We start from the raw sequence: 53,571 nt of genomic DNA on the forward strand, positions 1-53,571 counted from the left end.
TCCTCCCAAGAAAAACACATGAACACCGAAGGACTCATCCTCCAAGCACTGCCACCGATCGAAATTGCGATGTTCGACGATGCGCAGTTCCACCACGAACCCCGCATGCGCTTGCTGCAGCGCTGTTTCCACGACCTGCGCCGGCAGAAGGACTCCTGGGCCGCCATGGGCATGATGGGCGCCAAAGCCCGCGCCGAGGCCCACACCGGCCCCCACCTGGGCGAAGTACTGGCCCGCGCCACGCTGCCCCGCGCCACCCTGCACCCACGACACGATGTGCAGATCCGCACCGCACATACCCTGGCCAACGACCTCGGCACCGTTGTCGCAAGCCTGGGCGACATGTGCGGCCCCAGCGAAGTGCCTGACGGCGGCATCCTCTGGTGTGGCCTGGGCACCGATGAACTGCCATCCCGGCTACAGATCGTCAACGACCAGGTCTGGCTCACGGCGGTCTATGACCCGATCAAGGACGCGCACAACCCGCTCAACCGCCTGGGCTCCGTGCGGCCCCTGCACGGTGGCATGGAGGTCGCGTGCGTGTTCTGGACCATGCCCATACCGACACAGAAAGCTTTCTATAGAATCCAGGAAATTGCCGAACTCGCCCATTGGGCGCTGCGTCAACCCAAATACGCGCCCCAAGCCAGCTGATGCTGGTTCGTGCAAACCAAAAACAGAGCAACTGCAATGAAATCGACACCCAAAGAAGCAGGCACCAAGACCGCGCCGGACCTGCAGACCCTGTTCCTTGAGCAATTGATGAAGACCCGCACACCGGTGTCGTGCTTTCTGGTCAATGGCGTGCGCCTGGGCGGGACGATCGAGAGCATGGATCGTTACACCATCCTGATCACCAACACCCGCGGTGGCAGTGCCCCCCAGTTGGTCTACAAGGCAGCCATCTCCACCATCTGCCCCGAGAGCCGCGCCCCTGCTCGCAGCTGAGTAGACGGCACTGACCGGGCGCACTGCGCCTGGTCTACCGAGCGCGAACCCTATGGGAAAACCTGTCCCTTCGAGCGACGCATTGGGCCTGTGGTGGCCCAAGCCGAGCGAACCGCATTTTCTACACGTCGTTGGCCACCCGCAGGGTGCCATGACGATGTGCGACTTCCCACAACTGGTCACCAAAGGGCATGTTTTTCAGGCCGCACCGGTGATCCTGCTCTACGGCAAGCACTGGAAAAAGAACAAGGGCTTCGGTGTGAGCCACATCCTCGAAGAGCACCACAATGAAATTCCGCTGGTCAAGAAGCTCGGCCGCGTGGTGTCGACCTGCCCCAGGCATCCCACCCCGGCCGCGGTGAGCGCTGTGGCCCAGTTCGTGGCCGACATCTGTGCCAGATATGCCGATATCGCCTGTGAATACGCGGGCATGCGTGGCGACCACCGCCCGCTCATCATCAAAAGCCGCAAGGGAACCGTGGTGCTGGAGTACCGCCAGTGCAATGAGACCGCCAGCCCCTACTACTCGGTGGTGACGGCAATGTCATCCACAAAAGCAAAGGGCACCGTGATAGGTGCCCTTTAGCAAGCTGAGTTCGACAGTCGGAACATCCCTTAGTTCGAAGAGTTCGGGAACAGGTCTTGCGACCACCACTGCCAAGACGCCCCGGTCGACGTCGTGCCAAACTGAGTGGGCCAATGAGTCCGGTACAGCCCCCCAAATGTTCTTGCAAGAACCAGCGGTGCGAAGTATACCAATCGGTAAACCGTTCGTCAAAGGCTCTTGCTGCCCGACAGATATGAGCGCGAGGAGATGGACAACACTCATCCCCGCCATGTTCCGTTAATTTTGAGCCAACGGACAGGCCACTAGACCTTCAGCGCGCCTCTGCAGCACATGCTCGTCGTTCCGTTTACCAGCCAACGGACAGGCATCTAGCCTAAGTTGAGAGAAACCGCACCTTGGGCACTGTTCCGTTTACCAGCCAACGGACAGGCATCTAGCCTCTAGTTTACCTAAGTCGTTGTCATTGCAACGGTTTGCACCGTTCGCAGCACGAAATTGCGCGCATTTGTCGCGGCGTTTTCGTCCTGGTCATGCACCTGTCCACAGCCCTCGCAGGTGAACATCAAGTCCTCGATCTTTCCATGCACATGCCCGCAAGCGCAACAGGTACGGGTGTTGTCCGTGGCAGGAACGGACACGAGATCCACCTTCTCGCGCGTGGCCGTCTGCTCAATGGCCAGCCTCAGTTCACTGGGGGCTGCCCACGTACGGTGCCGGCGCGCGGTCAAGGCCAGTTCATTGTCTTCGCCCTGCGCATTGCTCGTCGCTGCAATCATGCGAAAGTCGGTATCCACCAAGCCAATCAGCCCTGCCTCGCGAACCAAATTGGCGGCGGCATTGCGGTACAGGTGCTTGCGATGATCGACGGCCTTGCGCCGGATGTGATGCGCCTGCAAGGCCAGCTTGTGGGCATGGCGTGCGTATTCCTGCATCCGCTGAGCGAATTCAACACCCAGCACCGCATCGGCTTTGGCATGGGCCTCGCACAGATCCATGAGCAAAGAGGCGTAAGCACCCTTCGCGCGCCGCACCCTTCCAACCAGACGGGTGAACCAGGCGTCTGCATCGAGGGCAGACACCGCCTCGTCGGTCATGGCAGACCGGAACCAGGCCTGAAAATCGTTCGAGAGCGCATCGAGCTCGCCACGGATGCGATCGGCGCGCTCCATACGACGGATCCAGTGTTCATCCAGCGTGACGAACCGCACCTTCTCGCCAAGTTGCATGGTGGCCACCCGCAAGGCCTTGTTGCCTTGGCCATCACGCACCAGGCGGAACCCAAAATCCACACCGGCAGCCTTCTCGGGCAAGGCCGGCAAGGGCTCGTTGTCACCTTCCTCCCGGCTGAATGTGAAGACGATCTTCCACTCAAACTGCGACACATGCTTGGTCCGGGCGAGGGTCACGGTCTTCAGTGGCGCATCGCCCGGAAAATCCCGCCCCTGGTGCATCGTCACCAAGAAGCGCAAGGTCGGGATGCTCTTGTCCTCGGCTTTGTCCCCAGCGCGCACCGTGATGATCCTGCGTACACCGCCGTCGGACTTCTCTGCCTTCATGTGCGAACCCAAGTCCGCTGCGGTCGGTGCCTCGATCTTCAACAAGGAAGTCGAGCCGCCATAGATCTTGGCAAGACTGCCGCCGTCCACCGAAAACCGCACCCCCATTGAGCCCTCGCCGTCGAATCGGTGAAAACGAAGCGTGCGCCCCTCTTTCATGGCCTTGACGCGCGCAACGTCGAACCTGGCCAACACCGTTTCCGAGTGGCACCACCACAGGTTGCAATCCGCCACTGCGGCCTTGACCTTGGCGCGTCGCGCAAGCTCTGCAGCTTCAATCAGGGGTTTGGCTGCAGCCTTGGCCCGGTCTTTGATTTCCTTCATGGACCCGCGCACAGCCTTCAGTCGTGCACTGGCATCCTTGATTGCCTGCGCGTAGTTCGGTGCGGCGTCGCTCTTCTTGGTGCGTTTGGCTGCCCGGTCCTTGTTGCGCGCCTCGATGAGCTGGTCGATCAGGGCCTGCTCGGAGTCGCCCTGGGCCTGCAGCGTCGCCAACTCGGCATCACTGTCGAGCAGTGCCTTGCGGTAGGACTCGCGCGCCTCGTTCTCGATCTCCACGAGTTGGTTCCACAGCCGGTTCTGTGCCAGGAATACCTGCGTTGCATGCTCCTGCGCCGCTTGGCCGCCCATGAGACGTGCCCCGAAAGTCCGCACCGTAACCACTTTTGCCACTACACCCTCCAGTGAATTCCACGCCGGTAATGTACCGGGCTCGTGCGGGCAAAAAAAAACCACCGCAGAGCGGTGGTTTCAGGATGGGAAGAAGCAAGGGGCTGGCGTGGAGCCGCCTGGTCGGTCACATCAATCCGGACTCGCACATCGAGCGCGCGCCGCAGCTGCCGACAATCACATGGTCCATCAAATCGACGTCGATGTGGGACAGCGACATACGAATCTTCTGCGTCAGGGCCTCATCGGCCCTGGACGGCGTCAGATCCCCGCTGGGGTGGTTGTGGTAGAGGACGACCGCGCAGGCATTGTGGGCCAGTGCAGCACGCAGGATCTGGCGTGGGTAGACGCTGGTTGCATTCACGGAGCCACGGAACATTTCGACGTCGGCCAGCAGACGCATCTGCGCATCGAGAAACAGCACACCGAACACCTCGTAGGGGAGGTGGCCGATGCGCAGGCGCAAATAGCCCTTGATGGCATCGGGCGAAGCCAGGACATCACGGGCGCGCAGTTGGCTGGCGAATGCCCGCTGCAGCAGCTCCTTGGCCACACTCAGCTGAGGGTAGGCAAGGTACTCGCCGCGGCATTCGGACACGCCCGCAACACCAGGCACAGCCGTGTGGTCGGCGTCCAGGCCGAAAACCTCATGGAGAGACTTGTTGGCCAGCAAGGCCACCGCTTGGGGGCCACACAGGGCCGACAGCAGTTCGCTATCGGTCATGCCGGCTGCGGGAACGATGGCGGCGCCCGTAGCGCCAGAGGAGAGCATGGAAGGGTTGGTAGACATTCTTGGATTCCAGGTTGAAGACCCAAGACGGACTACTGGCCCCAGGGGCAAGTGTCGCCCTGGGCAGTTGAAGCATGGTCACCGGAAGGTGGCGACCGTTGAGATATGAGTTCCCCTATGGGGAGTGGGCATTGCGCCCGAAAGAGCCTCGATTGTATCGAGCTTGGCTGACCGACCGCAATGGGCCGCACTGCCCACCGGTGAACTTGCCGTAACTATGCATGCGCCGTAGAATCTACGCGCACATAGAACTCTACACGCACGCAGAATGGCGACAGTCCAAGACCTGATGGCTTCCATCAAGGGGCATAACGCCCCCACGCTGATCCGCATCGGTGAGGGGCAAGAGCTCGTATTCGAAGCCCAAGCCCTCAAGAACACCCGCGATCTGCGCTTTCTGATGGTGGAAGCAGCGTACGCGTTGAACAAGGCACCCGACCTTCAGCGCGCAAGCATCGCGGTCAAGACCGGCTCCACGCTATCGCAGCATGCCATCCAGACGGAAATTCAGCAGTTCCTTGCCCTGTGCCAGCCACCGATCGCCAATCGCCTGCAAATCGTCGATCTGCGCACCAAAGGTAGCGACACGCACTATTGGTCCAACGAGGTCTTGAGTCGATACCTGGACGAAAGCCAGCCCCCAAAACCCACCAAGGCCAGCCAGGAAGCCGTAATCGCCACCCTGCTGCAACGGTACTTGCGCGGGAATCTGCCCGGGCTGAGTCTGGAGGATCTGGCAAAGCAGACTGGTGCCGGCATCGCCACGGTGTACCTCGCCATCCAGCGCTACCAGACTTGCATCGAACGAACGCCCCACGGTGGCAAGATGCTGCTGCGCCTGCACCACTTCACCCGCAATGACTGGCGCCAATGGATTGAGCGCAGCAACCGGCTCTCCAGCGTGCATTTCATCGACCGCTCGGGCATGCCGCGCAGTGCCACGCGGCTGGCCAAGGCCCTGGCCCGGCTGCAGCGCGATGATCTGGCCATCGGCGGCATGATGGGGGCCATGCACCACCTCCCGGCACTCGATGCCACCGCCGCGCCACAGCTGGACATCCTGCTTCATGGATCGCCGCGCGCCGACCTATCGTTCATCGAACAGATCGACCCCGGGTTGAAGCTGACCAAAGACCCGCACGATCCCGCGCACGTCGTGGTGCACTTCATTGACAGGCCGCAATCGCTGTTTGAGCGTGAGGGAGAACACAACTGGGGAGCTTTACCGGACTGCATCGCCAACATGCAGCGGGCACGCCAGACCCACCAGGTCGAGGATGCGATCAATCTGATCCGACAGGCACATCAGGCCGAAACGAACGGCACTACAAGCCAGCAAGGGAGCGGCAAGTGACCCAGATCCTCAACGCCAATGCCGTTCTGCACCGACTCAGCCGGGAGCTGCCCGCGGCCTGCCGCGACCAGGTCATCATCGTTGGCAGCTTGGCCGCCGCAGCCCAACTCATTGCAGGCGACGAAACCGAACTGCGTACCAAGGACATTGACGGGATGATTGCACCCAGTGCCTGCGTGGTGGCCACCGGGTCAAGCTTGGCCACCACCTTGCTGGAGCGGGGCTGGCAGGCACAGGTCGACACCGACCGGTTTGCCCACCCGGCCGATGCCATGACCCCTGACGACAAATTGCCCGTGGTACGCCTGCGCCCACCCGGCAAGGACAAGGACGAATGGTTCCTGGAGCTGCTCGGTGCGCCGCCCGTGCTGGCCGCCGACGCACAAGGCCGCACACGCCGCTCGGAGCGCGTGCAAACACCCTCCAGCGACTTCGAGATCCCCAGCTTTGCCTACCTCGGGGTGACCCAATTCCGCCCGGTGCGCCACGAGAGCCAACTGCTGCTTGCGCGAGTCGAGATGATGGCGCTGTCCAATCTGCTGCACCACCCCAGCATTACCGATGGACGCATGCACGAGCCGATGGATGGGCTACGAATCAAGCGCGCCAACAAGGACCTCGGACGTGTCATTGCATTGGCGGTGCTGAGCGATCTGCAGGTCGAGGATGTGGTGCGGGGCTGGCCAGCCCTTTGGCGCCAAGCCATGCAGGAGCTCGATGCGCCGGCGCAAACCGTGGAGATGCTGCGCAGTGTCAACGCGGGCGTTCACCAGTTGCTGCAAAGCCCCGACGATCGCATGGAAGCCTTGCACGCACTCAACAACGGGCTGCTGTCGAGCCGCCCCTGGACTGACCAACAGCTGGAGATAGCCATTCGACGCTACCTGCTGTGGGTTGAATGAGCAAAAAAAAGCCCCGCCACCAATCCGAAGATCAGGGCGGGGCTTAGTCGATGGGGTGTCAGCGGCCGGTACCGGTTCAGCTGCAGGTGGATTCCAGAATGGAGGTTCCCGGCGGAGAAACACCCGGGTCCAGCACCATGCACAGACAGGCATCTACCTTCGGCTCATCCGCGGTGCCCAGCATGTCGATGGCATGGGCCGCAGGCAACTGGTTTTGGCTACCGGTAGCGATCTGCATGGCATGCTGGTGCAGCGCCAACGGATCGGAGACCGTCACGAGGATGGACACATTGCGCGCCTTGCTGCGAGCAAAGCAGGAAGCGCCCTTGGCATCGACATCCAGACGCAGCGCGGGCTGCAAGGCCGGGGATGCTGGGGCAGACGTGCGCGGCTTGACGCGTTCTTCCAGGTAGAGCTGGTAGGAGGCATCCAGCGCTTCGAAGACATTGACGCCGTGCTGGTCGCACCAATGGCGAATGTCAGCCAGCAAACTGGCCGCCAAGGATTGGCGACCATCGTCCGGATCGACATCTGCCAGCGGCGCGTAGAGCTCCGTCATCAGATCGATGCGCGCAGCGCGCGCCTGCAGCGTCGCATCGCCGTCGGGCAACACATCGACCGGTGCCAGGTGCCGCGCATTTGCAAACAGCTCCAGCTCGAACGAGGTGCCATGCACATCGACCACCTGAAAGCAGTTCGTGTCCTCAAACGTCAGGGGCTGGTCATCGAACACAGCGGATTCATCTTTGCCGCACCAATACAGCGTCCATTGCTGGCCGTCAGAGTGCAAGGCATTGACTTCAAACCCGTCAATCCGGGCGGTAGCGCACGCTTCCAAGAGCGCAAACAGGGTAGTGGTTTTCATGAAAGGCCTTTCGAGAAGAAAAGCCCAAGACACGCACAGGCCCATCGGGCGAGAGCACGCCCTGGGCAGTGGTGGGGATTGACCGGCAATCGGTCAGGGGAGGGGGCGACGACACCGGGAGGTGCCATTGCCAAAGAAAAGGGGGTATGAGTGACGCCGTACAGGCGCTGGCAGCAAGCCAAAAAGCAGAGCCATTGTAGCCCCGTGGCCATGCCACGACAACGCCCGCGAGGACAGTCAGTTCAGTCGTGCAGGTCGATTTGCCGGGGCCATGCCAGTGCAGGCGTGTTGGAAGGCCAGACGAAGCGCTGGAACACGCCGAAGGGCACCACATCGGCCAGCAGCGCAGCCAACGCATCGGCATCGAGCTCCCCGTGCAGCGCCAAGCGTCGGTGCAGCGTCACAAAAACCGCCTCATTGGCACGCAGAAAGCCGATCGCCTCCTGCAGCAGCCACTGGCGGAACAGGGTCAGGACCCGCGCGTTGTGCTGTACCTCGGCCTCCCCGGCGGGCTTGTCGAACAGGTAAAACCCATGCTCGACCATCGGGTAGTGGACCAGGTACGCACGGGCCAACGGCTCGAATGCGTCCAGATCACCGCTGGAGATCGGGGCATGCAGACCTCGGCCCACCTGCTCGCCGGCCATGCCGCCTACCAACATCCCCAGTTGAATGACCGTGGAGGTCTGCGTCTGGTGGAAGAGGGTGAACTGTTCGGACAAAGACTCGAATGCGCTGACTGCGCCGCCGATGAGATCCTCTCCGCCGAAGGAGGCCTCTTCCATGTTCCAGGAAACCTCCTCCCTGATCCATGCGAACGTGTCCTCGGGCAACACATTGCCCAGTCCGAAGAACATGGCATGGCCGGCCTCATGCATGGCCAAAAACTGCTTTTGTTCGGCGCCCACGGTGCGCTTGTAGCGAGCCAATGCCTTGCGGGTCATGCCGAACCCGGTAAAGCGGTTCCAGGCCGCCTCCTGTATCGCCAAGAGCTGCTGCACAGACGGCCACACGATCCACGTGATCAGGCTCAGACTGCCAAGCATCCAGTACGCCAGCGCCCCAGGCATCTGCAGACTGACGCCGATGATGGCCGCGGCCACCGGAATGCGGATCAGCATCGACAGGTAGCCGGCGCGAAACCCCGCCGCCATCAGGGCGGCATTGAACGTGGCCAGCAGATTGGTCAGGGCCAGTATCGTGAATGCCAGCGCGGCACCAGCGATGACCGTGAAAACCGCCAACGCGCGGGCGTCCAGGGTCTGTGCATCGAAATCCGGCAATGGAGCCATGAACAGGCCCAGTACGCCAACTCCCACCAACACCGCACGCCAGGCACGCACCAGCGCGACGAACCGCGCGGGATGGGACACGACTTGGCTGCGAATGTCACGCAAGAACAGCGCAATGGCCTTGGGCCATCCAACATGACTCGCCAATTGCCGCAGGGAAGCCAGCTTCACGGCCAGATCTGGTTGTTCGAATCAATGTCCAGCTCGGTCGCGGGGCGGCATATCACGACCTCATCAGCGTCACCGCCGACATTGACCACACCATCGAGCGCATGCTGCAGGCACCAGGCTCGCAATGCGGCCTTCATTTTTCCGTGATTCACATCGCAATAACGCAGCGTGAAGTCATTCATGCTTGCACCATCAAAATCCGCCATCTTCAAAGGACGCCGAACACGCAAGCACAGACGGTGCGCACTGCAATTGTTGGTTTGGGCCCATTCTTTGGCAATGATCGCATAGCGGGTTGCCTTGGCCTGGTTGCGCGTGCACCACAGTGCTTTTTCGTCGATGATGTCCGTGGCACTGGCGATGATGCCCTCATGCCAGATCAGCGTACCCGGTCCCAGGGTAACGATGACAGCGCCACTGACGGACCAGATGGCCAATAGCGCACTGGCCTGCTCCTGGGAGAGCGGGCTGGGAGTGACTGGCGCAGCCGGGGCCGTCATCGCAGGCGCACAGGACTGGACAGCGCTTGTCTTGGGCGCAAAAAGGCGCGACACGAAATCGGCCAAGGCACGAAAAACGGACATGCGCGGTTTCCTAACGTAGTCGGGTTTGGAAGGCAGCCCAGCACTTGGCACAGCGCCACTTGCCAGCAGAGGTTTCAACACCCCCATTGACGGGTCTCGGTGCCTTGCAGGACCCGATGCAAAAGCGTTGGGCGACTGGGGCTGGCAGCGTCTCATCGGCTTGTCTGCCTTGGGGAACTTTGCGGGCGTTCATGCAACAGACGGACGGTTCAGCGGACGCTGGCGCGCACCTTCCCATTGGTGTTGTCGCCGATCAGGTCGACCCGTTGGCCGATCTGGAACTGCTCCTGCGTATCCTGTTCAACGACCGCAATCAAGCCGCTGTCCAGGCGCAACGTGATGCGCAGTCGCTGCTCGGGTCGGGTGAGGTGTTTTGCGGCCTGACTGCCCAGCGCAGCGCCAGCGGTACCAGCCAACGCCCGTGTGCTCCAGTCGCTGTCCTTGGTCAGCCATGCACCGGCAATGCCGCCAGCGAGACCACCGAGCAATTGCGCGGTGCCGCCCGATGGGTTTTCGGGAGAGAACACCTGCAGGTCCGTAATGACCCCGGGGCGCACCAAGGCGGACGATCCCACTTCCGCAGCAGCAGGAGAGGGATGGGCGCTGGTTGGGGCTGGCACGGTTGGCGATGGCACAGCCCCCTGGGGCTGCCCAGCACCCAATGCCATGGCGCAAGAGCATGCCACGGCCAGGCACGTCGGTATCGTCAGGCGTAGAAGTGAGCGCGCGATCATGGCTGCCCCGTCAGAAGCGCAGGCGCATCTTGGCCTCGGCGCCCAACTTGTAGTCCCAGGTTGCAGTGCGTTTGCCAAAAAGCAACATGGACCGGCTGGGCTCCACGGTAGCGGACACTACCTTGGCGTTGTCGGGCAGGTGGATGCGTATGACGCCCTCGGGCTTGATGCCAAGGCTCTTGTAAACAGGCTCTGCGTTGGTGCCGGTCTGCATCACCGCATCGGTGTTGCCCGAGAGGTCACGGAATACACCAAAGATCGGCATGTCAGCCAGCAACTGGTCCTTGCGCGCGGAACGCACCGCCTTGATCTGGAAGCGGCCATCCCCCAGGTACTTGGCTGACTGGAACTCGGGTCGCTTGCCAAGTGCCTCAGCGATCTGGCGCATGTTCGACTCCTGCTGCGCAGACAACCCCTGCTTGGTCGCCTGCATCTGCTGCAGCGCCTCGCTGATAAACACCTTGCCTTCAAACGTGAGATCCACGCTGCCGTCTTCGTGGAAATCGACATCGAGGGTGAACTTCTCGGGATAGAAGCAGCCACCCAAGGCGGTAACGAGGGCCAGCATCGACAGCCAGCGCAAAGAATGGGTAAAGAATCGAAGGGACATCTTGCGAGCGACAGAAAAGGGTCTTTATAATGCAGTCCGGGGCGGGCCTGCTGTGGCCCGTTGTTCCGGTGAAGAGCAATCAACATTGGTTCAAGGCTGCCGGACCTTTACGGGTTCCTTTCGACCGCAGTCAACAGCACTTAGAAGCGCCGAAAGGCGCTTTTTTGTTTTTGCCTGCACCAAAAACGGGCGAGACGATGATAGGTTGACGAAACCCCCTGAATTGGTATTTTTGACAGGTGCAAAAGTGGCATCGGTGGCATAAAATGCTGCTTCTACAAACGCCGGCGGGCGACTGACGCTACTCAAACCCTTGCAACGAGGGAATCTACACAGCCCCACAAGGGAGGCTGTCTAGTTGATATTGAGTAGCGCTTTGACCACAAACTCCAATTTTCAACTGCCGTTGACGCCCGCGCCTGGTGGGCATTGGCTCCTCGGTAACGCATGGTGTTCCCGATGATGACGGCGTTCACCGATACATCCCGGCCCATGGAAGGCCAGCAACCAACGTCCAGGTTGGAATGGCTGGCGCACGCGGCGTTGCACACCATGCAGCTGCTTCGCATCGGCCCGTTTGGCAACCAGCAACGCATGTGGCAGCAGGCCATGGAGTCATCGGGCCACCTGCTAAGCAGCCAGATCCCCCTGTATGAGGCGTTCGCCAAGTACGAGCGGGAAGGCAAGCACGAAGCCGGCTACGCATTGCGCAGCTGGCAGAACCAAGTCATCGAGCCTGCGCTGTCGATGGTGGCCGACATTCTCAGCGATCTGCATGTCTTCAGTGACCACCCGTTGATCGTCCAGCGCGGGTTGTTCCAAAGCGGGTTGTTGCCAGGACAGGCGGCCAGCCGCATTCTGGATTCGCGCGTGAGCGTAGCCGCGGCCGTGGCCAAGCTGCTCGAAGGCGAGTCCATCCAGACCTTGCGCTGCCCGCCGAAGTGGAGAGACGCAGGCTGGATCAAGCAATCTCCCGCCTACGTATCCTGGCAGATCGACGCCCTGCGAGGCCATCCGCAGCAGCCGGTGGTGTATCCGGTGAGCAACGCCCAGTGGAGCATCGACATCCGTCGCTGGAACGCGCCATTGCGTGTCACGCTCAACGCCCAGGTGTTCGATGCTGATGTACAGCAAAGGCTGTGGACCCTCAACCACGTCAAGGTGATCGGCACCATGCTGTGGCACCCGAAGATTCCGTCGATCAGCAATGCTTTGCTGCGCAACATCGCCAACACCGATCCGGCAGAGAAGGGCATCGCTGAACTCTCGCGCTACCTAAAGGAGCACGAAATCGAGGCGATCGCAGGGCCCATCGTTCTGATCGACGCCATCGAGAAATCGAACGACGTTGCCCACCCGGAGGTGGTGCACGCCATGCAATCGCTGGTCGATGCGCTCTTGAAGGTGCACCTGCCCGGCCAGAAGGTCGGAACGATTGTCTGGAATGCCCTGCCGGCACCCTGGTTGTATCCCCCTGCGCGCGACGAGTTGGTTCCCGACGACTGGAATGCCTACGAGGCCGCCTGTGCCACGGTGTCACAAGCTCTCAGTCGCATCTCGGCAGGCCTGCGTGAGCAGCAGGGGCATGCCATGACCAGCATCAATCTTCAATGGGAGCGTCGGCGCTGATGGTCTCAGTAGCAAAAGCAGTTCGCAAGATCGTCCACCGGTTGGTCAACGCAAGGGAGCCGGTAGACAGTGAGATCCCGAGTGAGCTCATCGTGCCAAGTCGCGCCGAGCGCGAGCAGGACTTGGAGCAAACCCTGCAGGCGATAGCCCGCAACCAGTTCGGCCTGCCGGTCAAGGTTGCTGTCTTCAAGCGCGTCAAGAGCAATCGGGGGCAGGTGCTCGCCCTGGTTCGCATGCAAGCTCCCGACCTGCCAGCCCCACAGGACCCACAACAGTTCGTGCAACAACTCGTCTTGGCGTTCAACACGCGGGCCAAGTACAGCTTCCAAAAGCACATTGACTATGCCATCTGGAGTGACCTGGAGAGCAACCCCACACAGGTACACAGCCAGTGGGACGTTGTGCACCGCACGTAGCGCATCAAAAAATCAGAATTGGATGCGAAAGTTCAATTCAAAGTGCGAAAGTTCAATTCAGAAATGCGAAAAGTCGCACATGAATTGAACGATTCCGGAACTGGCGAGTCAACCCAATCCGCAGCCCGCTCCGTTATGCTTTGGCAAACAATCAAACGCATGGCAGGGTGGACGTGAAACAAACCGAGGGTGCAGCAGCAGGACCAGACAAGGCCGCTGATTGGGTCGATCGTAGCCATCGGCTCATGGCCTGGGCGGTGACAGCCGCTGAGCGGCGCGCAACCTACATCGGCAGTTTGCGCACCGACCAGACCGGACTGGCCTGTCAGTGTGTCTGCCCGGCGTGTGGTGGCCAGCTGCAGGCCGTCAACGCCGGCAAGAGCCTGCAGGATCTGCCAGCGGGCAAGTCGCTTCGACCGCACTTTCGGCACCACACCGGCCAGCAACAGGACTCATGCCTGGTTAGAACTTCCCAGCTCGTGGCGCTGCAGTTGCTCGTGCAGGAAAAGGTCATCCATCTCCCAGCGCAGACCAGTCGCTGGACAGTGGGGGGCGCCAGCGGGCAGATGTACACCGGCACGGCCACCAGTGCGGGGTTTGCGGCGCGTATCGTAGAGCGCCAATGGGTAGACGAGCATGAGGCCAAAATCACGCTGGACAATGGCCGGGTGGTCTGGTTGCGGCTGTTCGGCACTACGGGAGTGGGCGTGCCAGACAGCGGCGACGGTGTCGTGACCGTCCAGGTTGACGATCCGGAAGTGGCCACGTGGCCGATTGAGAAGATCCTGCAGTACGCCCAGCTCACCGGCGCGTGGATGTGTTGGGAAAAGCATTGGCAGGATTCGGAGCTTGAAGAGCAGGCCCGGATGGCGGCCGAAAAGGAGGCGCAACACTGGTGTGACCAGATCCCTCCAGACTTGGATCTACCGGAAGGGCTGACGCACGCTCAACGCTCGGAAAGTGTCTTGCATTGGCTCATCAAGGGTATCTTGGAGAAGGCCCAATACTTGGCTACGCCAGACTTCCATGACACCGTGACACGCTACATGCCTGACCAGGACAGGGAGACGCGCGGGGTCTACCTTGAAGAAAAGGTGTATCGCATCAGCAATGCGCGACTGGAACACCGCCTGCAGGGAGTGATACCCGATGTGATCTGTACTGCGTCGCATGGACAGGAGTCCATGGAACTGATGATCGAGGTGGCGGTTACCCACAAGGTCGATCACGCCAAGTCCGCGCGCATCCGCAGTCTGGGGCTGGCCTGCATGGAGATCGACACTCAGCGCTTGGGCAAAAGCGGACGAACCACTGTGGATGAACTCCGTGCCATGGTGCTCAACCACACCAAGAACAAGACTTGGATTTTTCATCCGGAGATTGAGAATCGCCGCCGTTCGGCGGAACAGTATCTCGCGGAGATGTACGCCGAGCAGGCAAGGGATCTGGCCGAGGAACAGGCGCGCACGGAATGGCTTCGGACCCTCAATGATGAGGACTTGCTGCAGGAATACCTGCAGCTTTTGCGCCAAATATGGGCTGGTCATACCCCACGCGACAGTCAAGGCAGGATGTGCCTGCCTACCGATCTCGTGAACCAACTGGAGGAGCGCAAGTTTCGGGGAATGGACGCCACCGCCATCACCGTAAAGCGGGGTCTGCTCTGGATGCTGGATGCCATCGTCAACCAGACTGCGCAGGACAGTCCCGTGGCGCTTTTGGAAGAGGCAATGACCGCATCGGGACCGATTCGTCTGGAGTCCTACGTGACCATCATCGGGGCAGCGATCAACATGTACGCGCCTCCAGTGACCACAGATGAAAGAGAGCGGATGCAGAAACTGCGCGGCATCATCAAGCAATCCGTGGCCCTTGGGGAGGCGACCTACACACGAACCACCCAGTATGACAGGGCGATGTACACGCTTTTCCCGCTCCTGCAGGAGCCGCTGCAGACCAACAAAGGTACGCAGGAAGTTGCTTCGCGCGTGCGTTTGCAACGACACATGCAGCAGCGCGAGCAGGAACAAAAGCAAAGGGAACTGCAAGAGCGAGAACAAGCCACTAGGGAGCGGGAAGAAGAGTTGCGAACCCGCTTCGATGAAATCTCCCTCTACTACGGGTGGATGCCCCGAGAAGGCTGGCCGCACGATCTGGCAACCACGGAAAAGCACGTGGGGCAAAGTACCAGCCGAAATGACATTGTGCGTACGCTTCCTTGGACAAAGGTGTTGGAGTCCGCATGGCAGGCCAGAGAGGCCGGGCACACCCTCACGCAATGGCTGCAAGCACAGAGTCCAAAGAGCGTCTATGACATAGATATTCGACTGCGCTTGCTGCAATCAGCCTGGATGCTGCACAAGAAAAAACCGCAGAGGGTTGTCAGCCGGTAGGTGCTGGATTCGGAGTCAGTGTGCGGTTTGTCCCAAACTGGCTCGGACAGCAGCGATATGGGGTGCAAGAGCCTTCTCCAGCCGTGGCATGTGATCAACAAGCCATGCAATCATCTCGGGCCAGTTCTCCTGGTTTCGTCCATCAAAGGCCTTGGAGTAGGTAATGGCGCTGGCCTTTAAGTCATCCATCCGCAGCCACTCCAACGGTGCACCAAACACAGACTCAACCTGTTCCTTCTTGGCGTGCAACGCATCGAATATCCGTTTGTTGACTTCAACGGATTCACGCTTGTCAATGTAGAGGCGAACGCGGATTTCCTCAAACCGGAAGATCATCTCGTACCAGAGACCGGCGATACCGGAACCGGTACCTGAAGTGCCGCGACCGCTGGGCGTCACATTGTCGAAAATCCGGCACGACGACTCCTTCATGGCCTTCAGAGTGGCGGACCAGAACGCCAGCCGGATCGTTTGTGCTTCGCCAACGGCGCGCTCACTTGCCTGCTCGGCCGCTTCTTTCTCTGCCAGGCCAATCATGTAATCGGCCGCTTCTGGCATCGGAATTACTTGGTCGATGCGGAACAGGATCTCGTTGCCCAGTTTGTAGCTACCAACCTTGAAGCACTTGAGCTGCAGCCCGTGGCCCAGTAGCCACATGACGGTCGACGTGACCTCCTTGCGAAACTTGGTGGCCACCATGAACACACGCTGGGTATTGCCGGCGTTCAGGCGCAACTCGTCGATCTCAGTGCCGTCGTAGAACTCGATAAGCTTTTCCCGAGCGTTGCCGCCACCATGGCGATCAAGATAGCGTTGGTAGATCTCGACGATCTGATCCCGTTTGAGGCTGGAGCAATAGGAGGCGTACTTCAAGGCCTGCCAAACAACATCCCGGCCAGAGTCCAGCTTGTTCTCGATCACCACCAGTTGCTGGTTTTTGTCCAAGGCGAGCAGGTCCAGTCGTTCGCTGGTTTCGTCAAAGCCGTCGAACTCTTTCTGGATGATGAGCAGCTCTTCGCCCAACGCGGAAGGGGTGGCAGCAAGCCACTCCTGCAGGTGCTTGCGTTCCTGGAAGCCAAAATCATTCAGGCTGCGTTCCTCCAGGGCAATGATTCGATTGTTTTCTTGGTCAATTTTGTACACGGAAGCCTCCTTGCGGCGCCGGTGCTTTGGGCACGGCCTGATGTGCACAGCATACAGCCTGAGCCGCGCCGCTGGCTTGTGCATCAGGGCCGGTTGAGGTGATAATGCAGGCTCTTTCCGGTCGGTGCATTCGCATCGCCAAACTCATATTTCTCAACCCTGCAGGGCTCCCCGAGTCGCTGTAGCGGCCACCAGGGGCCCCATCACGGAGTTCCCAGCGGTGAAAACACCTCACCAAAGCTTCAGCCAGCGCCTCTAGCGTTGGCTTCGCCCTGCACTGCAGGGCACCCTCCATGCCCATGCGGGACACATCGTCCCGTGGGGCTGGTGTGTCTGCATGGGTTGTTCAACATCGGCGTGAGAGCGCCAAGGACACCTATGTACACCATCAAAAACACGCAAGTCAGCATCAGCGTCAATTCGCTGGTTCAAGCCATCTTCCTGCTCAATGATCGTTCGACTGAGAACGACCTGATTCGCTTCCGGCTCAATGATCCGCTGCACCTCGAAGCCTACGACGGCCGCCAATGGCCGGTGGCCTACCAGACCGGCGGCTACATGGGCTACCCCAAACTGCACGACGGCCAGTCCGCTCTGGATTGGCTCGACCGCATGCTGGTGGAGGTTCGCCTGCAGACCATTGCAGCGGACGGCACCGTATTGCCGCCGCAGCGCATGGCGCGCAGTGTGTGGAACGGACTGCAATCGCTGCATGAGTTGGTCAAGGGATACGGGGAGATGTTCACCCAGCAGCAACGCCAGAAAGACCTCCCCACCACAGACCTTGGGCAAGAACCACTGATCACCGCCTATACAGGCAAGTTCACGACCTATTTCGGCTATGGCCCTCGGGGGCCTGGTCGCAACGTGATGCAAAGCGGCAACCACGAGTGGCATGTCGCCCATGCTTTGCTGCGCGGTGAAGACCTGCCGCAGGACATCTTGGACGACTACGCCACGATTGACTGGGTGCGCTCAAGCAATGTACGTGAAGTGGATTGGGTTGAGCACCTGTTGCAAAAGCCTTTTCTGCGTGGGCGCTTCAAGCACGGCCACCATCTGCGCTTCGTCATGGACATTGCGGGCAAGCCCGACTGCAGCTACAAGGAAGTCACCGCCGAGAATGCGGGCTACCTGGCCAGCATGCTCAACGGTTTGCCGAATCAAGATCCGTGGCGCGAGATGGACGATCTGTTCTACGAAAAGGGAATCCTGACGCTACGGCCTCCCTACGATCTCGAACTGCCAACGCTGGATGACGGCGTCGCCGTCGATGATCTGGCGCGAGCCATTCACACCGAAATCGTCAACAAGGCGCGCAAGGACCAGCTCGCCTACGTGGAAGAGCGCATCGCCCAAGGGGCAACCCAACGGGATGTGGACTACCAGCGCCGTCGTGTGGACACCATCGAGCGTGAGCACAGTTTTGCCTACCCCAACAAGGTTGCCAGAGCAGTGAAGGCGCGCGACATGCACTTCCTGGTGGAGGTTTTGGATTCATCGAACAACGTGTCCACGCGGCGTGCCATCAAGCGCGTGTACGGCATCGAGCTCGAACGTCTGGCCTCTGCCAAGCGCATCCGCGAAATCTTCCGCCTCGCCGGCTACAACGATGATGCTGAGTATGCGCAAGCGCGCGCCCTGTACGACACCCAAGTGGCGACAGCCAAGGCGGAGCAGCAGGCGCAGCAAGCCATCAAGGATCGCGAGCGTCAGCGTCAGAACCTGACGAACGCGATGAACGCCAAGCGGGTCACATTCGAAGGCGAAAGCATGACCATGGCGGCATTTCTCCAGCGCGTCATTGCCGCAGGCCACAACCGCGTGACCAAGGGGCAGCGTGGTGCCGTGCCACGGTACTACCTGACCAATGACGCTGGCCAGGGCTACGTGCTCGATGCCAAGAACGGCGAACTGGACTACGCCCGCATGCTCCTGGAGCAGGTGGACATCGACCGGACTGCCGCGACCAAGTAACTCACTTCAACCCTCAGGGGCCCACCAGCCCCTGGGGCTGGCTGTGGCCCTGCAACACCCTCGCAGGAGAACCCATGACCACCAACGCTGTGTATAGCAGCCCGGCAGCCATTCGCTTGGCCAAGCAAGCCACCCAAGCGGCCAAGGCCGAACTCGATGCCACTCCACGCCATCTGCTGGACCGTGGCAATCCCAACCATCCCGACAACTTCAACGGCCTCACCACGAAGCAGTTCGAAGTCGGCGGCGTGAAATTCAGCGCAGTGCGGTTTGATCGTCCGATCCCGCACTGGCGCGTCCGCACCGATGAAAACGGTGTGGTCTTCGAAGCCGGTGCCGGTGGAATTTCCAACGTCAGCGTGCCCAAGATGCAAGCCAGTTTGCAGGAACTGCTGGACCGCGTGTCCGGTGGAGACGTTGCCGACTTTCGCCGCCGCTTGAGCCTCGCCTGACCCATCCCACCCCCCAACAGCCAGCCCCAGTGCTGGCTTCATTTTTTAGGAGCATCCCATGATGAAAGAGAAATTGGATCGTACAAAACAATTCCAGCCAAGCCCTACGCAAATTGCCGCAGCGCAGCTGGTCTTCATGGCCATGGCCTTGTTGCAGACCATTGAACCCATCGTGGCTGCGTACAAGAACGCGATACTGGCCGAAGGGCAATGGCGCATCGGTCGGCATCAGGACCGCCTCGGCGACGAGGTTGTCACCGACCACAAGCAGGCATATCTGCTCAATGACGAGGATTTCGCCACCTACGACGCGCTGTGCAAGCTGGCCCGTGATCGGCTGGGCCTTGTCGTGGAAGATCCCGAGCAATGCCCTCTATTGGTGGCACAGGACGTTTTGGTGCAGACCCAGATGCTTCTCGTCTCCGAAATGGAGCCGGTGAAAAACATCACCTGGGACATGTTGCTCAATCGTGGTTTGGCAACACTGCACGAGTACATCGAGCTGACCCTCAAGCTGCTGGCACCGTACTGCAAGAGCACTCTCGCTCCGCCGCAGCACCACTGGTTGCTGGCCTGGCGCGACCATGTTCGTGCAGGGCGTGCGAAGACTTGTGGGCATGAAACGGGCGTGAACACGTGCAGTCGCCCTGGGCAGTCTGGCATGACGGTGATGGACTGCGTACGCTGCAAAAGCGGCACGCAACAGAATCGCTTTGCCTGGTTGTCGCATCGGCTGACTGTTCTGACGCGAGCCAACGCAAAGGAGGCAGCGTGAACACCACAGACATCGATCTGGCCCAGTTCCAGATCATCCATGCGCGTGTGCCCCAACGGCCATACTTCGATCCAGACCCCCTGCGTGCACTGTTGCAGATGCTGGAGTCCCAACCGCTTGATCCACGTTGCGATATGCGCGATCTGAGCGAGTGGGGCTCTGGTGAAGAGCAGATGCCATTCCGGGGCGCTTGCTGGGGACACTGCAAGTACGTGCCGATTGAGGGAATCCACCACCAGCGCCGCCTCGTTGCCACCAAGCCGATTCACCCAGACCATCCTGAGGCTGTGCGGTTCTGGGGGAATTTCTTCGAGTACAGCTTTTCATTCGAGCTGGATACCGACGACAAGGCGTTGATTGCCTTTCTGGATGCGCGCATAGCCGAGAACATGGCCACGCCGGCATACCAAGCCGCCAAAGACAAGATTGCGCAGCGCCTGAAGCGTTGCCATTGAAAGCCTAACTGAAGACCCTGTATGTGCGCCGTGATGGCCGGATACAGGGTCTTTTTTGTTGCCCATTCATTCGCCATTCGCTAAACTCAGAACCTCTTTCGTGGCGCAATGCCCACTCCCTTCTCGGGAACTCATATCAACCGGACGTGCTGTACAGCACGACCAATCATCAACTGCCCAGGGCGACTCTTGCCCCTGGGGCCAGTAGTCCGTCAGGGCCTTTCAAAAGGAAGTACGGACCATGCCGAAAAAACCCAAGCAACCGCCAGTGCACGAAGTTCGATTTCTCGAAAAAGTACGCGACCTGGTTGCAAGCTCAGACAGAGCTCGCGAAGAAGCGGAGAGCTACGCTGAAATGATCTCTGACCCCGGGCTCAAGGCGCAAGCCGAGAAGCTTTTGGACCGCTAGTCAGCAACAGCAGGCCTTTGGCCTCACCCGACCGCTAGCCGGTCACTTTACCAACTGCCCGGGGCGAACATTTGCCCTATGGGCGGGCGTTCTTACTTGGGCTTCCAACAAGCAAAGGAGAACGCAATGCAAATCGGTACACCCGAGGGCAGCGCAATTGCGCCTGGTTCACAGGCTTTCATCAACCTCAAGGATTCCATCCACGAACGCATTGAAACAGCCATTCAAACGATCCAGAACTTGATCGGGCAGGGCTACGCGATTGTCATGACGCTGAGTTCCGGGAAAGATAGTTCAACCACCACGATGCTCGCTCTTGAAGCAATCCGACGCATGAAAGGGATCAAGCAGGCACCGCACTTTATTTCGTCGTCTTCGACCTCGGTCGAGAATCCAGAAATCGAGAATGCATTACTGCAGATGCACGAGGACATCGCCGCATGGGTGTCGAAGCACGAATTGCCAGTTCAGGTTCGAATGGTCGAGCCGCACGCAGCATCTCGCTTTGTGGTCAATGTGGTTGGTCGTGGCACTTTGCCGCGATTCGTCGAAAACGGCTCAAAGCGCACATGCTCTCAGGACTGGAAGGTCAAGCCACAGCAGCGCCTGGCCCAGGAAATCATCGACAGCGTGCTTGCCGATGGGTTCAAGGAGACGGTGACTGTTTTGGGCACGCGATTTGACGAGTCCTCACATCGCCAGGCAGCCATGCGCCGCCGCGGTGATGATGACATGCGCCCAGTGCGCAACCCGGACGGGTTTCTCACTCTTTCCCTGATCGCCCAATGGTCTGAAAGTGACGTGTGGGATTTCCTGTCGATGTTCCTGGTCGATGAAACCACGCCCTTTGATTCCTACGTCGAGGCCGGCGCGGTTCGCCGCATGCTGGACCTCTATCGTGACGGAAACGAAGGCACTTGCGGCATGTTCATGTCCGATGGACGCCGGGCACCGTGCGGCAGTCGATTCGGATGCTGGACCTGCACGATCACTGGTGATCGTGACAAGTCGATGGAGTCGATGCTCAACGCAGACCCACGATACGAATACATGCGCGGTCTGTCCGACTTCCGAAACTTCCTGATCGCTACACAGTGGGACATGGGGCGTCGGGAGTTGGTAGGCAGGACGCTGAGCGATGTCGGACACATCGCAGTTCGTCCCGATGTCTACAACCTGCGCATGCGACAAGACATGCTGGGGTACTTGATCACCCTGGACGTTCTCGAAGAGGAACGGGCACAGCGCATGGAAGACGATGTTGCAATGGGGCTCGTGCCGGCGACCAGTGAAAACCTGCGGATGTGTGAACCTCAGTTTCGTATTGTTCGCGAGTCTGACTTGGTGCTGGTCGACTTCTTTTGGTCGATGCATCACTACGCCAGTTCGGCCTTTCCGGCGCTGCAGATCTGGTACGAGATCCGCACACTGGGGCGTCGCTACACGATTCCGCGGCTGGCAAAAATCGAACGCGACGGGCGCGAGATTGAGCGGCGATGGGTTGCGGTGGGGGCGTGGAATCAGGACGCCCCCGTCGACGGCTTGCGTGACTACAAAGCTGAACTCTGGAATCCATACCTGCATCCCGATCGCCCCGTCAAGAACATGCAGCTCGGCAACGAGCGCTTGGTCTACCACGAGACGGGAGACACGCTGCAGGTTGAAGCGTGTGACGCGGTCTTGTTTTTGGACACGTACTGTAGTGGCGACATGCCGTTTCAGACGCAGCATCACGCAGCTATTGAATCCGCAAGGTTCTGGTTGAATGAGTCGATCATCAAGCTGCCACAGGGAATGGCGGGTCGGTATCAAGAAATGGCCAAGCGGGGCCAGTACTTTGCCAACTTGGCAGAGAGGCTGAACCTGACACCGCAGGAAATGGATCGCTATCTGAAGGAACACTCGATTTCGGAAGGCGAGCACAATGCGCTCTTGCAATCACTAGGGTCCGTGCCAGATCCACAGTTCGATCTGTTTTGAGCGCGGCGCATGGGCCTCTCTGAACTGGGCCCGATGACAGCCTGAATAGACACAACACCCCCGCACCTGGTTACGACCAGGTCGCGGGGTTTTTTTTTGCTCACGCGAATGGATCGTAAATGGAAAGAACAAGTTTGCTTGCAAAGCCCGTCGCTGCAAAGGCTGCCTAACCGTGGATTGCTTCCGCACCTGCCCCTGATCTGGAGCCGCTGGTGTGGCGGGCACTCGCAAAACACCAAGCGGCGCACCCTGGTAACGGGTGAACTGCGCGAGTACAAGGCCAACGATAGTACAGGTCCACGTCACCAAACTCTACCGCAATGCCGGTTTGCGCGGCGGTAGCAGCCACTCTGGGCGGCGTACCTTTGCCTCGCGTGTACTGGAACAGACCGGCGAAATAGAGGTGGTGCGCAACCTACTGGGGCACGACGACATTTCGTGCACGGAGCGCTACTTGGACGTGCGACCAGCTACGCTGGAAGCGATGTTTGCGGATGCAGTGTAATGTAGTCACATTGTTAGAACATCGGGATTTGACTAATGCAGTCCAATGTTGTAACATTGTTTTAACTGGAGTCATTCATGGAAATTGCAATTCGGAACATCGGGAACAGCAAAGGGGTTGTGCTGCCAAAGCCGTTTCTGGCCCAGGTCGGGCTGGATGGACAGGCGACAGCAAGCATCGATGTCGAAAACGGGGCCATCGTTTTGCGTAAGCCTGCAAAAGCAGTTCGTGCTGGCTGGGCAGAGGCGGCAGCGGCCGTGTCGGCAAAGGGTGGCGATGCTCTACTGATGGGTGAGTTCGGCAACGCAGAAGATACGGAGATGGCTTGGTGAAGCGCGGCGAAATCTGGCTCGTGAACCTGGACCCGACCGTGGGCAGCGAAATCAAGAAGTCACGCCCCTGCGTGGTGGTGTCCCCGGCAGAATTGAATGACAACCTGCGAACTGTGATCGTGGCGCCCATGACTTCGAAGGGCTTTGCCGCTCCGTTTCGAGTGCCAGTGACACACGCCGGAACCAAGGGCTTGATCGTGCTCGATCAGCTTCGGACGGTGGACAAAGTGCGTTTGGCCAAGAAGCTGGGCGCTGTGTCCGCAAAGACGTTAACTGCGGCGTTGGTGACTCTGCAGGAAGTATTCACAGAGTAAGAAGGAAACCATGATTGGGATAGTTGGACTACTGATCGGAGTGTTAGGGGTGACCGTGGCATTTTGGCCGAAGATTAGCTGGGTTCTGTATCAACGAAGAGTGTTCGCGGCTTATACGCAAAAGGCAGCAGAACGCTGGCATCAACTCAGATTCGCCGGTGTGACTGAGATTGCCATAGTGTCCACGTTACTGAACGAGTCTACGTTGAAGTTCAGGCAAGCGTGGCTAAAAACCGGGCAGCCCTCTGCCATGACGCAGGCATACCAAAATTTATGCGAACAATATTGCAGCAAGCTAGAGTCTTTGGCCAATGACGCAGGCACCATTCCGAAGCCAACGGCACACTATGCAATTCTTCGGTACAGACGCGCGGTGGTCGCTGCCTTGCGGCTGCGGACGTCTATGTTCAGGGATGTTTGTCCATTATTTATCCTGATTACAGGTATGGCGTTGATGGGCTACCACCTCCAGTCAGAGGTGGATTCAGTTGAGCTTCAACAGGCAACAGAACAAAACACTTGCGTTGCTGAACAAGTACGCTATTGGCGCGACCTGCAAAAAAGGACACCCAGCGAGATCATCTTTGCCGCAATTAAAGCGTCATGTTCTGAATAGTAGGAAAGCATGAACATCGCATATTGGAAGCACGTGGCCACGCGCCTTGAGTCACTTGACCAGGATGAGTGCCGGGAAGCCTTGAGCCTGGTCAAACGGGTGTTGGAAGACCCGGAAAAGTTTGATGGCGTCAAGCAGACTTTCGTCGTCTGTCACCACCTGTGGGGCTGCGTGACGCGAGCGCTTGATCATGGTGACTTCAACGAACAAGATGAAGCTCAGGTGTATGCCCTTGAAGCGGAGATGGCCGGGCATGTATGGATCGCCAGATTGGCGCTGGGTTGGGTAATGCGGTCTTCGTCTGCTCCAGTAAGCGAACCCACGTTGGCCGAGATCGGCCTGTAACCGAGGAAACCAGTGAACCGCGAAACCCTATGGCCCATTGTTCGTGAGCGAGCCACGATGGATCGCCTCGACTATCTGGACGCATGGGGCAATACGGGTAATGAGGCAGTGCTTTGCGAAACGCAGGCAGAAATAGACCGCTTCAATGCTCTAAAAGGTGTGGGCTTTAAGGATGCGTTGCGAATGGATCGTGAGGGGGTTCGACTTGCATTCCTCTCAGCCGAATGCTGGTACTCAGGTCTTTATGACGCTCAAGTGGGTCAGGAAAAGAGAAAAGCACTTGCCGCGTACAAGCGAGTGCGCGAGGTCAGGTTGAAACTCTTTGGGGAAACACAAAACGAGGCAATGATGGAGCGCTGCGTAAGCGTGCCCATTCACAAGGTGGGGGAGCTAGTGAAAAGCGGGCTTGCGCCGACCGAGTTTCTTGCTACTTTGAAACATCATTAGAAATCGAGGAAACCAGCCGGTGAAAGCAAACCCAAAATTCGACGCGTTGACAGCTAGGTGGTGGAGCCTCACGACCAAACAAGTCCGTGACTATGCTTTGTCGGCTAGAGCATATTCTGGTGAGCGGGGGCGCTGGGGTGATTACTCCCGCACCAAGCGGCGTGAACTGCGTGAGCTTTGTTCGATCCGCCGCGACGTTCATCGTGCTGGTACCGCCATCTGAACATCGAGGAAGCCAAACATGTCATTTGTGAGTGAAGTTTGGGCGGCATTCGCTGGATGGGTGTTTGCATTCGGTATTGCGGGCTGCGCCCTTACTTTCATTCGAATTTTGGTTCGAGCATTCAGAGGAGGCGTGGAAGTGCCGGCACTATTTGAGTGGGCATTCCTTCTAGTGGCACTTTTCGCAGTACCTGGCGCATTGACCGAAGCTCTTTGGCGATTTAACGGTGTCTTGGCTGCCAACAGTCTCCTTGCAGCGTTGCTTGTCACGATCTTGGGGCTGCCACTCTTCGCGCTGGGACTCGCGCAATGGTTTTACCCGTCGATCTGGCACAGACTGTTGAGAAAGCAAGAGAGGCCTCGCATTTCGCTCATGTCACCAAAGTAGAGGAAACCAATGTAATGAAGTTCACAGATGACAAATCTTGCTTATCTGAACTCACGTGGCTGTTAGACCAGTTTGTCGGAACGGTATATACATTGGTTGACGAGTCTGGAGTGGAGCGTTTGAATGAGCCGTTCCTCCAATTCTCTGTTGGGACCCCAAGTTCGGAGATACGGCAATGGTTTGAGGAAGAACGCCTTCGCCGCATTTCAGTGGCGACACTGTCAACTGACACAGTTCACTAAAACATCAAGGAAACCATGAAAACCACAAGCAACGCAACCAATATGACCACATTGCAAGCAGCCTTGAATTTTGTGGCGGGTATCTACTTTTGCACCATCTTGGCGGGCGTCGTGGTGATGCTGGTGGCATTTGGATTTGGCTTGCTCCCAAATGCCTCATTGCGCATTGCCGTGGGCATCCTCACAGCGCATGTCGTTTTGGTGGGCTGGAGTAAATATAAGCGACGCCCAGTGACTTGGGGCCCCTTGATCGGAGCCGCCATGGCATTTCTATTGTTCACCGCAGCATTTGGCATTGTGGTGAAGGTCAACGACGGAATTGAAGCAGCCGATGTTGGCCAGCTCGCTGGAGCTGCGTACGAAAGAGCTAAAGGCTTATTCGCCTACGCAATGCCAGTCTTGCTGCCACTCATTGGTCTGTCTTGGACACTGGTTCAACTTGAACCTAAATCTTGAAGGTAAGCACCATGACCGACATGACCAATGACATCTTTGCGGCCTGCAGCTACGGCCAGGTCGCATTGCGAAAACTGGCACCGGTACCGGAAGGCTTTCGGCTGTTCTCTGCTGGTTGGTGTGAAACCAAGTCTGACGATTGGCAAACAATGAAGGTGACTGGTGCTGAGTTTCGCGTGGCCAAGTCCGGTCCCAATAAGGGCCAGCTGTCCATCAAAGTGCCGGGTACGGAACGAAGCGTCTACGTGACCAAGGAAGAGATGGCTGCGCAAGACGCGGCATCTGCAGTAACTGCGTAACCAAGAAAACAATACATCATGATTAACAAATTCTTCATTACTGGTGGGCTTGTCGCGCTTCTGCTGGCGATCACCGTGGGGTTTAAATCCATGTCGCATTCGGAACTTGACGATGCTGAACTCAACGCTTTGCCAGCGGACGTGCGAGATGCGGCGATCGTGCAGCGCGACACGCGTCTACGCATGCAGGGGCGGTCTTGGGTATTTGCGCTCCAGGGCGACAGCAAATCTGTAACTGCAGGCGACGTTGAGAAAGCAAAGCTCGCTATTGGTCTTGCTGGCAAGTGAAGGAAAACTGAGCAATGTCCGACAACCTCCTGAAGCAGTTTCTAGCTGAAGCACGGCAGGCTGGAATTACTCACTTGGCTCCGCGCAGATTGCATCTGCCACTGAAGCGCGAGTATTTTGAGGCAATACAGGACGGGAGCAAGCCAGAAGAATACCGGCTATGCACGCCGCACTGGCGCAAGCGCCTAGAGGGCCGCAAATACGATCAGATTGTCCTGACCCTTGGCTACCCTTCGCGCGATGACCATGCCCGCAGACTGGTGCGGCCTTGGCGCGGCTTCACAGTCAAGACCATCACCCACCCACACTTTGGCCCAGGCCCCGTGCAGGTCTATGCCATCGACGTGACGAACTAATCGAGGAAAACAGCCATGCAAATTGATCGTGAAGTAATCCAGCGAGTTTGCTCAGTAGTTCCTTCTGCAACACCTGCAGTTGTCCAAGCCGTCGCCAACGCATTGCTCACATCGGGAGCACAGATTGTTTTCGATGAGGGGATCGGCCAAGTTGTGGATGACGGCAAATCAACGTACCCGGACTATCTGCAGCTCGTGATCAACGATGTCAATAAAGCACAAAGGCTCGCGGCAGAATTGACCTCTGCCTGTGCTCGTGAATGGTCTCCGGTCACGTTGCTAGTTGCAGGCCAGGCGGAACTCGCTTGATCAAGGAAGCTGTTGTTCATGAGCATCCCAAGGAGACTTCAAGCGCGACTGAGTGCCCAACTTGGTTGGGAGGTCGCCTTGCCTGTTCGTACCTACGCAGGGCGACGCCGAGTGGAGGCGTTCTGCCGCTCATGGTCGGCGCGAGAAGGTATCAAGGATGAGGTGTGCAGCATCTTTACCATGAGCGAGTGCCTAAACGCAAAGGAACTTGCGATTACCTGGCAGAACTCCACGTTCTGTTGGGAAGTGGTACCCAGCAACCAATAAAAGGAAGGCAACATGGAATCGAATTTAACCAAGGGAATTGTGGTTGCACATATCCCGCTGCTTGCGTTTGTCGGGCTGCTGGCTTTTGCTTTGCGCACCTGCGAAACGCCAGAAGTAGTTGCGTGGCTAACCTCAGTGAATCCGTGGCTCGGTGCGAATAGCCTGGCGGCAACTCGCGTGGCTGTCGTCATTGCACTTGCCGCAGCAATAGCTACTACCGGCCTCTATGTGCTGCGTAACGTTGAATCCGTTGAGCAGGCGGGGGAGACGGCTAACGGTGTATTGAATTCACTCGCTGGCATTGCCACAGCGGTAATCCCGGTAGTGGGGCTCCTCAGCGTCAGCTATTTGCTGTCTGTCGGGTGGCACGCTGGCGCAGCATTGTTCAAGTGAAGGAAAGCAACCAATGTCCACTCCTGGATTTTCGATTCCAACAGCAGCCACGGCTGCCCGTGGCTCTAAGTCAACTCCGATGGGTGGAGGTGGGTGGGGCGACGGACGTCGCGGCGGCGATCTAACGGCGCGCGAGATGCTTACCCTCAAATGTGTTTACCAGTGGATGATGAGCCAGAAAAATAAGGCCAAATTTACGCCACTGACACTAAGCGGCGGATCTGATGGTGACTATGGTATTTGGGTGTGGCGGAATGCCCATGGAGCAAGCCTCGAATTGACCGTACCAATGGGGCATAGAAGCGCTCTCATCAAATGCCTCCGATCTGAAAACGTCGAGATTTTCTCTGGCGTCTGGAATAGAGTTCTGGGTGACTGGAATGATGTTGAATTCAAAGCACCAGTGACCAAGGGCTGGATCTGTGCGGAGTTCGGAATTACTACTGGCAAAACATTATCAGAGGCAGTGCAACAACGAGTTCGCATTGCAATGAAGACACTGCGACGAACTGTTGGATCCAAATAGAAGGAAAGCAACATGTTCAAAACTCCCCTTACATTGATCGCAATCTCCATTGCTTGTAGTGCTGCGTTAGCGCAACAGCCGCTGGTAAAGCCGGTGCAGGTGCCATTGCAGATGTACGAAGTCAGCGATGGTGCGAAATTGCCAAAGCCTTCATGTCCAGATGCGCGGACTGCGGTGATCAATCTGGCCGCCATTGACAAGCTTGTCAATGGTCAAGGCGCACTGGATCAGCCAAAGCAATTGGTTACTGCGGCCATTGTTGAGCAAAGCAGCTGGCGAATCAGCGTGCGTGATCAAGACAACAAGTCGGTGCCAAGTCGGGTTGTTGAGGCCCGCATCTATTGCCTCTGAAACATCGAGGAAACCAGACATGCGAGCACAGATCGAGGCCACGATGCAATCCCAGAGAGTTAAGGCAGCCGTTGCCAGTCTGGAGACCTGCATGCAAACACTAGCATTAACTCCACAAGAGGCATTGGCTGCTGTTGCGCTTTTAGGTGCCAAGCAAATCTCAGTGCTCCCTCCGGAGGCTCATACCAGTGGGGGTGATATGTTTGGCGCAATGGTTGGAATCGGGTTGATCCTGGGTACATGACTGGAATTGGAAGGAAAACACTAAGTGAATGTGAAACTTGCATTGCTCCTTGTCGCAACCCTTGCGAGCTTTAACGCCCATTCTCAGGCCATTCCAGTTCGCAACCAGGCTGATGGATTCCTGATGGGATGGGCCGTGATCACATTTGTGGGTGCTGGTGTCTTTCTCTATGCATTCCCGAAAGATCCAGCCGCCACTTTGCGCCAAAAAGCAGCGCTGAATCTGCTTGTCTGTGCTGGATGTTTGGTGCTATTTGCGGTGGGTGGAGTGGTAGCAGGATTGTTGTTGGATACAAGTACCAGCGTTGGTGGCCTATTCCGTGGCTCAAAAGGTTATTTCAGCACGTTGATTGCGATAGGCCTCGTCGGAATGACTGCGTTCACCTACCTTTGGCGTGGGCTGGACGACTAATTGAAGGAAATCAGCTATGGATGACCCGAACACACTCACACCGGTCGAGCGCGAAGCGCAGCGAGCGATGCTGTCCGCGCTAATTGATGAAGCCAAAAGGCACGGCATCGATCTGATGGGAATTGACCATCCTGCCGTCGCTGTACGAGCAGCAGTAGGTCAGTGGCTCATCGCAGCTCGTGGCTTCAAGCGCATTCCCACCGCAAACTGAAGGAGAGCTGTTGTTCATGAGCATCCCAAGGAGACTTCAAGAGCGACTAAGTGCCCAACTTGGTTGGGAGGTCGCCTTGGCGGTTGTCATTGAAGCTGCGTTGAAGGTGGCGCCAACGAGTGAACTCACGACAGCACACCTTACAGCCAAGGACATAGTCTTATGACGATGCGGACGTACCGATACTTCAAATGCTCATCTGGGCACGTCGGGGTAGAGAAAACCAGTGAGAACGACCAGCCATACAGCCAGTCATGGGAGACCGTGTCCGTTACTGGGATGGTTTCAACGGGTAAGGACGACCGCGGATTCGATACCTACATGTGCCAATCCTGCGGCGAGCAAATGACTGTTCAGCCGGGCAAAGTGCAGTGAGGGGGAAGCCAGAGAATGGACACTAAGCAGAGTGATGCGCAAGTAGTGAATGAGTTTTTAGCAAACTACAGGCCTGGTTGTTCACAGGAAGCCACTATTGCTTCTGCAATGCTTGCGGGATGCCTTGCGGCAATTCTTCTGGGCTCGATTCAGCAGTATTTTGATTGGCCGCTTGGCATGCTGAGTGGCATGCTCTTGGGGGCGATGGCTGGAGCATCGATCCCCACATGTGTGATGTGGCGCGCATTCCGCATGGCCAGGTAAACAAACGATGGGATCATCGTTCGATCGCATCGAGACAGTGCTACACGCTATTCGGTTGCAGCTAAGAAGGGGACCAAGCCTCGCTGCATTTCAGGCCCGAGTGTTTGGTTGGTCAATGCTGTCACCGGGTTCGCGCGACGCGGTACCTGCCAAGGTGGCCGTGATCTCCGAGTGGTAGTGGAAAGTCGATAGCCATGGGGGAAGCGAAACGCAGGGCAAATGAGATCGCCGCGCTGAAGAACAGGGTCGATGCGTGGCGCTCAGGGCTCACTGAGTCCGAGAGAGTGATTCTTGAGTTGGCAGAGCGTATTGATGCGCGCTTGGTGCGTGGACGCAGCTTCACTGAAGGCTGTTATCACCTAGCGTTCTTTATGACCAAATACCTTGCGATCAGGGGCATCGAGGTGGTCCCGGTGATCGGCTGGGTCAATGACGGGACTTGGCCCGGGGTCACCTCGCACGCTTGGATTGAATACCAAGGCAAGGTCACAGACGCCTCGCTCACACTTACGAGCTATCCTGAGTCTCAACCATCAGGAGCCTTGCTCGTGCATGATTTCATTGTGAGGCCGGGTAGCGCCGCGTATGTCTACTACGACAACAAAGCATCGGAAGTAGCGAGTGCTTTGCAGTGGATCTCTTCACAGCCTCAATGGGCAGACCTGCAGGCATTCAAAGAGGTGCAGCATGCATCCATGCTGGCGATAGCGCAGGACGAGCGTCGCATCGACGAGTATCTTGCTTCTGCGCCTCTTGGCGGGCGGTACGAAGACCTGGAGCGAATAGTTTGCTGAAGGAGAATTCGTGAAGATTCGTGCAACCATTGCGGTGCTGGTAGCGCTGCTTATCTGGACTGGCGCGGCCTTGGTGCGTGTCGAAAACCAGCGATATGCGATGCAACTAGGGATGTGCAGAGGAAACGTTATTGCGGTGGATCTGGCCTGTTTGAAGAATGTGCAAACGCGTACAGGCTGGTGGTGGCATATGTACTACGCCTTGATTGAGTAGTAGCCTTGGGTGTCAGTGCGAGGGCATTTAGCAGGAGAAGCGTATGAAGCAATGGGCGATCAGGAGTGCTGCATCGTGGTTGGCGCTAGGTATCTCCGTGGCATGGATAAGTTGCGGGTTCCTGTCTGACGCTTGGGCTGGTCCGGGGTACAAGCTCAGCGCCGGCGATGGGGCTGGAACCGGCGGGGGCTGGGGCTCAGGAGGGGGGACCTCTTGGGCTGACATGAAGCGCAGAGACGAAGAGTCCATTCGAAATGTCGTTGGAAAAAAGCCTGGCCCAGCACAAGCCGGCAAGCCCAGCATGGCCGACCTGAAGAAGTCCGACGAGGCTGAAGTGAAAAGGGTATTGGAAGTCCAGGCGGCCTGGAGGGAGCGCAAGCTAGAACTCGAAAAATACGTGCAAGAGTTCAGCACGAAGGCAAAGGACCCAACGATGAAGGAAAGGTTGGAGGCATTCGCTGCTGACCAATATTTCGGGTATCTGCGCGGGGAGTGGATGAGTCTTGTTTTTGGGGAGTTCGCGAAAGTTCTCGGTCCCATTCTGGATCTGGCAACACCGAGCCCGACGGGCCTTGATCCCTACGACAGGGCCAGAAACAAAGAGGAGTTGGAGTACGTTCATCAACTCATGAAAAAAGCCTTCTCGAAAGATCCATCGACCTTGGATCACGTCCCTAATCCGAAGAGTAAAACCCCAGATAGACTCGATTTGGATGAGCAGGAAGATCAACCCCAAGCGGACCCAATGACGGCCGAGGATTGGCGCAATCCTGCCAACGCAGCTGTAGTTGACAGGGTCAAGGCTGCGATGCGCGGTATTACGCAAGCCTACGGAGCTGAGCGGTTGAGCGGTACGTTGGACACCGTTTTGGCGGCCAGTACCCAGTTGGATCGACTGACCAAACAGCAGCTGAGAGCGTTACATACAGCGGCCGAGCGCCTGGACAGGTTACGCCCTGCCAACGGCTGCAGCGTAGACAACGGTGGTCGTAGGGAAGTTTGCATGTTGAGCTCGATGCCGCAAGGACAAGCGTGCCTGTGTCCACGACTCACACTGGAGGGCTACGACCAAAGGGTTTGGATTAAAGGCGTGTCTGTCCATAAGCCATTGAGCGCTGTTTGCGAGACAGCGCTGCAGCGATGCGAACTGCCATCCCCGGGACCTTTGGGAACGCCATGCATGTGCGTGCCAAACATCGACCTGATGGGGCCGTGGCCAGTCGGTCGCGTGGTACCTGCACGGCCAATGAGGCATCCTTAGGTGTGAAGGACTGGGTGCAGTTGTCAGCCAGACATTCCTGTGACCTGCATGTGGCTGCCATCGTGGCTCCATAGTTGGAGACTCCGACTGCGGAATAAAATGGAGTGATGGAATCGTCTACCACCAAGTCAACCAATGAACAATTGCGCGAGCTTGTGGAAGAAGCCGGCCTGACGCAGGCGCAGGCATTGGCCGCGTTCAACGATGGCCTAGGGCCAGCCTCGTATTCAATGGTGACCTGGAAGGCGTTCTTTGCGAGTCCGGATTCCAAGAAACACAGAAAGCTAAAGCCAGCGCTTCTTGCGCATGCCCAGGCCAAAATTCGGCCATTAAAAAAATAGTTGCAAAGGGGTACATGTACCCCATAGAATGCAAGCAAATCGGTACCACCATTTGTTTCGCATGACCAATTCCGAACTTCCCATTCTTCCCCGCTGGGTCTATCTGCTGATCGCAGCGGTGACCGCGGCTATTGGATTGGCATCGAGTGCAGTGACTGCAAAGTTCTTTGTGCTTGGTCTGGACAAGTTGGAATCCGATCCGATGGCACGAAGCGTTCTGGTTGCCACCGGTGTGCTGATGATCGTTACAGAGTTGGCAGCTTTCGGACTGGCTGCGCTCCTGCCAGCGCACAAGCTTCGGTCGATGCGAGCCTCGTTGCTCGTCTGCGGGGCCCTGTTACTGGCGTTCGAGGCCACGACGATTTACGTTACGCAGGCGGCAATTGATCAGGCCAGCCAGGCAGAAGCAGACTCGACCGCAAAACGGATTCAAGAGTTACAGCTGAGTATTGACAGCAGGCGTGCTGCAGCCAAGAGCTTGCGCGCGAATGGAGAGATCCAAAGCAGCAGCTCCAACGCATGGACGCGCACGCTCGGCGCCTCAGCCTTGCGCGATGCATTGCGCGTCGAGGAACAGATTGCGCCTTTGGCTGCAGAGCTCGTCAAATTGCAGGCTGGGGCGAAACCGACCATGGGATCAGTCCTGGGCCAAACAGGAACCCAAGTCTATGGAATCATCCGCGGCTTGCTCATCAGCGTCATGGGGCTGGTAATGTTCTCCGCAGCTGGCGCGCTCGTGCGCGAAGCGCTACCTCACAAGGCCGATGGCGATAATGCGTCGACCAAGACAAACACTGTACGCGTGCTCCACCCAAAATCGATGCACAAATCAACACTCCGAGGCCTCTGGAGTGCTGTGGCTGCGATCGGGAAGGGATGGTGTGCGACAGAGCAGAAAATTCCACCGAGAACCGAGGAAAGGCCAACCAAGGTCCTCAAGCGAGCGTGACGATTGGTAGGCGTGGCAACCGGTTCGCGTGCACAGGAGTGAAATGGAAAAAGGTGCTTTGATCTCAGAGTGTGGTCGTTTCAGATACCGCCTTTGGCGTCGGTGGGATGGCGCGCTGCCGACTCTGGCGTTTGTGATGCTCAACCCAAGCACCGCTGACGCTAGCGAAGACGATGCCACGGTGCGAAAGTGCATCGGTTTTGCCAAGCGTCTGGGGTACGGCGCAATCGAAGTGGTCAACCTGTATGCCTTTCGGGCGAGATACCCGTCCGATTTGCAGGCTGCCGGCTTTCCAGTGGGGCCGGACAACGACACGCATATCGAATGGGTGGTGGCCCACACAGGCCGCCAGGTCATCTGCGCGTGGGGCAACAATGCGAGAGGGCACACAAGAGCCACGGAGGTGCTTCGCATGCTCAGAGAGTGGGGTGTCACACCAAAAGCTCTTCGCTTGAACGCAGGGGGTATACCGGCACACCCGGTAATGCTCCCGTACACATGCAAGCCACTTCGTCTCCGACGAGCTGGAGACTGACAATTACCCGAGACCCAACATGACAAAGAGGAAGGCCAAAGCACGTCCATCCGAGATTCTGCGTCGCCTTGGAGGTTGGAGCGGTGGTTCAATTGGCCAAGCCGAGGCGCTGGCGGGGATCAACATCCAGTCAAGCGCAGAGCGGTGGGCTCTGTGGAGTCAATTCCAGCATCTGTTCTCCGGCGACTCAATGAAGCTCATCCACGCAGTTTCGGATCATTGCGCCATGATTACGCTCAAGCGGATTGAACGAGGTGAGTTGTGCCTGTTGCCGGCTTGCCACTGAAAACCCAGCAGATACCCATGCACCCCCTGGAGGGGCGACAGATCGGGTCCATTTCGAAATGGTGCTCAACATGATCGTACGGATCAGTATCGAGAAGGTCGGGCAAGGTGCTTATTTGGCGCACTGCACTGGTGACCCATGGCCACCAAAGACGCACACCAGCATTGCCGACTGCTTGCGCGACTATGGGACGGAGATAGCGCCGGAATTCGCCCAGTTCGCAAACATCGAGTACGCAGGCTGCCAGCTAGAAACCACCGCCATTGCGGATCTTGAGCCTCGTGCCGAAGAACTCGCCGGCCGGCTCGTAGAGCTGATCGCGGGTGTCCACGCCGCGGCATAGGTTCTGTCGGCCAGTATTGCGTGCTCAACGTCACAGTGGCACAATAGAGGCTCTTTGCGCTGTATGCACAGCAACCGGCACCCAGTCGGCACTCAACCACCCACCCCGATCCGAATTCGGCCGCTTTGAGCGGACACATTGCGATGCATCGCATCGTTTTCGGCCACCGGTACGTGCGAGTGCTTTTTTTTCGACTGATTGTTGGATTGCACGAACCAAATGGTTACAGCGCTGGAACCGGAAGATGATCTGGAGGTTGGAGAAAACCCCTCGGCCGAACTTCGGCCCAACGACGATCCTACAGGGGAGCTGTACCCTGAGTTCCAGCAGGCCTATAGGTTTTTCAATCAGCGGCTGTTTGACGGCCAGCTGCCCTATGTTCTGATCACGCTGCAGCGCAAGCACAGCTCCGAAGCGTACTGGTCACCGAGCAGGTTTGCCGCGGTCTCGGGAAAACTGACCGGCGAGCTCGCAATGAACCCGCGCTATCTGGCGGTTCGCTCACCCATCGAAATCCTGTCTTTCCTGGTGCACGAGCAAGTGCATGTGTGGCAGACCTACTTCGGCAAGGCCAGTCGACGCGGATACCACAACCGACAGTGGGCCGACAAGATGAAGGAAGTGGGACTCTACCCATCGAGCACCGCCACCGTTGGCGGCGAAGAAACCGGTGAGCACATGGGGCACTACATCATCGACGGTGGGGCCTTTGAGATTGCGGCCAAGGAGCTCATAGACAGTGGTTTCGAGTTCACTTGGTACGACCGGTTTCCGGCCCATCCAGCGAGCCCCATTGGTCGCTCGTCGGATATACCGATTGCAAAACCGACCACACCCTCGACGCCCCAGGAATCTGTCAGCCAGGTTGACGAGACAGCAACAACAGTTGCGACCACTGAAGCACAAGTTGCCCCGCACTCTGAGCAGCCTCAGGGATCGGCGGTATCAACGGCATCTGTCAGTGCGGTATTGCAACGCCCAAGGGAGGCCCAGACACCAGCAACCATGTACCCGGGCCTACAGATTCAGTTGCCGTCGGCCTCCGAAAGCGCTACGCGCAATCGATACAGGTTCCAGTGCCCTCAATGCAAACAGAACGCATGGGGCAAGAAGGGGCTGGCGATTTCATGCACACCGTGCCAGGAACCTATGAGGGCCGATTTGTGAAGTCATTGAATCGACTCGTCCGGTCCGATAACTTGAATTCATTTGAGCAGACAAAGGTGCTACTCCCATGAGCCAAGTGAAGAAAGAGCCGCAGATCCCGCGTGAACTGATCGTGTTCGCCCAGGCCACCAAGGGCGATTACGAGACACGCCACACGGCAGTGGTGAACCATGCTTTCTACGAGTACGGGGTGCTGTTGAATCCATACCAACTGCGCGAGCTATGCGGTGGCGGTTCGCAGGCTACGGCGCAACGGGTACTGAACGCATTTCGGGAAGGACTGCATCGAACGTTCGTGCAGCGCTGCAGCGTGGAAGCAGTCGAAGAATGGCTGAATCAGGGCATGTCGAGCGACATGACCACACTCAGTCCGAAAGAACGTCAATTTGCCAAGGTCTTCCAAGCCTATGTAGCAAGGCTGACATTGCCACATTGAGCCACTACCCCGTCATGCAGCCGTTTGCACCGCCGCCGTTGAAGATCATGGTTCGAACACTCGATGGGGTGGATGATCGGCCGTTCAATCACAGGCTGACGCCAGCCGACATTCGCAAGGATGCCTTCTACCAGAAGCTGGCCAAGCGCAATGCGGCACTGGAATGGCGTCTGCGGCACCGACGCTCGATCACGATCCTGACCGCGCTGATCGTTTTCGCACTCAACGTGCTGTATCTGACACCATGGGCACAGACCCAAAAGCAGGCCTGGCTCGACAAAGCGTTCGCCTGGACTACGGGGGCATCGACCAGAACGTCGACTGCGATGCCAATCGGTGGCGCAACGGCGGCGACCAGGTCGACCCCATCTGCCGCTCCGCAAGCAGTAGCACCAGCCCCGGTGGCTGTTGCGTCGACGCCGACCATAGCAATGCAACCTGCGGCCCAGGCATCGACGCCGGTTGCCCCATCTGCACCGGTCACCGCGGCTCAGCCTGCGCCGGCAACACCCACCGCGCAACCTGCACAACAACCCGACGCAGCAAACCAACTTGCAGCAGCCCTCAAGGCATTGATCGAGCAGCAAACCACAAAAGCACAAACACAGAGTGCTGGCGTGGCTGCAAGTCCAGCTGCAAACAAGCCAATCACGGTGGTGCCAAGCATTACATCGGCGAAGCCGGTGGTCCCACCAGCGCCACAGTCTGCCCCAGCACAGCGCGAGCCATTGCCGGTGCATGAGAGCGCACCTTTGAAGGTGGCGACGCCTCTCTCAATCATGGACTTCTTCGGCACCAACACTGCCGTACTACTCTCTTCAGACGGTGGGCAAACGATGCGCGCCTACCGTGTGGGGGACACCTTGCCTTCGGGTGAGGTCATCAAGGCGATCGACTCGACAGGCGGGGCGGTCACAACCAACCAGCGCATCATCAGGAAGCAGGAACCAAAATGAACACATCTGCAACGGCAGTTCATCTCCACGGAGATCTCGCAGAAGATGCGAGTAACGTACATCGGCTCGCGTCGCTGGCCTCACGTGGCAATGGAATGGGGGCGCAAACCGCCGAGCCAACCGACAAGCAAAAGACAGCGTACTCTGAGATCGTTATCGATCCAGCAAGGGAGCGTCTGAGCACCTACATTGCCCCCGGCGCTGTGATCAAGGGCAGCATCGAGGTTGGCGAAGGTGCACGTGTCGCTGGCACTGTGACGGGTGACCTGATCTGCGCCAATGGGTCGGCTGTGATTGAGCCCGGCGGCGAAGTCATGGGATCGGTGCACGCATCCGAACGTGTGATCGTGATGGGTGGTCGCGTGGGAACGCCTGCGAGTGACCCCAACGCACGTCCGAGCACCGAGTTGGTGTGTCCCGGTGAAGTCATCGTGATCGGCCCGGGGGTAGCGCATGTGGTGGCCTATTACGGGACCCTCAACGCGTACGACGGTGGGTACATCGACGGTGGTGCACGTCCCTACAGCAAGCGCGGCCAATGAGCTTCATGGATGCGAATAAAGGGACACCCTCCCTGAAGCTGCGCCTCTCGCGAAGAGGCGTAGCGCTAGGGTCAGCCGCGCTTGCAGCGTCGATCGTGGCGCTGCTGGCCTTGTGGAGCATTGAGGCGACTAGCTCTGAGAACGAATCGCTGCGAGCAACGATTCGCACCATGAGCCAAAAGGCCGAGGCCGACAAGAACAATGATCCACGCGAACTGCAGATTGCAGAGCTCAGTGCCAAGGTGCAAGCCCTTGAGCACAACGCCCTGCGCGTCAGGAAAGCGGGCGAGGAGCTTGTCCAGTCTGCAGCGGCCATGCCGGAATTCAAGTCGCCTCAGTACAGGGAACCCTACCAGGCACTGCTCAAGCAAATCAATGAACTCAATGCGGTGGTTCAGACACCACTTAGCGAGGTGGCCAAATGATGACGATGTTTCAGAAACTGCTGCTCAAGACCGGGTTGTTTGAGCCCAAGAGCACGCGCCCGGATGGCCAGCCATCCACTTTGGTGATTGTGGCTGGCGAGACGGTTACCGGCGGCATTCAGACACGTCGGGATGTGGAAGTCCGTGGTCATGTGCAAGGGGACATCAGTACCCCATATGGCCGCGTCGTGATCATGCCGGAGGGACTGGTGACACAAGGTACGGTCCGGGCCCACGAAGTTGTCTGGAAGGGCACCATGGGCGGAAGTGAGGTGCACTGCAGTCATATCGAGATTGTCCCGGGGGCTCAATCCGTTGAAGGCGAGGCTCCCCCGACCTTGTTTCACGAAAGCATCACGATTGGCAAAGTCGGTGCGATCGACTTGTCGCTTTCGCGCCAGGCCTACGTGGCGAATCCGCAGAGCACAGCCGAGCCCGACGGGATAGGCATCGTGGCGGTGACTGAACAGGAAATGCTGGCAGCCTGATCATGCAAACTTCAGCAGGCAACGTGTTCATGGTGGGCTTTGGGGGTGACTCTGTCGGACTTGCCGTCAACCCGCCATCCGTCAGCGATGGAACAACGCCTATTGACTACCTGGAGCTGACTCCCGACGAGGCGGAGGCTTTGGCGGGTTTGCTGCTCGACAACGCGAGGATGGTGCGTGAAACTGCACCGCCACAACACTTCTGAGAAGACCGAAACCGGAGACCTACCCGATGGCACTACCGTATCCCTGGGACCCGCAAGGCGAAGTACGCCCCAGTGTTGCACACCTGGTTACCCCGAAAAAAACGCGCTATGAACGCCAACCAGGCACACAGCCAGCACCTGCCCCGGCATGCCAGTTCACCATCGGCAAACCAAGGGACAGTCTGATCACAGCCAAGCTACGCAAGACGGCAATCTAGACGGATTGGCAAGGGCGCGTGTTCCGGCTATCATTGCCGCACTTTGATGCCCTAGCGGCAAACTCATACCCAAATACGCAGGCACTGCCTGCCGTTTCTCGCGGCTGATACCACTCGGCCGCACCCCCTGAATTCCTGCTATCGGATCGTCCTTTGGACGCAGTCTTGGCCTGCGCTTGCGCGCACGCCTGGTTGGCGGGAGTCAGGTTCTTCATTTGTTTGCGTTCCCCAACGCCCAATCGCTCCCTTCACGGATTCACGTGCTGGGAGTTTTTTCATTGAAAGGAGCCTTTCTCATGTCTCAACACGTTTTCGAAGCCGCTGACGGACAGATCGTCCTGGCCGGCTACGACCGCATGTGCGGTGAGTATTTCTACTCGGTATTCGCCAATAGCGACGCCGAAGCGCCCTCGGCCGAAAGCCGCACCGCGCCCAAGACCATCGACGAACTGCGCACAAACGTGGACGCCTTGGTCGGCGGCGTGCCTGCGCCGATGTTCGCATCCATCCGTGAGGACGCGATCAACAACATGGGCAACCGCGTAGTCAAGTGGGCGGCTGACGGATCGATCATCAGCGACTCGGCAGCCTGCGGACGCAAGGTGGCCTGATGGTGCGCCGGATCGTTTCTTCCATCGTGTTTTGCACGCTTGCGGCCATGATCGGCGGTCTGGGCATACAAGCCTGGGCCACATCGGGCATCCGTTCGGATTTCCGGGCACGCGTGATTCACGTAGACGATGGCGATACAGTGGTGGCAATGACCGAAGACGGCGAGAAAATCACCGTCCGGTTGGCCAGCATTGACGCTCCCGAAACCCACAAGAACCGCTGCAAGCCAGGTCAACCGTTTGCGCAGAAGGCCAAGGACGCACTGTCGGACATGGTGCTGGGCAAATCGATTGCGTTCTCCTGCCACGATGTCGACATCTACGACCGTCAGGTCTGTGACTTGGCATTCAACTCCACGACTGCCAGCCGCGAGCTGGTTCGCATGGGCCTGGCATGGGCCAACGTAGCCAACAAGCGATACCTGCGCGACAGCGCGATACCGGACATGGAATCGCGAGCGCGGTTCGCGCACTTGGGCGTGTGGTCCGTCACCGATAGTGTCGCTCCTTGGGAGTGGCGCAACACGGTGTGGAAAAACACCTGCCCATCTTCCAAGTCACTGACGCAATAGCCCGCCAAGGGCATCAGAAGCCCGTCAGAGCCGTACGCCGCCACTCCGCAAGGGGTAGGCGGCGTCTTTATTCCTGCCCGCCTTTGTGCGGGTCTATCAACCGGAGATTTCCATGAACCAAGTGGACAAGGTGGTGGCCATGAGCTACTACAGCGGCGCGATGCCGGGGACGGATGGCAAGGATGCCCATACCCTGCACGTGTGCCTCGACCATCTGGAAGATGGCCGAATCATTCCCACACTACGCGCGTCGTCGCCCATGGGCGGCATCGTGGCGCGGTCGGCGCGCTGCGTCGACGGACTGATCTGGCTGCACGGGCGGGCCTGCTCGCCGGAGGACTACATCCTGCAGTGGCGTACCGTGCAAGCAATCGGAGCCCAGACCCTGACAGCCTGGCTGCAGGTGTATGAGGTGAAAACCACCGTAAACCTGCCTGATCCAGGCATCCCTGCCCAAACCTGGGTACCACCTGCGTACTTTGCGGCCCGGGCCCGCCTTTTTCGGCAGGCCGTCGGACGCAGCTCGGCGCAACTGCACACGCCGCTGGACATTCGTGACGCCGTACTTGTGATGCAAGGACTGGCTGCCTTCGATGGTCCGCGCACTTCATTGACCGAAACCCTCACGGTTTCACCCAACCGCAGCCTCGCCTTGGCTGCATAGGAGATATGCATGGGATACACCCACAACTGGAAGCACACCATGCCCCCGGGCGAGGTGTCTCAGTTCATGTTTCGACTGGAGAGCCAGTACATCGCACATTTGCTGCCCCACTTTCAGCACACACTCGGCGACGATGGGTGCGCGATACTGCACCACAAGCTGGGGCAGGCAGAAGGGTTTGCACTGGGACCGTGCCGCTATGACTTCGGTGAATCCTGCAAGACCGACCGAGGTCTGGCGGAGATCCATATCGCTGAAGTCCTGTGGCGAACCGCGTTTGCCATCAACGACGCCGGTGGCACCATGGTGATTTGCAGCGACAGCATCTGGCGCCCGGTGCGCGAGGGCCAACTCGATGAAGACAGCGCGGTACTGCTGACCGTGCTCTTGCATCGTTGTGCCGATCTTCTCGACGGCCGCAAGGTCGAGATCAAGGCCGTGCCACAGCACTGGCCGCAGATCGAAGACAGCAGGGGCATCGCAATTGCCCAGCAGCGCATGTTGAGTTGCGAGCCCGGGAGCGAGCGGTTTGACCAGGTCTTGTTTGGCTTGGACGAGCTCAACGAAGCCGACTACCAAGTCATCCTGCAGCCTGGTTCGCCGAGCTTTCGTGGGGCGGTCTACCGCCACACCCAAGCGTTTCGCTTCAACCAGCCGCCGATCCTGCGGGGCTTGTACTCCCATGCACTTCAGGTGCACGTGGATGGCAAGTTGTTCGCTGGCGATCCGGGGCCACTGGATGCCCACGCCGAAGTCAGCAAGCGCACCATTGATCTGGCCCCGATGATCCCCAGTGCCGACTGGCTCGATCAAATCGCCCGTGAGCGTGAGCTCGAAGCGCAGGAGACATGATGCAAACGATCTATGACCTTGCATTCTTCGCCCTGCCGGGAGAGGGATTGGTGATGGCGGCCTTGTTGGGCACTTCGCCCAGGAAAGTCCGTGGTGCACTGGTGCGCCGATGGACTTGCTTGGCGTTTGGCGACGAGAAGGCCATCCTGAGGGAAGCGTGCCGACTCGCCGCTTTGCTGGAAGAGGGAAAGCTCACCTACAAACCCAAACCGCACATCGCAGCCGAGTCACTGATAGGGCTGGTGCGCAAGAAGATGGAATGCCCGGCGTCGACCGGCACGGCCTATGACAGCGCCAACAAGCCGCGCATCTGCGGCTTCTGCATCCGGGTTCAACGTGACGCCATGCGTGCATGGCAGGCCCAAGACCCGCAGCGCGCGCAGCTGTACCTCAGCCATGGCCCGGTTGAACGCCAACCCTACGAGCACGTTGTGCTGGAGAAGCGTTTTCCGGCCACCATGGACGGTTACCTGTCCTGGCTGGAATGCCTGACCCCCGAGACCTTCATGGAGAAATTCCCGATGGTCGAAGGAGGCGGCGAGCATTGACCAGTATCCACCCACCCTGTATGCCCCAACCCTAAAAGGTTGGGGCATTTTTTTTCACCGTACGTTGCGCAGGAAGCGGTTTTGCCGGAAAATGCAGGCTCTTTCGGCCTACGGCCACGCGCACACGCGCGACTGATATTTCCCATTGGCACACCCTCCCGGTGCTGCCCACTTCCAGATCCGAGCGTCTTTCGGATTGCCAGCACCCCACACGAACGCCTAAGGCCCCATCAAGGCCGCACTGCGTGCGTCGTGCTTGTGTCTCGATCCGAGTCGCACCTGGAAGCTCCTTTAGCCGCTGACTGTCTCGCAGCCAGCATGTTTTCTCCCCACGCCGCGTCAACACCACTTTGATCAGTTGGTGCGGCAATCTTTTTTCTGGAGTTTTTATGACCAACTCAACATTGGAGCCGCAAAAAGTCTCTCTCATCACGGCGCGAGAGAAATACCTCAAGGAGGGTGAGTCCACCCTTGAGGATGTGCACGTGCGCGTAGCGCGGGCACTGGCGCGGCCCGAAGCCGACAAGCTGAAGCGAGAGATCGAGTTCCTCGAATGCCTCAATCAAGGCGGGTTCATTCCTGCCGGGCGCATTCTGTCCGCAGCCGGTACCGACATCGGCGCGACCCTCATCAACTGCTTCGTGCAGCCTATTGCCGACAGCGCCACCGAAAACGTTGAAGGCGACTACCCGTCGATCTACACCGCCTTGGCCGAAGCTGCAGAGACCATGCGCCGCGGAGGCGGGGTAGGGTATGACTTTTCCCGCATCCGCCCGCGCGGTGCCAAGGTCAAAGGTACTGACTCTCGGGCGTCTGGTCCGGTGTCCTTTGCCCGGGTGTTCGACAAGTCCTGCGAAACCGTCGAGTCCGCCGGCGCGCGCCGTGGTGCCCAAATGGGCGTCCTGCGCTGCGACCATCCCGACATCGAGGACTTCATCACGGCCAAGCGCACCAAAGGTGAGCTCAACAACTTCAATCTGTCTGTTGGTGTCACCGACGCCTTCATGCGTGCGGTCGATGAGGATACCGACTTTGAGTTGGTCCACAAGGCCGCTCCAACGCAGGAATATCCCGACGCCTACCAGCGTGCCGATGGATTGTGGGTGTACCGCAAGGTACGTGCCCGCGACATCTGGGAGCAGATCATGCGAAACACCTACTCGCACGCCGAACCGGGTGTTCTGTTCATCGACCAGATGAATGCCCAGAACAACCTGTACTACTGCGAGACCATCGAGGCTACGAATCCGTGCGCAGAGCAGCCGTTGCCACCCTATGGCTGCTGCTGCCTGGGCTCCATCAACCTTGCCAAGCACGTGGTCGATCCCTTCTCGGAGCAGGCACGCTTTGACTTCGACAGCTTCATCAAAGCCGTTCGAACCGCAGTGCGCATGCTCGACAACGTCCTCGACGAAAGTCTGTGGCCGCTGGAGAAACAACGCAAGGAGGCCATGGCCAAGCGCCGCATAGGACTGGGATTTACGGCCCTGGGCAGTGCACTGGTGATGATGCGCATCAAGTACAACTCGGACGCTGCGCGTGACTTCGCGGCCAAGATGACGGAAACGATGCGCGATGAGGCCTACCGCACCTCTGTTGAGCTCGCGCAGGAGCGCGGTGCATTCCCGCTGTTCGACGCGGACAAGTACCTTGCCGGCGCATTCACACAGCGCCTGCCTGAAGACATCCGCAACGACATCCGTTCGTATGGCATCCGCAATTCGCACTTGTTGTCGATCGCACCGACCGGCACCATCAGCCTGTGCTTTGCAGACAATGCCTCCAACGGCATTGAACCGGCATTCGAGTGGAAGTACGTGCGCAAGATCAGGCAGCCCGATGGTTCGACAAAGGAGTTCGACGTGCTGGACCATGCCTACCGGCTGTACCAGTCGATGGGGCATGACACCAACACGCTGCCGGACTACTTTGTCTCGGCGCTGGAGATGAGTGCCATCGAGCACATGCAAATGCTCCAAGCGGTGCAACCGTTTGTCGACAGCTCCATCAGCAAAACTGTCAATGTCCCCGCAGACTACCCCTACGACAAGTTCCAGGACCTGTACTTGGCCGGCTGGAAGGCAGGCCTCAAGGGGCTCGCAACCTACCGACCCAATGAGGTTCTGGGCTCAGTCTTGTCCGTCAAGGATGAACAAAAGCCAGCAGTAGCCGCGAATGGGATGGCAGAACCCTCATCGCTGCAGGACGAAAACCCGCTGACCAAGCAGATCGATGGTCGACGTGAAGGCCCGATGCCCGCCATCAACGAAAAGAAGGTGCTGCGCGGCATGCACGGCAAATACTCGTTCTATGCAAGCATGAGCTTCGACACGGTGATCGGCACTCTGGAAGGTCGGCGCGTGTCGATTCAACGTCCAGTAGAGGTGTTTTTCCCTGCTAACCAGACTAGCGAGGGGCAGCAGTGGATCACCTTCTTGATGATGGCCATCAGCAGCCTCATGCGCTCTGGCGGAGACATCGCCAGCCTGCTGCAAAACGCGCGTCGGATTGCGTGGGAGCGTGGGCAGGTGACCTGTGGTGAACGCTACCGAGAGGACGGCACCAAAGTTCCGTTGCGACATGATTCCGAAGCTGCTGCATTGGCCTACATGCTGCAAGGCATGCTGCAGGCACAGGGCTACCTCGACAGCGAGGGCAACCAGGTTCCAGTCAAGGCACTGGCCAGCCTGCAGCTCCAGGGAGCCCAGGAAACGGATGCGGGGCACGACGTTGACGATTCGCAGTTCACCAATCCACGACTGAGCACCGGAAAGCGATGTGATTCCTGTGGGACCAATGCGGTTCACAAGCACGATGGATGCATGCGATGTGAAGCATGCGGGGAGATCGGCTCTTGCAGCTGATCCAAAGCACCAACCTGAAAAAACCACCCCTAGGGTGGTTTTTTTTTGCCCAAAAAAAACGCCTCGACTAGCGAGGCGGTCAAGACTGCGGGTGTTCAGGGAGGATAAACACCGACTACAAGGCAGTCGATGGGATTATCGCAAAAAGACTTCACCTTGGCGTGGCCAGGTGGATGTGAGCCTGTCGGTGTACGAAGTCACGAAGAAGGAGACCCAGCTCAGATCGAATGGTTGCGATTCGGTCGGAAACAATCTTGCGAGCCATTGAGTCGTCCAATGGCTGCTCCATGTTCGAAGCACGAAGGAACTCAATTGCGAATGCGAGTGTTCTCGCGGGTATGACAGCCGCCTGTATGGCACCAGAACCATTGATCCTCGAAATGAGCATTTCGATTGCCTCTGGGGGTAGCGTTTCCCCACGGGCATAGCGCCAAAGTGCATCTGGTTCGAGATCAGCGCCGGCACGAACAGCAAGGCGGGAAAGATCGGGTGCCTGGAAGATCCTTGCAACGCTTTCAAGCCAGTTTCTATACGGGTGCGCAGAGGCTTCGGCCAATTGCCAGATGCTGGGTGGCGCTCGGGAAAACGAATCCTTGTGGCGGGATATGAAAAAGCTGATCGCCACTGCCACCATGCAAGCTCTGTCGACAAGAGCGGCCTCAGGTGCCGCAATGTTGCATGCCTGCGAGTTCCACCAGTCTTCGGAGCGAGTGATGGTGTTCGCACCACAGCACGGACATGGAGTGTGCAAGGACCGAAGAAACAGCATCAGCCTATAGGCAGCGCCTTCGATCACAGATACCAGTCGAACAAGGCTCGAACTGGCGGGGTCGCGCAATATGGCCGCCAGATGTTCAAGCAGAACATGATCGCCTCCGCACTTCACGAGAATTGATCCGAGCGAGCGAGGGCTCTTCACGTGTCCGCGAGCGAAATTGCGCAGGTTGCGGAACTCAACGTCTCCCAGTTCGCGTCGCACCAAAGCCTCGAAGGAGGATCGACCAAACACAATGGCCGCCAATACGTTGACCGAGGGGGTGGCCGTCAAACATGGAGACAAACCGACGGCGGACTTGAACTGGCGCAGTTCGCGGGAAATGGTGACGTCCCAAAGCGGAACGGGCAATGCCTCGAATAGCGGCAGCTCACGATTGAACGGTGAAATTTCCATGTTTCCCAAGTACAGCGGCAGCGCCGCCAGCAACATTGACCTGCTGTCGGTGCGATGCCCTGAGTTCTGGGGCTACCGATCGCAATCAAGGAGCATTTTCATGGCAAAGAGTAGCAGTGGTGGCGGCAAGAGCGGTACACAAGGCAACAGGGGCGGACAGGGCGGAACTCCAGGACCGGGCCAGGCCCGTTTCCCTGGTTGGCCAGCAGGGCACACCGCCAAGGGGCCTTCCGGCAATGGGCGCTACAACGGGCCAAAGAGCCGGTGAGTGCCTGATCGGTTCAGGTTGGGCCTGAAACATTGCCAGAGCCTCAAATTTCACCGAAAATGGAGGCTCTTTCAGGCACCAGCTTTGCGCTGATGCAACTCATATCCAAACCCACCAAGGGAGCTATCCCGCGGTGCGGCGCGTAGTTCCTTTGGTTTTTCCACAGGAACTGCATGTCTATCAATCCCAAAGATCAACAAGAACTGGCTGTACTCGTGCTGGCCATGAAGCGCGACGTTCTGGAAATGATCCGTGACGGCCAGGTGCCGCTGGACGTTCAGAACTTTTCCCAGTTGCATGACTACTGCGATGCCAACTGCCTCGGCGGTTTGTGCACCGACCAGAAGTTTGATGCACTGGTTGCCAAGTTCGGTGGCCGCGATGCTGATGACGGTATGCCGCAGGGCATGCTCGATTTCATCAACGCGGCGCAGAACACCATCAGTGAATGGGTTCAGGCCGGTGGGCACACCATCTTGGACAAGCTCCCAGCGAAGGTCAAAAGCCAGATCCAGGACACCCTCAGCAACAACGATGTCAGTGATGACGCCCAAATTGTTGAGTTCTGGGTCAGTGAGTGTGGAATTGCGCTGGAGGCCGCCAACATGGCCATCCTCTTTCGCGCCAACCACCTGACCGATCCGCTGTACCAGTTCTTCTCGCATTCCGAGCTGCAAGGCGACTAAGCCGCAGCACTCTTCAACCCACCCGGGGCAGCAACTTGCCCTTGGGGTGGGGGCCGTCCTGGGTAACCACGTAACAACGATGAATTACCCCCAAGACAACGTTCTCGTACAGACCAACATCGGCGCAGCCTATCGCCACAAGGGAGCCTGGTACATCTGGGATCTCCACAACGGGCGTGGCTCACGTCACAAATACCCCGACCAGAAGCTTTTCAAGCACTGGGAGCCGCTGGTGGAAGAAAGCTGGATGATGCTGCCGACGGCAGACCATTTCGCCGTCCGTGAGCGCATCAGTGAATGCGGCATGCTGGGCATCGACGAACGCATGAAGCTTCCAAAAAAGGTAGGCTGGTTTCGGCCGATCTACTACTACCTCCCCATCCTGGGGAGCGTCATTGCTGTTGCGCTGTGCCTGTTCTTGGCGAAGTCGATACAAAGCACTTTCTACCAATGGGCTGCGTTGTTGTGGCTACCTGTCATTGGACTTCAGTGGCGTACTGCCAAGCGGCAGTACGACGACTGGATGTTCAACTGGCAGATGCTGCAGGTAGCCGAAGAGTTCAAGGCTGCTGTGGCTTTTGCGAGCCAAGTGGATTGGGACGAGTCGTGGTGGCCTGAATGGCCGCTCGAAGAAACCCCAATCACACTGACAACTGGCGCATCCGCGTAACCCCCACCTCGCACTTGCTTTTCGAGCTGGTGCCCATTCATTGACCCGCCCGGGCTGCAATCAGCCATGGGGCTGGCAGTTCCGGTTTTCTCAGGACTTTTCATGAAAACCTACATCATCTTCATGCCGGAGCAGGACCGCCCCGGAACAGAGCATTACTTCCGCAACTACGAGAAGCCCGAAGCCTATGGCATCGAGGTTCGGCACTTGACGCCGCGCCACGACAAGCACGGCTACGGTTTCTCCGTGCGTAGCCAGGGAAAGCGCTATCGCGGCTACATCTCGGGCCAAGGAGATTGCATCGTGCGCCTGGGCCGCCAACCCGTTCGCCGGGGAGGTGCCCATGTCTGATGCCAAGAGCCTGCTGGTCGCCGAGATCCGCTACCGCCAGTCATTGCAGCAATGCCAAGTGACGCTCACCCAGCTCTCCAAGCGCCTGCGGGCCATTGGTTACCGCCTTGATCGCGATGGTGACTGCCGAGCCCCGGCCCGGTACATGACCGGCGAGCGGGCAGGGCAGAGTTACCCCGCGCTGTCGCTGCGTCCGGTGCAAATCGACAACGGCCTGTCATGGTCGCATGTCGATGCACGCCGCGATGCCAACTTCGAAGCTTTGAAACAACTCCGCGACAGCTGCTATGCAGTCGTTCGTGGCGCGATTGCAGAGCTTTGATGTCCTACCCCCTCAACCCGGTCTTTCCGGCCCCTGTTGGGGCTGGGAAGGCCTTACAAACCGATTCAACATGACCAACAACCAAACACCCCCTGATCAGGGGGCCACGCCTGCAGCGCAAGTGCAGTCATACCTCCTGCGTGACCATATGGGAAACATCGGGGGCAAGCTGCATTTCTACGCGAGCAACTACATGCACGAAATGCTCACCTACGCCATCGATGCCTACGGGTTCCTGATTGGCCGCAATGAGCGTTTGTCGCCTGCACAGTTCATCGAACGCATCCGTCGTACCTACGACTGCGAAGGTGAGCCGCGCAACAAGGCGGTCGTGGATGCGCTTGCCCAGCTGGTGTGACCATGACTCGGGAAGACACCGTACCACGGACCGAGCAGGCCCCGGCCCGCTGGGTTGATGCCAAGGATGTTCGCGCTGGCGACACGCTTTGGTTCGGAAATCCGCGCCATACGGTACTCGTTGAACGTGTCACTCAGGCACGCAGCAACGGTGACATCGGATTGCACGGCAACAACGACACCTGGTCGGGCTTCTACAAGCCCGACAACCGCGTGCGTATCGCGGTGACGCCAACCCAAACGGGCTGACCATGCCAGAACGCAACCTGTACCAGGCCATGATGCATGGCGGCTGGGCGCGACTGGATGCTCGAACGCATCCGCGCGCCTACCAAGATGCTGCAGGCACGCGCTACGGGACACTGGAGAAAGACGGCGTGCGTATCGCACTGTCACTGAACCGGTGTCTCGGTATCGAGCGTGGTGTCGTTATGGTCTACCAGAGCGACCAGGAGCCACCCGAAGCTGTCCTGATGGCACTGATAGTCGATCCTGAACGCCGCAAGGCGGGCAGGGCGACGGCGGCGCTGCAGGAACTGATAGCGGCGGCGGATACCTGCCAAACCACGCTCTACCTCGAACCTGTACCGATTGAAGACAGGCCCCTTCCCGCACTCGCGCTGGAAGGGCTTTATCGGAAATTCGGATTCACAACACTGGGAGACAGCTGCAGCGTCATGATACGGGCCGCAGTTTTCCAAACATCCTCAAACAGCAATGAACACATCTATCAATGACACCATCTTGGTATGCGAAGAAGCGGGGCAAGCAGTTGTCCGCTTTTGCACGGCGCAAGAAGCCAAGCAAACCGCCGAACACGCCATGAGCACAGGCGCTGCCCCAGTGACCTACATCACGATTGACGGGGTTAAGGCGGAATTGCTGGTCACAGTGACAAACCTGGGCGAGCGCGTGCAATCGGCCAAGCAGTATTTGCAAGAGCACATTCGGTTGCGCGAGGTACTGGACAAGCACGGTATCCCGAACGACCCGGCGTTGCGCAGCAAGATCCACGTGGCCTTCAGGGACTACACCAGGGACTCGCTGCGCCAGGCCTTGGCCCGGTAGCGCATCGAGCCATTTTCAACCCCATGGGGATGCTGTCCCCTGGGGCTGGCATCTCCATCCATCGGAGATTCCCATGAAAAAATACCTTGTCCGATCCATCGGCGAGAACAAGGGCAAGCCTCGCATCTTTCTGGATTCACTGCTGCTGTCCGTCGCTGGGTTTCTACCCGGCAAGACCTACAACCGCACAGTGAGCCAGGAAGGTCAGCGAATCACCCTCACGGTGTGCCCCAACGGCACCCACGTGGTGTGCCGCAAGGAAAAGGCCGGGACGGAGATTCCCGTCATCGACATCAACAGCGCCAAGGCGCTGGCCCCATTCGAGGGAATGCAGGCTGTACGCGTGGTGGTGATGGACAACCAGATCCTGATCCTTGCGCTGGCAAGCGAGGTCAACCGCAAGGAGCGCCTGCAGCGCCTGCAGAAGAACCTGGATGCAGGCACCGTGACCACCGCTGGCATCAGCTTCGGTGGTGGTGTGCTGGACCACGCAGCGCATGCGGGTCTGCACGACGCCGGAATCCACGCCAATCTTGCCTTTGCCAACGAGATCGATGCGGACTTGCTGGAGCATGCCAGCACCCACAACGACATCTGGCGCAAGGACACCATCGGGCTGGCCGCCCCCATGCAGGAGCTGGTGCAGGATGCTGCTGCCATGCAGAGACTTCCACAAGTCGATGTGTTGTGCGCAGGCATTCCCTGCTCAGGAGCGTCCCGCGCCGGCAAGGCCAAGCGGGGGCTGGACATGATGGAAGCCCACCCGCAAGTGGGTCACCTCGTGGCCAGTGCCTTGATGGTCATCAATCGCATTCAACCAGCGGTGGTGGTCATCGAAAACGTCGAGCTCTACAGCGACAGCGCATCCGCCCATATCCTGCGCAACCATTTGCGCGATAGCGGCTACGTGGTGCGGGAAACTGTCCTTGATGCCTCGGAATTCGGTAGCCTGGAGGCGCGTGTCCGCTGGTTCATGGTCGCAGCCAGTGCCGGTATCGACATCGATCTGCAGGATCTCGCACCGAAACTCAAACCGGTGCGAACGATGGCCGAAATTCTGGACCCCATCGGGCCGGATGCACACGACTGGCGCACCTTTGACTACCTCAAAGCCAAGGAGGTGCGTGACGCCGCCAAAGGCAATGTCTTTGCCATGCAGACGGTTTCGCAGGACAGCACGTCCTGCGGGACACTGCGCAAGGGCTATGCCAAAGGCGGCAGCACGGACCCGTTGTTGAAGCACCCAACCGATCCCGATCTGCTGCGGCAGTTCACGGTAGCGGAGCATGCACGCATCAAGGATGTCCCAGAGCAGCTGGTCGCCGATCTGAGCAAGGTCGATGGCCATGCATTGTTGGGGCAGGGTGTTGCCTACAAGCCGGTGCGGGCGCTTTTTCGACGCATCGGCGAGGGCATCACGAACTGGCATCGTCAGCTCGCTGCGCAGACATCCACCCAGCGCACGCTGGGCTATGACTTGCAGCTTGCTACGGGCTAGAGGCTCAACAGGCCAACCACTACAAACCACCCGCTTAGCCTTTGGGCGATGCAGGGTGGTTTTTTTTTGCCTGCGTGCTACTGTGGCTCGGGATTCTGGGCTTCGTACAGCGCGATCTGACGAACGGCTTCGGCCTGGGTGATGCCCGATGCATACACCACCGGTTCCTCGTCAGGGCGGTTGCTCAGCTGGATCAGGTCGAACAGCCCATCGCGGCGCATCCTCGGTACTGGCCGCGCCATGATGGCAATCCATGCACTGAGCTTGCGCCGGGCCAGCGCGCGGGCATCGTCGAGGGTGTCGGCAACACCGTAGCCGGTCGAGCGATCCCACGCGCCGCCGTCCAGACAGCGCACGTCGTACTTGCCGTCATCCCGACTGAGGATAAATGGCCGACGCCAGAACCTATCCAGTTCGGCCTTCGAGCGTTCCTCATTGGGGCGGTTGTCGAAGTTGGGCGGCAATACGGGGTCCAGCGGGATCTCATCGCCCTCGGCCGCATTGCGCTCACCATTGGCAAGCGCGATCGCGCGCCAGTCCTGATACCCCTCTTGCACGGCGAGTGCGTCCAGCGCCTGCATGTATGTGGTGGTGGGGGATACCGCTTGCTTGGCTTCCCGCTTGATGCGGTTGAGTAGGCTGTCGGTAGCGGGTTTTCGCATGGCATCGATCTCCTTGGCCAGGAATGCGCCCGCTACATCCTCGCCGTGGAGATGATGAAGAAATTGTGGCTATCGCGTCGCAACACGTTTGCCTCGCGGGCGGCTGGCACTAGCGAGGTGCCGAGGCGACATTGTGCAACACCTGCACGGCATTTCGCTGGATACCAAGCCACCGTTGGGGGATAATGTGCGTTCTTTCCGCTGCTACCCGCAGCGTCACTCATACAAAGCCGAAATTGCCGCACCGGCAGCTTCCCTGGGACTTTTCCAAACCTCCCAGATTTGCACGCCCGGAATGTGACCCAACCAGGTCATAGCTTCCAGAGCGACGTTCCCCAGCTGAGTTTTCCGCAGCACTGCTTGTGCGACGACTCTTTCCACTCCTTGACCCATGAAAAAACACATTGCCATGC

The 53,571-nt window shown here is 58.6% G+C and carries 73 protein-coding genes (1 of these 73 only partly in view); 63 read left to right on the top strand and 10 right to left on the bottom strand.

From position 1 onward, the window contains the following. Nucleotides 1–18 precede the first annotated feature (18 nt). From RQP54_RS17600 to RQP54_RS17610, 3 genes are read left to right on the top strand one after another with little or no spacing between them, the layout of a single operon-like run. Nucleotides 19–654 carry a hypothetical protein gene (locus RQP54_RS17600; RefSeq protein ID WP_315679745.1) on the top strand — a complete coding sequence of 212 codons (636 nt, stop codon included), beginning with the start codon at nt 19–21 and terminating at the stop codon, nt 652–654. Between the two features lie 36 nt (nt 655–690). Next, entirely contained in the window at nt 691–948 is a 258-nt protein-coding gene (gene hfq, locus RQP54_RS17605; protein WP_315679746.1) for an RNA chaperone Hfq, read from the top strand. Nucleotides 949–1,000: 52 nt separating this feature from the next. Continuing rightward, on the top strand, nt 1,001–1,534 hold the full coding sequence (locus tag RQP54_RS17610) for a hypothetical protein (RefSeq protein ID WP_315679747.1): 534 nt from the start codon (nt 1,001–1,003) through the stop codon (nt 1,532–1,534). Nucleotides 1,535–1,965: 431 nt separating this feature from the next. On the opposite strand, the gene RQP54_RS17615 is transcribed toward RQP54_RS17610, so the two are convergent. Further along, entirely contained in the window at nt 1,966–3,744 is a 1,779-nt protein-coding gene (locus tag RQP54_RS17615) for a zinc ribbon domain-containing protein (protein WP_315679748.1), read from the bottom strand. Nucleotides 3,745–3,868: 124 nt separating this feature from the next. Next, a complete protein-coding gene (locus tag RQP54_RS17620) occupies nt 3,869–4,531 on the bottom strand; it encodes a RadC family protein (protein WP_315679749.1) in 663 nt (220 codons plus the stop codon). 268 nt (nt 4,532–4,799) lie between these two features. On the opposite strand from RQP54_RS17620, the gene RQP54_RS17625 reads away from it, so the two are divergent. Further along, nucleotides 4,800–5,885 carry a hypothetical protein gene (locus RQP54_RS17625; RefSeq protein WP_315679750.1) on the top strand — a complete coding sequence of 362 codons (1,086 nt, stop codon included), beginning with the start codon at nt 4,800–4,802 and terminating at the stop codon, nt 5,883–5,885. Further along, nucleotides 5,882–6,787 carry a hypothetical protein gene (locus RQP54_RS17630; protein WP_315679751.1) on the top strand — a complete coding sequence of 302 codons (906 nt, stop codon included), beginning with the start codon at nt 5,882–5,884 and terminating at the stop codon, nt 6,785–6,787. The genes RQP54_RS17625 and RQP54_RS17630 overlap by 4 nt, the downstream gene beginning before the upstream one ends. 76 nt (nt 6,788–6,863) lie before the next feature. Here the strand turns inward: RQP54_RS17630 and RQP54_RS17635 are convergent, their stop codons facing one another. The 5 genes from RQP54_RS17635 to RQP54_RS17655 form a co-directional block, all read right to left on the bottom strand. Next, complete coding sequence (locus RQP54_RS17635; RefSeq protein WP_315679752.1) at nt 6,864–7,652, bottom strand: hypothetical protein; 789 nt, start codon at nt 7,650–7,652, stop codon at nt 6,864–6,866. Between the two features lie 242 nt (nt 7,653–7,894). Further along, on the bottom strand, nt 7,895–9,115 hold the full coding sequence (locus RQP54_RS17640) for a hypothetical protein (protein ID WP_315679753.1): 1,221 nt from the start codon (nt 9,113–9,115) through the stop codon (nt 7,895–7,897). Beyond that, nucleotides 9,112–9,699, bottom strand: coding sequence for a hypothetical protein (locus RQP54_RS17645; RefSeq protein ID WP_315679754.1), 588 nt, complete (start codon nt 9,697–9,699; stop codon nt 9,112–9,114). Before RQP54_RS17645 ends, RQP54_RS17640 begins: the two co-directional genes overlap by 4 nt. A gap of 209 nt (nt 9,700–9,908) precedes the next feature. After that, nucleotides 9,909–10,319, bottom strand: a complete 411-nt coding sequence (locus tag RQP54_RS17650) for a hypothetical protein (protein WP_315679755.1) — start codon at nt 10,317–10,319, stop codon at nt 9,909–9,911. A 124-nt stretch (nt 10,320–10,443) separates the two neighbouring features. Continuing rightward, entirely contained in the window at nt 10,444–11,043 is a 600-nt protein-coding gene (locus tag RQP54_RS17655; RefSeq protein WP_315679756.1) for a hypothetical protein, read from the bottom strand. A gap of 462 nt (nt 11,044–11,505) precedes the next feature. Between RQP54_RS17655 and RQP54_RS17660 the strand changes: the two genes are divergently transcribed. From RQP54_RS17660 to RQP54_RS17670, 3 genes are all read left to right on the top strand, one after another. Beyond that, nucleotides 11,506–12,672, top strand: coding sequence for a hypothetical protein (locus RQP54_RS17660; protein ID WP_315679757.1), 1,167 nt, complete (start codon nt 11,506–11,508; stop codon nt 12,670–12,672). Beyond that, entirely contained in the window at nt 12,672–13,088 is a 417-nt protein-coding gene (locus RQP54_RS17665; RefSeq protein WP_315679758.1) for a hypothetical protein, read from the top strand. Before RQP54_RS17660 ends, RQP54_RS17665 begins: the two co-directional genes overlap by 1 nt. Before the next feature lie 173 nt (nt 13,089–13,261). Next, the gene (locus tag RQP54_RS17670; protein WP_315679759.1) at nt 13,262–15,481 is read left to right on the top strand and encodes a hypothetical protein; all 2,220 of its coding nucleotides are present in this window, start codon (nt 13,262–13,264) and stop codon (nt 15,479–15,481) included. A gap of 15 nt (nt 15,482–15,496) precedes the next feature. Here the strand turns inward: RQP54_RS17670 and RQP54_RS17675 are convergent, their stop codons facing one another. Beyond that, nucleotides 15,497–16,624 (bottom strand): DUF4268 domain-containing protein, encoded by a 1,128-nt coding sequence (locus tag RQP54_RS17675; protein WP_315679760.1) that lies wholly within the window; start codon nt 16,622–16,624, stop codon nt 15,497–15,499. Between the two features lie 378 nt (nt 16,625–17,002). Here RQP54_RS17675 and RQP54_RS17680 point away from each other — a divergent pair, with 378 nt between their 5' ends. From RQP54_RS17680 to RQP54_RS17895, 45 genes are all read left to right on the top strand, one after another. Continuing rightward, nucleotides 17,003–18,601 (top strand): hypothetical protein, encoded by a 1,599-nt coding sequence (locus RQP54_RS17680; protein WP_315679761.1) that lies wholly within the window; start codon nt 17,003–17,005, stop codon nt 18,599–18,601. 74 nt (nt 18,602–18,675) lie between these two features. After that, nucleotides 18,676–19,053, top strand: a complete 378-nt coding sequence (locus tag RQP54_RS17685) for a hypothetical protein (RefSeq protein ID WP_315679762.1) — start codon at nt 18,676–18,678, stop codon at nt 19,051–19,053. Between the two features lie 58 nt (nt 19,054–19,111). Then, complete coding sequence (locus RQP54_RS17690; RefSeq protein WP_315679763.1) at nt 19,112–19,828, top strand: hypothetical protein; 717 nt, start codon at nt 19,112–19,114, stop codon at nt 19,826–19,828. Continuing rightward, nucleotides 19,825–20,283 (top strand): hypothetical protein, encoded by a 459-nt coding sequence (locus RQP54_RS17695; protein WP_315679764.1) that lies wholly within the window; start codon nt 19,825–19,827, stop codon nt 20,281–20,283. The genes RQP54_RS17690 and RQP54_RS17695 overlap by 4 nt, the downstream gene beginning before the upstream one ends. A 241-nt stretch (nt 20,284–20,524) precedes the next feature. After that, the gene (locus RQP54_RS17700; protein ID WP_315679765.1) at nt 20,525–20,692 is read left to right on the top strand and encodes a hypothetical protein; all 168 of its coding nucleotides are present in this window, start codon (nt 20,525–20,527) and stop codon (nt 20,690–20,692) included. A gap of 126 nt (nt 20,693–20,818) precedes the next feature. Beyond that, nucleotides 20,819–22,672, top strand: a complete 1,854-nt coding sequence (locus RQP54_RS17705; protein WP_315679766.1) for a phosphoadenosine phosphosulfate reductase family protein — start codon at nt 20,819–20,821, stop codon at nt 22,670–22,672. A 259-nt stretch (nt 22,673–22,931) separates the two neighbouring features. Next, nucleotides 22,932–23,177, top strand: coding sequence for a tyrosine-type recombinase/integrase (locus RQP54_RS17710; protein ID WP_315679767.1), 246 nt, complete (start codon nt 22,932–22,934; stop codon nt 23,175–23,177). A 77-nt stretch (nt 23,178–23,254) separates the two neighbouring features. Then, nucleotides 23,255–23,509 (top strand): AbrB/MazE/SpoVT family DNA-binding domain-containing protein, encoded by a 255-nt coding sequence (locus tag RQP54_RS17715; RefSeq protein WP_315679768.1) that lies wholly within the window; start codon nt 23,255–23,257, stop codon nt 23,507–23,509. After that, on the top strand, nt 23,503–23,823 hold the full coding sequence (locus RQP54_RS17720) for a type II toxin-antitoxin system PemK/MazF family toxin (protein ID WP_315679769.1): 321 nt from the start codon (nt 23,503–23,505) through the stop codon (nt 23,821–23,823). The genes RQP54_RS17715 and RQP54_RS17720 overlap by 7 nt, the downstream gene beginning before the upstream one ends. A 10-nt stretch (nt 23,824–23,833) precedes the next feature. Continuing rightward, entirely contained in the window at nt 23,834–24,439 is a 606-nt protein-coding gene (locus tag RQP54_RS17725) for a hypothetical protein (RefSeq protein WP_315679770.1), read from the top strand. A 9-nt stretch (nt 24,440–24,448) separates the two neighbouring features. Beyond that, nucleotides 24,449–24,784 (top strand): hypothetical protein, encoded by a 336-nt coding sequence (locus RQP54_RS17730; protein WP_315679771.1) that lies wholly within the window; start codon nt 24,449–24,451, stop codon nt 24,782–24,784. A 12-nt stretch (nt 24,785–24,796) separates the two neighbouring features. Then, complete coding sequence (locus RQP54_RS17735) at nt 24,797–25,231, top strand: hypothetical protein (RefSeq protein WP_315679772.1); 435 nt, start codon at nt 24,797–24,799, stop codon at nt 25,229–25,231. An 867-nt stretch (nt 25,232–26,098) separates the two neighbouring features. Further along, nucleotides 26,099–26,539 carry a hypothetical protein gene (locus RQP54_RS17740; protein WP_315679773.1) on the top strand — a complete coding sequence of 147 codons (441 nt, stop codon included), beginning with the start codon at nt 26,099–26,101 and terminating at the stop codon, nt 26,537–26,539. 11 nt (nt 26,540–26,550) lie between these two features. After that, nucleotides 26,551–26,838 carry a hypothetical protein gene (locus RQP54_RS17745; protein ID WP_315679774.1) on the top strand — a complete coding sequence of 96 codons (288 nt, stop codon included), beginning with the start codon at nt 26,551–26,553 and terminating at the stop codon, nt 26,836–26,838. A gap of 18 nt (nt 26,839–26,856) precedes the next feature. Continuing rightward, nucleotides 26,857–27,126, top strand: a complete 270-nt coding sequence (locus RQP54_RS17750; protein ID WP_315679775.1) for a hypothetical protein — start codon at nt 26,857–26,859, stop codon at nt 27,124–27,126. A 14-nt stretch (nt 27,127–27,140) separates the two neighbouring features. Continuing rightward, complete coding sequence (locus RQP54_RS17755; protein ID WP_315679776.1) at nt 27,141–27,482, top strand: ASCH domain-containing protein; 342 nt, start codon at nt 27,141–27,143, stop codon at nt 27,480–27,482. Between the two features lie 15 nt (nt 27,483–27,497). Beyond that, entirely contained in the window at nt 27,498–27,791 is a 294-nt protein-coding gene (locus RQP54_RS17760; protein WP_315679777.1) for a hypothetical protein, read from the top strand. A gap of 279 nt (nt 27,792–28,070) precedes the next feature. Next, on the top strand, nt 28,071–28,451 hold the full coding sequence (locus tag RQP54_RS17765) for a hypothetical protein (RefSeq protein WP_315679778.1): 381 nt from the start codon (nt 28,071–28,073) through the stop codon (nt 28,449–28,451). Nucleotides 28,452–28,464: 13 nt separating this feature from the next. Further along, the gene (locus tag RQP54_RS17770) at nt 28,465–28,977 is read left to right on the top strand and encodes a hypothetical protein (RefSeq protein WP_315679779.1); all 513 of its coding nucleotides are present in this window, start codon (nt 28,465–28,467) and stop codon (nt 28,975–28,977) included. 12 nt (nt 28,978–28,989) lie between these two features. Further along, entirely contained in the window at nt 28,990–29,328 is a 339-nt protein-coding gene (locus RQP54_RS17775) for a hypothetical protein (RefSeq protein ID WP_315679780.1), read from the top strand. Nucleotides 29,329–29,419: 91 nt separating this feature from the next. Continuing rightward, complete coding sequence (locus RQP54_RS17780; RefSeq protein WP_315679781.1) at nt 29,420–29,572, top strand: hypothetical protein; 153 nt, start codon at nt 29,420–29,422, stop codon at nt 29,570–29,572. A 24-nt stretch (nt 29,573–29,596) separates the two neighbouring features. After that, entirely contained in the window at nt 29,597–29,983 is a 387-nt protein-coding gene (locus tag RQP54_RS17785; RefSeq protein WP_315679782.1) for a hypothetical protein, read from the top strand. A 16-nt stretch (nt 29,984–29,999) separates the two neighbouring features. Then, nucleotides 30,000–30,194, top strand: coding sequence for a hypothetical protein (locus tag RQP54_RS17790; RefSeq protein ID WP_315679783.1), 195 nt, complete (start codon nt 30,000–30,002; stop codon nt 30,192–30,194). Nucleotides 30,195–30,584: 390 nt separating this feature from the next. Then, nucleotides 30,585–30,833 (top strand): hypothetical protein, encoded by a 249-nt coding sequence (locus tag RQP54_RS17795; RefSeq protein ID WP_315679784.1) that lies wholly within the window; start codon nt 30,585–30,587, stop codon nt 30,831–30,833. Between the two features lie 194 nt (nt 30,834–31,027). After that, the gene (locus RQP54_RS17800) at nt 31,028–31,627 is read left to right on the top strand and encodes a hypothetical protein (protein WP_315679785.1); all 600 of its coding nucleotides are present in this window, start codon (nt 31,028–31,030) and stop codon (nt 31,625–31,627) included. Between the two features lie 10 nt (nt 31,628–31,637). Beyond that, nucleotides 31,638–31,841, top strand: a complete 204-nt coding sequence (locus RQP54_RS17805; protein ID WP_315679786.1) for a hypothetical protein — start codon at nt 31,638–31,640, stop codon at nt 31,839–31,841. Between the two features lie 301 nt (nt 31,842–32,142). Beyond that, on the top strand, nt 32,143–33,102 hold the full coding sequence (locus RQP54_RS17810; RefSeq protein ID WP_315679787.1) for a hypothetical protein: 960 nt from the start codon (nt 32,143–32,145) through the stop codon (nt 33,100–33,102). Between the two features lie 107 nt (nt 33,103–33,209). Next, the gene (locus RQP54_RS17815; protein WP_315679788.1) at nt 33,210–33,443 is read left to right on the top strand and encodes a hypothetical protein; all 234 of its coding nucleotides are present in this window, start codon (nt 33,210–33,212) and stop codon (nt 33,441–33,443) included. A gap of 61 nt (nt 33,444–33,504) precedes the next feature. Next, entirely contained in the window at nt 33,505–34,392 is an 888-nt protein-coding gene (locus RQP54_RS17820; RefSeq protein WP_315679789.1) for a hypothetical protein, read from the top strand. Nucleotides 34,393–34,435: 43 nt separating this feature from the next. Further along, nucleotides 34,436–34,927, top strand: a complete 492-nt coding sequence (locus RQP54_RS19825; RefSeq protein WP_409997589.1) for a DUF1643 domain-containing protein — start codon at nt 34,436–34,438, stop codon at nt 34,925–34,927. Nucleotides 34,928–34,946: 19 nt separating this feature from the next. Next, nucleotides 34,947–35,213, top strand: coding sequence for a hypothetical protein (locus RQP54_RS17825; protein WP_315679790.1), 267 nt, complete (start codon nt 34,947–34,949; stop codon nt 35,211–35,213). 58 nt (nt 35,214–35,271) lie between these two features. Then, entirely contained in the window at nt 35,272–35,556 is a 285-nt protein-coding gene (locus RQP54_RS17830; RefSeq protein WP_315679791.1) for a hypothetical protein, read from the top strand. A 219-nt stretch (nt 35,557–35,775) separates the two neighbouring features. Then, nucleotides 35,776–36,723: a SprT-like domain-containing protein gene (locus RQP54_RS17835; RefSeq protein ID WP_315679792.1), complete on the top strand. Its 948-nt coding sequence runs from the start codon at nt 35,776–35,778 to the stop codon at nt 36,721–36,723. A gap of 67 nt (nt 36,724–36,790) precedes the next feature. Further along, nucleotides 36,791–37,159, top strand: coding sequence for a hypothetical protein (locus RQP54_RS17840; protein ID WP_315679793.1), 369 nt, complete (start codon nt 36,791–36,793; stop codon nt 37,157–37,159). Between the two features lie 14 nt (nt 37,160–37,173). Further along, nucleotides 37,174–38,115: a hypothetical protein gene (locus RQP54_RS17845; protein ID WP_315679794.1), complete on the top strand. Its 942-nt coding sequence runs from the start codon at nt 37,174–37,176 to the stop codon at nt 38,113–38,115. Beyond that, nucleotides 38,112–38,657: a polymer-forming cytoskeletal protein gene (locus tag RQP54_RS17850; RefSeq protein WP_315679795.1), complete on the top strand. Its 546-nt coding sequence runs from the start codon at nt 38,112–38,114 to the stop codon at nt 38,655–38,657. Before RQP54_RS17845 ends, RQP54_RS17850 begins: the two co-directional genes overlap by 4 nt. Continuing rightward, on the top strand, nt 38,654–39,082 hold the full coding sequence (locus RQP54_RS17855; RefSeq protein WP_315679796.1) for a hypothetical protein: 429 nt from the start codon (nt 38,654–38,656) through the stop codon (nt 39,080–39,082). Before RQP54_RS17850 ends, RQP54_RS17855 begins: the two co-directional genes overlap by 4 nt. Then, nucleotides 39,079–39,570: a polymer-forming cytoskeletal protein gene (locus tag RQP54_RS17860; protein WP_315679797.1), complete on the top strand. Its 492-nt coding sequence runs from the start codon at nt 39,079–39,081 to the stop codon at nt 39,568–39,570. The genes RQP54_RS17855 and RQP54_RS17860 overlap by 4 nt, the downstream gene beginning before the upstream one ends. Nucleotides 39,571–39,572: 2 nt before the next feature. Further along, a complete protein-coding gene (locus RQP54_RS17865; protein WP_315679798.1) occupies nt 39,573–39,776 on the top strand; it encodes a hypothetical protein in 204 nt (67 codons plus the stop codon). A gap of 514 nt (nt 39,777–40,290) precedes the next feature. Then, the gene (locus RQP54_RS17870; RefSeq protein ID WP_315679799.1) at nt 40,291–40,605 is read left to right on the top strand and encodes a hypothetical protein; all 315 of its coding nucleotides are present in this window, start codon (nt 40,291–40,293) and stop codon (nt 40,603–40,605) included. Continuing rightward, nucleotides 40,605–41,177 carry a thermonuclease family protein gene (locus RQP54_RS17875; protein ID WP_315679800.1) on the top strand — a complete coding sequence of 191 codons (573 nt, stop codon included), beginning with the start codon at nt 40,605–40,607 and terminating at the stop codon, nt 41,175–41,177. The genes RQP54_RS17870 and RQP54_RS17875 overlap by 1 nt, the downstream gene beginning before the upstream one ends. A gap of 112 nt (nt 41,178–41,289) precedes the next feature. Next, complete coding sequence (locus RQP54_RS17880; RefSeq protein ID WP_315679801.1) at nt 41,290–41,841, top strand: hypothetical protein; 552 nt, start codon at nt 41,290–41,292, stop codon at nt 41,839–41,841. A 9-nt stretch (nt 41,842–41,850) separates the two neighbouring features. Further along, entirely contained in the window at nt 41,851–42,693 is an 843-nt protein-coding gene (locus RQP54_RS17885; protein ID WP_315679802.1) for a hypothetical protein, read from the top strand. After that, nucleotides 42,693–43,241, top strand: a complete 549-nt coding sequence (locus RQP54_RS17890) for a hypothetical protein (RefSeq protein WP_315679803.1) — start codon at nt 42,693–42,695, stop codon at nt 43,239–43,241. The genes RQP54_RS17885 and RQP54_RS17890 overlap by 1 nt, the downstream gene beginning before the upstream one ends. 389 nt (nt 43,242–43,630) lie before the next feature. Beyond that, nucleotides 43,631–46,105 carry an adenosylcobalamin-dependent ribonucleoside-diphosphate reductase gene (locus RQP54_RS17895; RefSeq protein WP_315679804.1) on the top strand — a complete coding sequence of 825 codons (2,475 nt, stop codon included), beginning with the start codon at nt 43,631–43,633 and terminating at the stop codon, nt 46,103–46,105. A 151-nt stretch (nt 46,106–46,256) separates the two neighbouring features. On the opposite strand, the gene RQP54_RS17900 is transcribed toward RQP54_RS17895, so the two are convergent. Continuing rightward, nucleotides 46,257–47,312, bottom strand: a complete 1,056-nt coding sequence (locus tag RQP54_RS17900; RefSeq protein ID WP_315679805.1) for a hypothetical protein — start codon at nt 47,310–47,312, stop codon at nt 46,257–46,259. 405 nt (nt 47,313–47,717) lie between these two features. Between RQP54_RS17900 and RQP54_RS17905 the strand changes: the two genes are divergently transcribed. The 9 genes from RQP54_RS17905 to RQP54_RS17945 all read left to right on the top strand — a co-directional run bounded on the left by RQP54_RS17905 (nt 47,718) and on the right by RQP54_RS17945 (nt 52,496). Further along, nucleotides 47,718–48,230 carry a hypothetical protein gene (locus tag RQP54_RS17905; RefSeq protein WP_315679806.1) on the top strand — a complete coding sequence of 171 codons (513 nt, stop codon included), beginning with the start codon at nt 47,718–47,720 and terminating at the stop codon, nt 48,228–48,230. 79 nt (nt 48,231–48,309) lie between these two features. Further along, the gene (locus tag RQP54_RS17910; protein WP_315679807.1) at nt 48,310–48,900 is read left to right on the top strand and encodes a hypothetical protein; all 591 of its coding nucleotides are present in this window, start codon (nt 48,310–48,312) and stop codon (nt 48,898–48,900) included. A gap of 102 nt (nt 48,901–49,002) precedes the next feature. Further along, entirely contained in the window at nt 49,003–49,251 is a 249-nt protein-coding gene (locus tag RQP54_RS17915; RefSeq protein ID WP_315679808.1) for a hypothetical protein, read from the top strand. Further along, nucleotides 49,244–49,573, top strand: coding sequence for a hypothetical protein (locus RQP54_RS17920; protein ID WP_315679809.1), 330 nt, complete (start codon nt 49,244–49,246; stop codon nt 49,571–49,573). The genes RQP54_RS17915 and RQP54_RS17920 overlap by 8 nt, the downstream gene beginning before the upstream one ends. Nucleotides 49,574–49,643: 70 nt before the next feature. Beyond that, nucleotides 49,644–49,931, top strand: a complete 288-nt coding sequence (locus tag RQP54_RS17925; protein WP_315679810.1) for a hypothetical protein — start codon at nt 49,644–49,646, stop codon at nt 49,929–49,931. Between the two features lie 2 nt (nt 49,932–49,933). Beyond that, complete coding sequence (locus RQP54_RS17930) at nt 49,934–50,179, top strand: hypothetical protein (protein WP_315679811.1); 246 nt, start codon at nt 49,934–49,936, stop codon at nt 50,177–50,179. A 2-nt stretch (nt 50,180–50,181) separates the two neighbouring features. Beyond that, nucleotides 50,182–50,667, top strand: coding sequence for a GNAT family N-acetyltransferase (locus tag RQP54_RS17935; protein ID WP_315679812.1), 486 nt, complete (start codon nt 50,182–50,184; stop codon nt 50,665–50,667). Next, nucleotides 50,648–50,998, top strand: a complete 351-nt coding sequence (locus RQP54_RS17940) for a hypothetical protein (protein ID WP_315679813.1) — start codon at nt 50,648–50,650, stop codon at nt 50,996–50,998. The genes RQP54_RS17935 and RQP54_RS17940 overlap by 20 nt, the downstream gene beginning before the upstream one ends. A gap of 73 nt (nt 50,999–51,071) precedes the next feature. Beyond that, entirely contained in the window at nt 51,072–52,496 is a 1,425-nt protein-coding gene (locus RQP54_RS17945; protein WP_315679814.1) for a DNA cytosine methyltransferase, read from the top strand. Between the two features lie 77 nt (nt 52,497–52,573). Here the strand turns inward: RQP54_RS17945 and RQP54_RS17950 are convergent, their stop codons facing one another. After that, nucleotides 52,574–53,158: a hypothetical protein gene (locus tag RQP54_RS17950; protein WP_315679815.1), complete on the bottom strand. Its 585-nt coding sequence runs from the start codon at nt 53,156–53,158 to the stop codon at nt 52,574–52,576. Nucleotides 53,159–53,549: 391 nt separating this feature from the next. Here RQP54_RS17950 and RQP54_RS17955 point away from each other — a divergent pair, with 391 nt between their 5' ends. Beyond that, nucleotides 53,550–53,571: the beginning of a hypothetical protein gene (locus RQP54_RS17955; protein ID WP_315679816.1), read on the top strand. The gene runs 305 nt beyond the window's last position; the window shows 22 of its 327 coding nt (coding positions 1–22); the start codon lies at nt 53,550–53,552; the stop codon falls past the right edge of the window.

It is taken from the genome of Curvibacter sp. APW13 (assembly GCF_032337135.1).
Classification (GTDB): domain Bacteria; phylum Pseudomonadota; class Gammaproteobacteria; order Burkholderiales; family Burkholderiaceae_C; genus Allorhodoferax.

Coding starts and splice junctions, on each gene's coding strand:
- RQP54_RS17715 (WP_315679768.1), top strand. CDS start 23,255: ATGGAAATTGCAATTCGGAACATCGGGAACAGCAAAGGGGTTGTGCTG.
- RQP54_RS17845 (WP_315679794.1), top strand. CDS start 37,174: ATGCAGCCGTTTGCACCGCCGCCGTTGAAGATCATGGTTCGAACACTC.
- RQP54_RS17810 (WP_315679787.1), top strand. CDS start 32,143: ATGGCCGACCTGAAGAAGTCCGACGAGGCTGAAGTGAAAAGGGTATTG.
- RQP54_RS17865 (WP_315679798.1), top strand. CDS start 39,573: ATGCAAACTTCAGCAGGCAACGTGTTCATGGTGGGCTTTGGGGGTGAC.
- RQP54_RS17755 (WP_315679776.1), top strand. CDS start 27,141: ATGTCCGACAACCTCCTGAAGCAGTTTCTAGCTGAAGCACGGCAGGCT.
- RQP54_RS17765 (WP_315679778.1), top strand. CDS start 28,071: ATGGAATCGAATTTAACCAAGGGAATTGTGGTTGCACATATCCCGCTG.
- RQP54_RS17915 (WP_315679808.1), top strand. CDS start 49,003: ATGAAAACCTACATCATCTTCATGCCGGAGCAGGACCGCCCCGGAACA.
- RQP54_RS17660 (WP_315679757.1), top strand. CDS start 11,506: ATGACGGCGTTCACCGATACATCCCGGCCCATGGAAGGCCAGCAACCA.
- RQP54_RS17835 (WP_315679792.1), top strand. CDS start 35,776: ATGGTTACAGCGCTGGAACCGGAAGATGATCTGGAGGTTGGAGAAAAC.
- RQP54_RS17610 (WP_315679747.1), top strand. CDS start 1,001: ATGGGAAAACCTGTCCCTTCGAGCGACGCATTGGGCCTGTGGTGGCCC.
- RQP54_RS17740 (WP_315679773.1), top strand. CDS start 26,099: ATGAAAACCACAAGCAACGCAACCAATATGACCACATTGCAAGCAGCC.
- RQP54_RS17870 (WP_315679799.1), top strand. CDS start 40,291: ATGTCTCAACACGTTTTCGAAGCCGCTGACGGACAGATCGTCCTGGCC.
- hfq (WP_315679746.1), top strand. CDS start 691: ATGAAATCGACACCCAAAGAAGCAGGCACCAAGACCGCGCCGGACCTG.
- RQP54_RS17945 (WP_315679814.1), top strand. CDS start 51,072: ATGAAAAAATACCTTGTCCGATCCATCGGCGAGAACAAGGGCAAGCCT.
- RQP54_RS17625 (WP_315679750.1), top strand. CDS start 4,800: ATGGCGACAGTCCAAGACCTGATGGCTTCCATCAAGGGGCATAACGCC.
- RQP54_RS17825 (WP_315679790.1), top strand. CDS start 34,947: ATGACAAAGAGGAAGGCCAAAGCACGTCCATCCGAGATTCTGCGTCGC.
- RQP54_RS17895 (WP_315679804.1), top strand. CDS start 43,631: ATGACCAACTCAACATTGGAGCCGCAAAAAGTCTCTCTCATCACGGCG.
- RQP54_RS17940 (WP_315679813.1), top strand. CDS start 50,648: ATGAACACATCTATCAATGACACCATCTTGGTATGCGAAGAAGCGGGG.
- RQP54_RS17705 (WP_315679766.1), top strand. CDS start 20,819: ATGCAAATCGGTACACCCGAGGGCAGCGCAATTGCGCCTGGTTCACAG.
- RQP54_RS17900 (WP_315679805.1), bottom strand. CDS start 47,312: ATGTTGCTGGCGGCGCTGCCGCTGTACTTGGGAAACATGGAAATTTCA.
- RQP54_RS17760 (WP_315679777.1), top strand. CDS start 27,498: ATGCAAATTGATCGTGAAGTAATCCAGCGAGTTTGCTCAGTAGTTCCT.
- RQP54_RS17920 (WP_315679809.1), top strand. CDS start 49,244: ATGTCTGATGCCAAGAGCCTGCTGGTCGCCGAGATCCGCTACCGCCAG.
- RQP54_RS17645 (WP_315679754.1), bottom strand. CDS start 9,699: ATGTCCGTTTTTCGTGCCTTGGCCGATTTCGTGTCGCGCCTTTTTGCG.
- RQP54_RS17685 (WP_315679762.1), top strand. CDS start 18,676: ATGACCACCAACGCTGTGTATAGCAGCCCGGCAGCCATTCGCTTGGCC.
- RQP54_RS17855 (WP_315679796.1), top strand. CDS start 38,654: ATGAGCTTCATGGATGCGAATAAAGGGACACCCTCCCTGAAGCTGCGC.
- RQP54_RS17830 (WP_315679791.1), top strand. CDS start 35,272: ATGGTGCTCAACATGATCGTACGGATCAGTATCGAGAAGGTCGGGCAA.
- RQP54_RS17925 (WP_315679810.1), top strand. CDS start 49,644: ATGACCAACAACCAAACACCCCCTGATCAGGGGGCCACGCCTGCAGCG.
- RQP54_RS17745 (WP_315679774.1), top strand. CDS start 26,551: ATGACCGACATGACCAATGACATCTTTGCGGCCTGCAGCTACGGCCAG.
- RQP54_RS17850 (WP_315679795.1), top strand. CDS start 38,112: ATGAACACATCTGCAACGGCAGTTCATCTCCACGGAGATCTCGCAGAA.
- RQP54_RS17665 (WP_315679758.1), top strand. CDS start 12,672: ATGGTCTCAGTAGCAAAAGCAGTTCGCAAGATCGTCCACCGGTTGGTC.
- RQP54_RS17840 (WP_315679793.1), top strand. CDS start 36,791: ATGAGCCAAGTGAAGAAAGAGCCGCAGATCCCGCGTGAACTGATCGTG.
- RQP54_RS17815 (WP_315679788.1), top strand. CDS start 33,210: ATGGAATCGTCTACCACCAAGTCAACCAATGAACAATTGCGCGAGCTT.
- RQP54_RS17655 (WP_315679756.1), bottom strand. CDS start 11,043: ATGTCCCTTCGATTCTTTACCCATTCTTTGCGCTGGCTGTCGATGCTG.
- RQP54_RS17635 (WP_315679752.1), bottom strand. CDS start 7,652: ATGAAAACCACTACCCTGTTTGCGCTCTTGGAAGCGTGCGCTACCGCC.
- RQP54_RS17860 (WP_315679797.1), top strand. CDS start 39,079: ATGATGACGATGTTTCAGAAACTGCTGCTCAAGACCGGGTTGTTTGAG.
- RQP54_RS19825 (WP_409997589.1), top strand. CDS start 34,436: ATGGAAAAAGGTGCTTTGATCTCAGAGTGTGGTCGTTTCAGATACCGC.
- RQP54_RS17880 (WP_315679801.1), top strand. CDS start 41,290: ATGAACCAAGTGGACAAGGTGGTGGCCATGAGCTACTACAGCGGCGCG.
- RQP54_RS17910 (WP_315679807.1), top strand. CDS start 48,310: ATGAATTACCCCCAAGACAACGTTCTCGTACAGACCAACATCGGCGCA.
- RQP54_RS17770 (WP_315679779.1), top strand. CDS start 28,465: ATGTCCACTCCTGGATTTTCGATTCCAACAGCAGCCACGGCTGCCCGT.
- RQP54_RS17775 (WP_315679780.1), top strand. CDS start 28,990: ATGTTCAAAACTCCCCTTACATTGATCGCAATCTCCATTGCTTGTAGT.
- RQP54_RS17680 (WP_315679761.1), top strand. CDS start 17,003: ATGTACACCATCAAAAACACGCAAGTCAGCATCAGCGTCAATTCGCTG.
- RQP54_RS17690 (WP_315679763.1), top strand. CDS start 19,112: ATGATGAAAGAGAAATTGGATCGTACAAAACAATTCCAGCCAAGCCCT.
- RQP54_RS17890 (WP_315679803.1), top strand. CDS start 42,693: ATGCAAACGATCTATGACCTTGCATTCTTCGCCCTGCCGGGAGAGGGA.
- RQP54_RS17905 (WP_315679806.1), top strand. CDS start 47,718: ATGTCTATCAATCCCAAAGATCAACAAGAACTGGCTGTACTCGTGCTG.
- RQP54_RS17795 (WP_315679784.1), top strand. CDS start 30,585: ATGGACACTAAGCAGAGTGATGCGCAAGTAGTGAATGAGTTTTTAGCA.
- RQP54_RS17930 (WP_315679811.1), top strand. CDS start 49,934: ATGACTCGGGAAGACACCGTACCACGGACCGAGCAGGCCCCGGCCCGC.
- RQP54_RS17620 (WP_315679749.1), bottom strand. CDS start 4,531: ATGTCTACCAACCCTTCCATGCTCTCCTCTGGCGCTACGGGCGCCGCC.
- RQP54_RS17725 (WP_315679770.1), top strand. CDS start 23,834: ATGATTGGGATAGTTGGACTACTGATCGGAGTGTTAGGGGTGACCGTG.
- RQP54_RS17790 (WP_315679783.1), top strand. CDS start 30,000: ATGGATGACCCGAACACACTCACACCGGTCGAGCGCGAAGCGCAGCGA.
- RQP54_RS17600 (WP_315679745.1), top strand. CDS start 19: ATGAACACCGAAGGACTCATCCTCCAAGCACTGCCACCGATCGAAATT.
- RQP54_RS17730 (WP_315679771.1), top strand. CDS start 24,449: ATGAACATCGCATATTGGAAGCACGTGGCCACGCGCCTTGAGTCACTT.
- RQP54_RS17950 (WP_315679815.1), bottom strand. CDS start 53,158: ATGCGAAAACCCGCTACCGACAGCCTACTCAACCGCATCAAGCGGGAA.
- RQP54_RS17935 (WP_315679812.1), top strand. CDS start 50,182: ATGCCAGAACGCAACCTGTACCAGGCCATGATGCATGGCGGCTGGGCG.
- RQP54_RS17875 (WP_315679800.1), top strand. CDS start 40,605: ATGGTGCGCCGGATCGTTTCTTCCATCGTGTTTTGCACGCTTGCGGCC.
- RQP54_RS17700 (WP_315679765.1), top strand. CDS start 20,525: ATGCCGAAAAAACCCAAGCAACCGCCAGTGCACGAAGTTCGATTTCTC.
- RQP54_RS17820 (WP_315679789.1), top strand. CDS start 33,505: ATGACCAATTCCGAACTTCCCATTCTTCCCCGCTGGGTCTATCTGCTG.
- RQP54_RS17750 (WP_315679775.1), top strand. CDS start 26,857: ATGATTAACAAATTCTTCATTACTGGTGGGCTTGTCGCGCTTCTGCTG.
- RQP54_RS17885 (WP_315679802.1), top strand. CDS start 41,851: ATGGGATACACCCACAACTGGAAGCACACCATGCCCCCGGGCGAGGTG.
- RQP54_RS17780 (WP_315679781.1), top strand. CDS start 29,420: ATGCAAACACTAGCATTAACTCCACAAGAGGCATTGGCTGCTGTTGCG.
- RQP54_RS17800 (WP_315679785.1), top strand. CDS start 31,028: ATGGGGGAAGCGAAACGCAGGGCAAATGAGATCGCCGCGCTGAAGAAC.